This window comes from Streptomyces sp. LMG1-1-1.1 (genome assembly GCF_040815545.1).
GTDB lineage: Bacteria > Actinomycetota > Actinomycetes > Streptomycetales > Streptomycetaceae > Streptomyces.
Genome location: NZ_JBFPNH010000031.1, coordinates 1 through 54,686 on the forward strand (window position 1 = coordinate 1; position 54,686 = coordinate 54,686).

55 protein-coding genes, 1 other RNA gene and 2 pseudogenes (1 of these 58 running past the window's edge) are annotated in these 54,686 nt (G+C 72.9%); 28 read left to right on the forward strand and 30 right to left on the reverse strand.

Going from position 1 to position 54,686, the window contains the following annotated elements; all coding sequences use genetic code 11:
- Positions 1-983 (forward strand): bifunctional RNase H/acid phosphatase (locus MRBLMG1_RS17820; protein ID WP_367825026.1); only part of this gene is annotated, 983 nt, incomplete at its 5' end.
- Positions 984-1,067: 84 nt separating this feature from the next.
- Entirely contained in the window at positions 1,068-1,916 is an 849-nt protein-coding gene (locus MRBLMG1_RS17825; RefSeq protein WP_367825027.1) for a GNAT family N-acetyltransferase, read from the forward strand.
- Here MRBLMG1_RS17825 and eda read toward each other — a convergent pair.
- Positions 1,906-2,565 carry a bifunctional 4-hydroxy-2-oxoglutarate aldolase/2-dehydro-3-deoxy-phosphogluconate aldolase gene (eda, locus tag MRBLMG1_RS17830; RefSeq protein ID WP_367825028.1) on the reverse strand — a complete coding sequence of 220 codons (660 nt, stop codon included), beginning with the start codon at positions 2,563-2,565 and terminating at the stop codon, positions 1,906-1,908. The genes MRBLMG1_RS17825 and eda overlap by 11 nt on opposite strands.
- A 102-nt stretch (positions 2,566-2,667) precedes the next feature.
- Positions 2,668-3,435, reverse strand: coding sequence for a peroxide stress protein YaaA (yaaA, locus tag MRBLMG1_RS17835; protein WP_367825029.1), 768 nt, complete (start codon positions 3,433-3,435; stop codon positions 2,668-2,670).
- A gap of 94 nt (positions 3,436-3,529) precedes the next feature.
- Here yaaA and MRBLMG1_RS17840 point away from each other — a divergent pair, with 94 nt between their 5' ends.
- On the forward strand, positions 3,530-4,972 hold the full coding sequence (locus MRBLMG1_RS17840) for an RNB domain-containing ribonuclease (protein ID WP_367825030.1): 1,443 nt from the start codon (positions 3,530-3,532) through the stop codon (positions 4,970-4,972).
- On the opposite strand, the gene MRBLMG1_RS17845 is transcribed toward MRBLMG1_RS17840, so the two are convergent.
- Both MRBLMG1_RS17845 and MRBLMG1_RS17850 read right to left on the reverse strand, forming a co-directional pair.
- Entirely contained in the window at positions 4,917-5,801 is an 885-nt protein-coding gene (locus MRBLMG1_RS17845; protein ID WP_367825031.1) for a hypothetical protein, read from the reverse strand. The genes MRBLMG1_RS17840 and MRBLMG1_RS17845 overlap by 56 nt on opposite strands.
- Positions 5,798-6,559: a MerR family transcriptional regulator gene (locus tag MRBLMG1_RS17850; RefSeq protein WP_367825032.1), complete on the reverse strand. Its 762-nt coding sequence runs from the start codon at positions 6,557-6,559 to the stop codon at positions 5,798-5,800. Before MRBLMG1_RS17850 ends, MRBLMG1_RS17845 begins: the two co-directional genes overlap by 4 nt.
- Before the next feature lie 77 nt (positions 6,560-6,636).
- Between MRBLMG1_RS17850 and rnpB the strand changes: the two genes are divergently transcribed.
- The 5 genes and pseudogenes from rnpB (at position 6,637) to MRBLMG1_RS37330 (ending at position 10,633) form a co-directional block, all read left to right on the forward strand.
- Positions 6,637-7,035, forward strand: an RNA gene (gene rnpB, locus MRBLMG1_RS17855) — RNase P RNA component class A.
- Between the two features lie 304 nt (positions 7,036-7,339).
- Positions 7,340-7,780 (forward strand): hypothetical protein, encoded by a 441-nt coding sequence (locus tag MRBLMG1_RS17860; RefSeq protein WP_367825033.1) that lies wholly within the window; start codon positions 7,340-7,342, stop codon positions 7,778-7,780.
- A gap of 50 nt (positions 7,781-7,830) precedes the next feature.
- A complete protein-coding gene (locus MRBLMG1_RS17865; protein ID WP_367825034.1) occupies positions 7,831-9,273 on the forward strand; it encodes a hypothetical protein in 1,443 nt (480 codons plus the stop codon).
- Positions 9,270-9,782, forward strand: a complete 513-nt coding sequence (locus MRBLMG1_RS17870) for a hypothetical protein (RefSeq protein ID WP_367825035.1) — start codon at positions 9,270-9,272, stop codon at positions 9,780-9,782. The genes MRBLMG1_RS17865 and MRBLMG1_RS17870 overlap by 4 nt, the downstream gene beginning before the upstream one ends.
- Before the next feature lie 58 nt (positions 9,783-9,840).
- Positions 9,841-10,633, forward strand: a pseudogene (locus MRBLMG1_RS37330) (fumarylacetoacetate hydrolase family protein).
- A gap of 6 nt (positions 10,634-10,639) precedes the next feature.
- On the opposite strand, the gene MRBLMG1_RS17880 reads toward MRBLMG1_RS37330, so the two are convergent.
- Together MRBLMG1_RS17880 and MRBLMG1_RS17885 are read right to left on the reverse strand one after the other, a co-directional pair.
- A complete protein-coding gene (locus MRBLMG1_RS17880; protein ID WP_367825037.1) occupies positions 10,640-10,774 on the reverse strand; it encodes a hypothetical protein in 135 nt (44 codons plus the stop codon).
- A 235-nt stretch (positions 10,775-11,009) separates the two neighbouring features.
- A pseudogene (locus MRBLMG1_RS17885) lies at positions 11,010-11,260 on the reverse strand (C40 family peptidase); the annotation flags it as partial.
- An 82-nt stretch (positions 11,261-11,342) separates the two neighbouring features.
- Between MRBLMG1_RS17885 and MRBLMG1_RS17890 the strand changes: the two are divergent.
- Complete coding sequence (locus MRBLMG1_RS17890; RefSeq protein WP_367825038.1) at positions 11,343-11,726, forward strand: integrase; 384 nt, start codon at positions 11,343-11,345, stop codon at positions 11,724-11,726.
- 71 nt (positions 11,727-11,797) lie between these two features.
- On the opposite strand, the gene MRBLMG1_RS17895 is transcribed toward MRBLMG1_RS17890, so the two are convergent.
- Positions 11,798-12,232, reverse strand: a complete 435-nt coding sequence (locus MRBLMG1_RS17895) for a hypothetical protein (RefSeq protein WP_367825039.1) — start codon at positions 12,230-12,232, stop codon at positions 11,798-11,800.
- 199 nt (positions 12,233-12,431) lie between these two features.
- Here MRBLMG1_RS17895 and MRBLMG1_RS17900 point away from each other — a divergent pair, with 199 nt between their 5' ends.
- Positions 12,432-12,755 (forward strand): nuclear transport factor 2 family protein, encoded by a 324-nt coding sequence (locus tag MRBLMG1_RS17900; protein WP_367825041.1) that lies wholly within the window; start codon positions 12,432-12,434, stop codon positions 12,753-12,755.
- 24 nt (positions 12,756-12,779) lie between these two features.
- Here the strand turns inward: MRBLMG1_RS17900 and MRBLMG1_RS17905 are convergent, their stop codons facing one another.
- Entirely contained in the window at positions 12,780-13,523 is a 744-nt protein-coding gene (locus tag MRBLMG1_RS17905) for an SDR family oxidoreductase (RefSeq protein ID WP_367825043.1), read from the reverse strand.
- 135 nt (positions 13,524-13,658) lie between these two features.
- Between MRBLMG1_RS17905 and MRBLMG1_RS17910 the strand changes: the two genes are divergently transcribed.
- Complete coding sequence (locus MRBLMG1_RS17910; RefSeq protein WP_367825044.1) at positions 13,659-15,293, forward strand: alkaline phosphatase D family protein; 1,635 nt, start codon at positions 13,659-13,661, stop codon at positions 15,291-15,293.
- Here MRBLMG1_RS17910 and MRBLMG1_RS17915 read toward each other — a convergent pair.
- The gene (locus MRBLMG1_RS17915) at positions 15,280-16,281 is read right to left on the reverse strand and encodes a Gfo/Idh/MocA family protein (protein WP_367825045.1); all 1,002 of its coding nucleotides are present in this window, start codon (positions 16,279-16,281) and stop codon (positions 15,280-15,282) included. The two genes, MRBLMG1_RS17910 and MRBLMG1_RS17915, sit on opposite strands and share 14 nt — an antisense overlap.
- Before the next feature lie 84 nt (positions 16,282-16,365).
- Here MRBLMG1_RS17915 and MRBLMG1_RS17920 point away from each other — a divergent pair, with 84 nt between their 5' ends.
- Positions 16,366-17,640 (forward strand): multidrug effflux MFS transporter, encoded by a 1,275-nt coding sequence (locus tag MRBLMG1_RS17920; protein WP_414721602.1) that lies wholly within the window; start codon positions 16,366-16,368, stop codon positions 17,638-17,640.
- Positions 17,641-17,744: 104 nt separating this feature from the next.
- Positions 17,745-18,749 (forward strand): small ribosomal subunit Rsm22 family protein, encoded by a 1,005-nt coding sequence (locus MRBLMG1_RS17925; protein ID WP_367825047.1) that lies wholly within the window; start codon positions 17,745-17,747, stop codon positions 18,747-18,749.
- Here the strand turns inward: MRBLMG1_RS17925 and ddaH are convergent.
- Positions 18,739-19,569: a dimethylargininase gene (ddaH, locus tag MRBLMG1_RS17930; RefSeq protein ID WP_367825048.1), complete on the reverse strand. Its 831-nt coding sequence runs from the start codon at positions 19,567-19,569 to the stop codon at positions 18,739-18,741. The genes MRBLMG1_RS17925 and ddaH overlap by 11 nt on opposite strands.
- 154 nt (positions 19,570-19,723) lie before the next feature.
- Here ddaH and MRBLMG1_RS17935 point away from each other — a divergent pair, with 154 nt between their 5' ends.
- Entirely contained in the window at positions 19,724-20,356 is a 633-nt protein-coding gene (locus tag MRBLMG1_RS17935; RefSeq protein WP_367825050.1) for a TetR/AcrR family transcriptional regulator, read from the forward strand.
- 113 nt (positions 20,357-20,469) lie between these two features.
- The gene (locus MRBLMG1_RS17940; protein WP_367825051.1) at positions 20,470-21,249 is read left to right on the forward strand and encodes a bifunctional DNA primase/polymerase; all 780 of its coding nucleotides are present in this window, start codon (positions 20,470-20,472) and stop codon (positions 21,247-21,249) included.
- A gap of 62 nt (positions 21,250-21,311) precedes the next feature.
- On the opposite strand, the gene MRBLMG1_RS17945 is transcribed toward MRBLMG1_RS17940, so the two are convergent.
- From MRBLMG1_RS17945 to efeO, 4 genes are read right to left on the reverse strand one after another with little or no spacing between them, the layout of a single operon-like run.
- Complete coding sequence (locus MRBLMG1_RS17945) at positions 21,312-22,295, reverse strand: hypothetical protein (protein WP_367825052.1); 984 nt, start codon at positions 22,293-22,295, stop codon at positions 21,312-21,314.
- A 58-nt stretch (positions 22,296-22,353) separates the two neighbouring features.
- Positions 22,354-23,235, reverse strand: a complete 882-nt coding sequence (gene efeU, locus MRBLMG1_RS17950; RefSeq protein ID WP_367825053.1) for an iron uptake transporter permease EfeU — start codon at positions 23,233-23,235, stop codon at positions 22,354-22,356.
- 27 nt (positions 23,236-23,262) lie between these two features.
- Complete coding sequence (gene efeB / locus MRBLMG1_RS17955) at positions 23,263-24,534, reverse strand: iron uptake transporter deferrochelatase/peroxidase subunit (protein ID WP_367825054.1); 1,272 nt, start codon at positions 24,532-24,534, stop codon at positions 23,263-23,265.
- A 30-nt stretch (positions 24,535-24,564) separates the two neighbouring features.
- Positions 24,565-25,722 (reverse strand): iron uptake system protein EfeO, encoded by a 1,158-nt coding sequence (gene efeO, locus MRBLMG1_RS17960; RefSeq protein ID WP_367825055.1) that lies wholly within the window; start codon positions 25,720-25,722, stop codon positions 24,565-24,567.
- Positions 25,723-26,023: 301 nt separating this feature from the next.
- On the opposite strand from efeO, the gene MRBLMG1_RS17965 reads away from it, so the two are divergent.
- Entirely contained in the window at positions 26,024-26,692 is a 669-nt protein-coding gene (locus MRBLMG1_RS17965) for a PhzF family phenazine biosynthesis protein (RefSeq protein WP_367825056.1), read from the forward strand.
- A 27-nt stretch (positions 26,693-26,719) separates the two neighbouring features.
- Here MRBLMG1_RS17965 and MRBLMG1_RS17970 read toward each other — a convergent pair whose 3' ends face one another.
- Complete coding sequence (locus MRBLMG1_RS17970) at positions 26,720-27,370, reverse strand: heme oxygenase (biliverdin-producing) (RefSeq protein WP_367825057.1); 651 nt, start codon at positions 27,368-27,370, stop codon at positions 26,720-26,722.
- A gap of 115 nt (positions 27,371-27,485) precedes the next feature.
- Positions 27,486-28,343 carry a type I methionyl aminopeptidase gene (gene map / locus MRBLMG1_RS17975; RefSeq protein ID WP_367825058.1) on the reverse strand — a complete coding sequence of 286 codons (858 nt, stop codon included), beginning with the start codon at positions 28,341-28,343 and terminating at the stop codon, positions 27,486-27,488.
- Positions 28,344-28,404: 61 nt separating this feature from the next.
- On the opposite strand from map, the gene MRBLMG1_RS17980 reads away from it, so the two are divergent.
- Entirely contained in the window at positions 28,405-28,638 is a 234-nt protein-coding gene (locus MRBLMG1_RS17980) for a hypothetical protein (RefSeq protein ID WP_367825059.1), read from the forward strand.
- A 24-nt stretch (positions 28,639-28,662) separates the two neighbouring features.
- Here the strand turns inward: MRBLMG1_RS17980 and MRBLMG1_RS17985 are convergent, their stop codons facing one another.
- Together MRBLMG1_RS17985 and MRBLMG1_RS17990 are read right to left on the reverse strand one after the other, a co-directional pair.
- Complete coding sequence (locus MRBLMG1_RS17985) at positions 28,663-29,985, reverse strand: MFS transporter (protein ID WP_367825060.1); 1,323 nt, start codon at positions 29,983-29,985, stop codon at positions 28,663-28,665.
- A gap of 68 nt (positions 29,986-30,053) precedes the next feature.
- Positions 30,054-30,656 (reverse strand): hypothetical protein, encoded by a 603-nt coding sequence (locus MRBLMG1_RS17990; RefSeq protein WP_367825061.1) that lies wholly within the window; start codon positions 30,654-30,656, stop codon positions 30,054-30,056.
- Between the two features lie 102 nt (positions 30,657-30,758).
- Between MRBLMG1_RS17990 and npdG the strand changes: the two genes are divergently transcribed.
- Both npdG and MRBLMG1_RS18000 read left to right on the forward strand, forming a co-directional pair.
- Positions 30,759-31,457 carry an NADPH-dependent F420 reductase gene (gene npdG / locus MRBLMG1_RS17995; protein ID WP_367825063.1) on the forward strand — a complete coding sequence of 233 codons (699 nt, stop codon included), beginning with the start codon at positions 30,759-30,761 and terminating at the stop codon, positions 31,455-31,457.
- Between the two features lie 51 nt (positions 31,458-31,508).
- Positions 31,509-31,754 carry a hypothetical protein gene (locus tag MRBLMG1_RS18000; protein ID WP_367825064.1) on the forward strand — a complete coding sequence of 82 codons (246 nt, stop codon included), beginning with the start codon at positions 31,509-31,511 and terminating at the stop codon, positions 31,752-31,754.
- On the opposite strand, the gene MRBLMG1_RS18005 is transcribed toward MRBLMG1_RS18000, so the two are convergent.
- Positions 31,751-32,545 (reverse strand): site-2 protease family protein, encoded by a 795-nt coding sequence (locus tag MRBLMG1_RS18005; protein ID WP_367825066.1) that lies wholly within the window; start codon positions 32,543-32,545, stop codon positions 31,751-31,753. The two genes, MRBLMG1_RS18000 and MRBLMG1_RS18005, sit on opposite strands and share 4 nt — an antisense overlap.
- A gap of 98 nt (positions 32,546-32,643) precedes the next feature.
- Here MRBLMG1_RS18005 and MRBLMG1_RS18010 point away from each other — a divergent pair, with 98 nt between their 5' ends.
- Positions 32,644-36,066 (forward strand): BTAD domain-containing putative transcriptional regulator, encoded by a 3,423-nt coding sequence (locus MRBLMG1_RS18010; protein ID WP_367825067.1) that lies wholly within the window; start codon positions 32,644-32,646, stop codon positions 36,064-36,066.
- 15 nt (positions 36,067-36,081) lie between these two features.
- On the opposite strand, the gene MRBLMG1_RS18015 is transcribed toward MRBLMG1_RS18010, so the two are convergent.
- From MRBLMG1_RS18015 to panB, 3 genes are all read right to left on the reverse strand, one after another.
- Positions 36,082-36,954 carry an ABC transporter permease gene (locus MRBLMG1_RS18015; protein ID WP_367825068.1) on the reverse strand — a complete coding sequence of 291 codons (873 nt, stop codon included), beginning with the start codon at positions 36,952-36,954 and terminating at the stop codon, positions 36,082-36,084.
- Positions 36,951-37,943, reverse strand: coding sequence for an ATP-binding cassette domain-containing protein (locus MRBLMG1_RS18020; protein WP_367825069.1), 993 nt, complete (start codon positions 37,941-37,943; stop codon positions 36,951-36,953). The genes MRBLMG1_RS18015 and MRBLMG1_RS18020 overlap by 4 nt, the downstream gene beginning before the upstream one ends.
- 176 nt (positions 37,944-38,119) lie before the next feature.
- Positions 38,120-38,983 carry a 3-methyl-2-oxobutanoate hydroxymethyltransferase gene (panB, locus tag MRBLMG1_RS18025; RefSeq protein WP_367825070.1) on the reverse strand — a complete coding sequence of 288 codons (864 nt, stop codon included), beginning with the start codon at positions 38,981-38,983 and terminating at the stop codon, positions 38,120-38,122.
- 193 nt (positions 38,984-39,176) lie between these two features.
- Here panB and MRBLMG1_RS18030 point away from each other — a divergent pair, with 193 nt between their 5' ends.
- From MRBLMG1_RS18030 to MRBLMG1_RS18040, 3 genes are all read left to right on the forward strand, one after another.
- Entirely contained in the window at positions 39,177-40,814 is a 1,638-nt protein-coding gene (locus tag MRBLMG1_RS18030) for an MFS transporter (protein ID WP_367825071.1), read from the forward strand.
- A 44-nt stretch (positions 40,815-40,858) separates the two neighbouring features.
- Entirely contained in the window at positions 40,859-41,650 is a 792-nt protein-coding gene (locus MRBLMG1_RS18035; RefSeq protein ID WP_414721603.1) for a TetR/AcrR family transcriptional regulator, read from the forward strand.
- A 280-nt stretch (positions 41,651-41,930) separates the two neighbouring features.
- Entirely contained in the window at positions 41,931-42,953 is a 1,023-nt protein-coding gene (locus MRBLMG1_RS18040; protein WP_367825073.1) for an endonuclease/exonuclease/phosphatase family protein, read from the forward strand.
- 21 nt (positions 42,954-42,974) lie between these two features.
- On the opposite strand, the gene MRBLMG1_RS18045 is transcribed toward MRBLMG1_RS18040, so the two are convergent.
- On the reverse strand, positions 42,975-44,738 hold the full coding sequence (locus MRBLMG1_RS18045; RefSeq protein ID WP_367825074.1) for an NAD+ synthase: 1,764 nt from the start codon (positions 44,736-44,738) through the stop codon (positions 42,975-42,977).
- A 57-nt stretch (positions 44,739-44,795) separates the two neighbouring features.
- The gene (locus tag MRBLMG1_RS18050; RefSeq protein WP_367825124.1) at positions 44,796-45,617 is read right to left on the reverse strand and encodes a DUF4190 domain-containing protein; all 822 of its coding nucleotides are present in this window, start codon (positions 45,615-45,617) and stop codon (positions 44,796-44,798) included.
- A 69-nt stretch (positions 45,618-45,686) separates the two neighbouring features.
- Between MRBLMG1_RS18050 and MRBLMG1_RS18055 the strand changes: the two genes are divergently transcribed.
- Entirely contained in the window at positions 45,687-45,977 is a 291-nt protein-coding gene (locus MRBLMG1_RS18055; RefSeq protein WP_367825125.1) for a pentapeptide repeat-containing protein, read from the forward strand.
- A 137-nt stretch (positions 45,978-46,114) separates the two neighbouring features.
- Positions 46,115-47,593, forward strand: coding sequence for an APC family permease (locus MRBLMG1_RS18060; RefSeq protein WP_367825075.1), 1,479 nt, complete (start codon positions 46,115-46,117; stop codon positions 47,591-47,593).
- Between the two features lie 67 nt (positions 47,594-47,660).
- Here the strand turns inward: MRBLMG1_RS18060 and MRBLMG1_RS18065 are convergent, their stop codons facing one another.
- From MRBLMG1_RS18065 to MRBLMG1_RS18080, 4 genes are all read right to left on the reverse strand, one after another.
- Positions 47,661-48,080 (reverse strand): CBS domain-containing protein, encoded by a 420-nt coding sequence (locus MRBLMG1_RS18065; protein WP_367825076.1) that lies wholly within the window; start codon positions 48,078-48,080, stop codon positions 47,661-47,663.
- Between the two features lie 217 nt (positions 48,081-48,297).
- A complete protein-coding gene (locus MRBLMG1_RS18070; RefSeq protein WP_367825077.1) occupies positions 48,298-48,927 on the reverse strand; it encodes a DUF305 domain-containing protein in 630 nt (209 codons plus the stop codon).
- On the reverse strand, positions 48,924-49,601 hold the full coding sequence (locus MRBLMG1_RS18075) for a DUF3105 domain-containing protein (protein ID WP_367825078.1): 678 nt from the start codon (positions 49,599-49,601) through the stop codon (positions 48,924-48,926). The genes MRBLMG1_RS18070 and MRBLMG1_RS18075 overlap by 4 nt, the downstream gene beginning before the upstream one ends.
- 74 nt (positions 49,602-49,675) lie before the next feature.
- Positions 49,676-50,011 (reverse strand): hypothetical protein, encoded by a 336-nt coding sequence (locus MRBLMG1_RS18080; protein ID WP_367825079.1) that lies wholly within the window; start codon positions 50,009-50,011, stop codon positions 49,676-49,678.
- A 293-nt stretch (positions 50,012-50,304) separates the two neighbouring features.
- On the opposite strand from MRBLMG1_RS18080, the gene MRBLMG1_RS18085 reads away from it, so the two are divergent.
- The 3 genes from MRBLMG1_RS18085 (at position 50,305) to MRBLMG1_RS18095 (ending at position 52,662) form a co-directional block, all read left to right on the forward strand.
- On the forward strand, positions 50,305-51,666 hold the full coding sequence (locus tag MRBLMG1_RS18085) for a glutamine synthetase family protein (RefSeq protein WP_190102476.1): 1,362 nt from the start codon (positions 50,305-50,307) through the stop codon (positions 51,664-51,666).
- 5 nt (positions 51,667-51,671) lie between these two features.
- Complete coding sequence (locus tag MRBLMG1_RS18090) at positions 51,672-52,109, forward strand: hypothetical protein (RefSeq protein WP_367825080.1); 438 nt, start codon at positions 51,672-51,674, stop codon at positions 52,107-52,109.
- Positions 52,110-52,173: 64 nt separating this feature from the next.
- Positions 52,174-52,662, forward strand: a complete 489-nt coding sequence (locus MRBLMG1_RS18095) for a GNAT family N-acetyltransferase (protein ID WP_367825081.1) — start codon at positions 52,174-52,176, stop codon at positions 52,660-52,662.
- Positions 52,663-52,681: 19 nt separating this feature from the next.
- Here MRBLMG1_RS18095 and MRBLMG1_RS18100 read toward each other — a convergent pair whose 3' ends face one another.
- Positions 52,682-53,110, reverse strand: a complete 429-nt coding sequence (locus tag MRBLMG1_RS18100) for a VOC family protein (RefSeq protein ID WP_367825082.1) — start codon at positions 53,108-53,110, stop codon at positions 52,682-52,684.
- Between the two features lie 46 nt (positions 53,111-53,156).
- Positions 53,157-54,686, reverse strand: partial view of a PIG-L family deacetylase gene (locus MRBLMG1_RS18105; protein ID WP_367825083.1) — the 3' portion only. It continues 579 nt past the right edge of the window; only the last 1,530 of its 2,109 coding nucleotides appear in the window; the start codon falls outside the window, past its right edge; its stop codon occupies positions 53,157-53,159.

Genomic DNA, 54,686 nt, shown 5'->3' on the forward strand with positions numbered 1-54,686 from the left:
GCGCCGCCCTGGCCACCGCCGCGGGGACCACCGGCGCCACCGGCGGCCCCGGCTCCGGCGGTACGGCCACGGGCTCCGGCACCTGGCCGGGCGCCGCGTCGCGCCCGTCGGCCCCCGCCGCCGGCCATGACGCCGGTCAGGACGACGGCCTGTTCGCCGCCGAGGCCCGAGCGGCCTCGGGAGACTTCGAGGCCGAGGCGGGCGTATCGGCCCCGACGGGTTACGCCGCGCGCGCCCACGCCCCGGCCGCCCCGCTGCCGTCCGCGCGGAACGACGGCGCCGTGCCCGACACCGCCGCCGCTCCCGTAAGGCCGCAGGCCGCCGCCCCGTCCCAGGGATGGACCGGGCCCGACATGGGGGCGCCGGCGACGTTCGTGCTGCTGCGGCACGGGGAGACGGCGCTCACGCCCGAGAAGCGGTTCTCGGGGAGCGGGGGGAGCGATCCCGAGCTGTCGGCGGCCGGGCTGCGGCAGGCGGAGGCCGTCGCGGATGCGCTGGCCGCCCGGGGCACCATCCAGGAGATCGTCAGCTCGCCGCTGACCCGGTGCCGTCAGACGGCGGCGGCCGTCGCCGCCCGGCTCGGACTCGACGTGCGCATCGAGCAGGGACTGCGCGAGACCGACTTCGGCGCCTGGGAGGGGCTGACGTTCGGCGAGGTCCGGCAGAAGTACCCGGCGGACCTCGACGACTGGCTCGCCTCGGCCAAGGCCGCGCCGACCGGCGGGGGCGAGAGCTTCGCGACCGTCGCCCGCCGCGTCGCCGCGACCCGCGACCGGCTCGCCGCCGCGTACGCGGGCAGGACCGTCCTCCTCGTCACCCACGTCACGCCGATCAAGACCCTCGTCAGGCTGGCGCTCGGCGCCCCGCCGGAGTCCCTGTTCCGCATGGAGCTCTCGGCGGCCTCGCTCTCTGCCGTCGCCTACTACGCCGACGGCAACGCGTCCGTACGGCTCCTCAACGACACCTCGCACCTGCGGGGCTGACCCCGTCCTGTCGACCAGGCAGGACACCCCCGGCCCCCGGCAAACGGGTGGCGCGCCGCCCGCTCCCCGTACCACCATCCCGTCATGACCTGGCACTTCACCGAGGACGCCGAGACGTTCCGCAGCGCCGCCGCGCGGCACCTGGCCGCCGAGCCCGCCCGCAACACCGCCGTGCTGACCCTGATGGGCCGGGCGGAACGGCTCGGCTGGTGGGCGGAGCCGGACGGGCGCGTCACCGGTGTGCTCGCCTACTCGCCGGCCGCGGGCCTCGACCTGGGGGCTACGACGGAGGAGGCGGCGCGCGCCCTCGCCGCCCGGGCCGACGCGCTCGTCTCCCCGGCCGGCGTCGCCGCGGCACCGGCCGACGGGGGCCCGGTCGCCCTGCGCGGCGAGACGGCCGCCGTCGAGGCGTACGCGGAGGCGTGCGGACGCCCGTCGCGGGTGACCGGGCGGATGAGGCTCTTCCGGCTCGGCGAGCCGATCCCGCCGGACCCGGCGCCGGAGGGCCGGGGCAGGCTCGCGGCCGAGGCGGACGTGCCGCTGGTCGCCGCGTGGACGAGGGAGTTCGCGGTGTCCATCGGGGAGGAGCCCGCCGAGGACTACACCCACTTCGTCACCGAACGGATCACCGAGGGCCGGCTGCACCTCTGGGAGGCCCCCGACGGCCGCCCGGTCTCGATGGCCGCCGTCTCCCGCACGATCGAGGGCCAGGCCCGGGTCCACCTCGTCTACACCCCGCCCGCCGAGCGGCGCCGGGGCTACGCGGCCGGCGCCACCACCGCGGTCGGCCGCGCCGCCGTCGCCGCCGGCACCCCGCGGGTCCTGCTCTTCACCGATCTCGCCAACCCGACCAGCAACGCCCTCTACCAGCGTCTCGGGTACCGCCCGGTGACCGACCACCTCGGCGTGGAGTTCACCGGCCTCACCCGCTGACGGTCACCCCGGTGCCCCGCCGCAGGGCCGCCGCGCCGCGCGCGAGGGCCTCGACCCGGGCCCAGTCGCGGGCCGCGAGGGCGTCGGGCGGCAGCATCCACGTACCGCCGACGCAGCCGACGTTGGGCAGGGACAGGTAGGCGGGGGCGGAGGCGGGGGAGATGCCGCCCGTGGGGCAGAAGCGGGCCTGGGGGAGGGGGCCCGCGAGGGACGCGAGGTACGGGACGCCGCCCGCCGCCTCGGCGGGGAAGAACTTCATGTCCCGCACCCCGTGTTCGAGGAGGGCGACGACCTCCGACGTGGTGGAGACGCCCGGCAGGAAGGGGACGCCGGACGCCCGCATCGCGTCGAGCAGCCGCTCGGTCCACCCGGGGCTCACCAGGAACCGGGCCCCGGCGCCGACGGCGTCCGCGACCCCGGCGGCCGAGACGACCGTGCCCGCGCCGACGACCGCCTCCGGCACCTCGGCCGCGACGGCCCGTACGGCGTCGAGCGCGGCCGGGGTGCGCAGGGTGACCTCGATCAGCGGCAGTCCGCCGGCGACCAGGGCGCGGGCCAGGGGTACGGCGTCGGCGGCGTCCTCGATCACGACGACGGGGACGACGGGGACGTCAGGGGCTGCTGCGGCAAGGCCGAACACGCTCGTCATGGGCCTCATCCTGCCCAGGGCGAGCAGGACCCGCAACGAGCGTTGCGCAGGGTGCAATGATCGGGGTGTGACGATCGGGGTGCAACGATAGGAGTGCGGCGATCAGTGGATCTCGTCCACCAGGGCGTCCAGCGCCCCCGCCTTCCCGCCGTCCTCCACCACGTACCCCAGATCCCGCAGGGCCTCCGCAAGCTCCGCCGGCGACGCGGGCTCCGCGCCCGCCTCCAGGAGGCTCCGGACGATCCGGCCCTTCGTCGCCTTGTTGAAGTGGCTGACGACCTTGCGGGTCGGCGCGTGCAGCACGCGCACGGTCGCGGTCCGCGCCGCGACCTCGCCCTTCGGCTTCCACGCCGACGCGTACGCCGACGAGCGCAGGTCCAGGACGAGACCGTCCCCGGCCGCTGCCGGCAGCACGGACGCCATCGCGCCCCGCCAGTGCGCGCCCAGCGAGCCCAGGCCCGGCAGCTTGACGCCCATCGAGCAGCGGTACGACGGAATCCGGTCCGTCACCTTCACCGCGCCCCACAGCCCCGAGAACACCAGCAGGGACCTGCCCGCCCGCTTCGCGGCCGCCGCGTCCAGGGTCGCCAGACCCAGCGCGTCGTAGAGGACGCCCGTGTACACCTCGCCCGCCGGGCGCGCGCCCGCCGTCCGCAGCTCCACGTTCTTCGCGACCTCGCCGCGCAGCCCCTCGCTCAGGCCGAGCACCTCGCGCGCCTTCTCCTCGTCGGCGGCACACAGCTCGACCAGCTCGTCGAGGACCGCCGCCCGCGCCTCCGCGAGCCCCGGCAGGGACAGCGACTCCGGCTTCAGCGGCGCCCCGCGCCCCGAGGAGGCCTTGCCTTCGGAGGGCGGCAACAGCACGAGCACGGTGGTTCTCCTTCGTCCGTACGGGGTGGGGGTGCGGCCCCGGCCGTCCAGCGTACAAAGTGCCGGGGCCCCCTCCGCGCCATACGCTCGGTCCATGCCCCGCCGCCACATCCACGTGACCGGCGCAGCCGAGGCTCCGCTGCGGGCCGCCCTGCGCGCACTCCGTACCGAGCTCGCGATTCCCGAGGCCTTCCCGCCGGCCGTCCTCGCCGAGGCGGAGGAGGCCGCCAAGCACCCCCGCCTCCCCGCGTACGACGCCACCGACCTCCCGTTCTTCACGGTCGACCCGCCCACCTCCACCGACCTCGACCAGGCCATGCACCTGGCCCGCAGGGCCGACGGCGGCTACCGGGTCCACTACGCCATCGCCGACGTCGCCGCCTTCGTCGCCCCCGGCTCCGCGCTCGACGCCGAGGCCCACCGCCGGGTCCTCACCCTCTACTTCCCCGACGGCAAGGTCCCGCTCCATCCCGCCGTCCTCGCCGAGGGCGCCGCCAGCCTCCTTCCCGGCGAACCCCGCCCCGCCCTCCTGTGGCGGATCGACCTCGACGCCCAGGGCCGCCGGGTCGCCACCGACGTCCGCCGCGCCCTGGTCCGCAGCCGCGCCAAGCTCGACTACGCGACCGTCCAGCGGCGGATCGACGACGGCACGGCCGAGGATTCGCTGGCCCTCCTCCGGGACATCGGGCGGCTCCGCGAGGCCCTGGAGGCGGAACGCGGCGGGATCTCCCTCAACGTCCCCGAACAGGAGATCGTCGAGACCGGCCGCACCTACTCCCTCGCCTACCGGGCCCCGCTCCCCGCCGACGCCTGGAACGCGCAGATCTCCCTGCTCGCCGGCATGGCCGCCGCCGACCTCATGACCGCCGCCGGCACCGGCATCCTGCGCACCCTCCCCACCGCCCCCGACGGCGCCGTCGCCCGCCTCCGCCGCTCCGCGCAGGCCCTCGGCGTCGACTGGCCCCATCACGTCTCGTACGCGGACGTCGTCCGCTCCGCCGACCCCGCCGATCCGCGGCAGGCCGCCTTCCTCCAGGAGTGCACGACCCTGCTGCGCGGCGCCGGGTACACCGTCTTCACCGACGGCCACATCCCCACCCCGGCCGTGCACGCCGCCGTCGCCGACGAGTACACCCACTGCACCGCGCCGCTGCGCCGGCTCGTCGACCGGTACGCGGGCGAGCTCTGCGTGTCCGCGGTGGCGGGCGACGAGCCCCCCGAGTGGGTACGGGCCGCCCTGCCGGCCCTCCCCGACGAGATGGCGACCGGCTCGCGCCGCGCCAACACCGTCGAACGGGAGAGCGTCGACATCGTCGAGGCGGCGCTCCTGCGGGACCGGATCGGCGAGGTCTTCGACGCGTACGTGATCGACGTCAAGGAGCGCGAACCCGCCGTCGGCACCGTCCACCTGGAGGACCCGGCGGTCGTCGCCCGCATCGCCGGCGGGGACGCCGACCTGCCGCTCGGGGAGTGGCTGCGGGTCAGGCTCGCGGAGGCGGACCCGGGCTCGGCGAAGGTGCTGTTCGCACCTGCGTGAGCGCCCGGGTGAGCGCCCTGACCAGGGCGCGCGGGTCGTCGGCGTGCAGCCGGACCAGGCGGACGGGCCGGGGCGCGCCGAGCAGCCGGGGCGCGTCGACCGGCTCGGTCAGCTCGACCGTGACGGAGGTCTGCGAGCCGACGGCGAGGTTCAGCTCGCCCTCGGCCCTCTCGTGGGTGAAGAGCGACTCGTGGCGGACAGCCGCGATCCGGTCGACCGGGACCCGCACGTCGACGTGCGCGGCCTGCCGCACGCGCAGGACGCCCCCGGCGAGCGTGTGCGGACGGGTCGCGGACGCGGCGTGCAGCCCGAGGACGAACAGCACGGTGTACACGTCCAGGACGAGGACGACCGCGTGCGCGAGCGGCCAGGCGGCCAGCAGGTACGACATCCCGGCCGTCTCGACCAGGCACACGAACGCGAACCCGTACATCAGCGCCGCCTGGTCCCGCGCGTGTGGGAAGACCCCGTCCGCGCCGTCCACCCCGTGCGGGCGCCGCGCCACCCACCGCGCCAGGCTCGCCATCAGGCGCAGCTCGTGCCCGATCAGCCGCAGCACCGGCTCGGGCACCAGCTCCGCGACGGCCGCCCGGCGGGAGAGTCCCCGCCGCCGCAGCCCCCGGTAGGCCAGGCCCTCCGCGAGCAGGAGCGCGACGGCGGCGGACTCGGCGACGGCCCACACCGCCCCGGGTATCCGCACCCCGCCGATCAGCAGGACGGCGAGGACCACTTCGGCGGGGAGCGCGACGTACGCGACGAGGCGGAGCAGCCGGACGGGCCGGGGGCGGCCGGCGGTCCCGCGTGCCGCCGCCGCGCGGGGGCCCGTCACCGGTTCCGCTCCCCGCGCTCGCGGACCAGGCGGACCGCCGGGCGGACGGCCGCCGACTGGGCCGGGGCGAGGTCCGCGAAGAAGGTGTCGGCGAGGGACGAGGAGCCGTCCCCGGCCCCGGCGGGCGGGATGTCCACCCCCAGCTCGTCCGGCAGGCAGGCGGCGAGCAGCCGGGCCGCCTCCGCGACCCGCGGGTCGTCCGGTCCGGCCCCGGCGAGGGCGTCGAGCGCCGGGTACACCTCGTGCGCGTGCTCCGCGGTTCCCCCGATCAGGCCGAGCAGCCGGGCCCGCTCCTCCTCGGGCACGACCACGTCGAGCAGCGCCAGGATCTCCCGGTCCTTCGCGGCCATCGGCGACTCGGGCAGCTCACCCAGGCCCGCGAGCAGCGCCGCGAGCTCCGCCGACACGGGGCCCTCGGCGGGCAGCAGCCCGGCCCGTGCCTCCGCGAGCAGCGGGGCGAGCCGCTCCCGCCGTTCCCGGATCACCGCCTCCTGCCGTGCCAGGTCGTCCGCCAGCTCTTCGAGCACCTCCACGAGCCCCCTCCCCTCGTCGTCCGCCAGCACGCCCCGTACCTCGTCGAGACCGGGCCCCAGCTCGGTCAGCCGCCGGATCCGGGCGAGGAGCACGGCGTCCCGGACGCCGTACTCCCGGTATCCGTTCGCCCGCCGTGCGGGTTCGGGCAGCAGTCCCGACTGGTGGTAGTGCCGCACGGCCCTGGGGGTGACCCCCACGAGTGCGGCGATCTCGCCGATGCGCATGCCGCCAGTAGAAACCCTGACGCCGCGACAAGGTCAAGCTCCCGGCCCCCGGCGGGTAGCATGGTCGGCACGGCAGACGAGCCGGGCGGGCGGCCGCGTGGAGATCCTCGGATCTCCCCGAGGAACGTCCGGGCTCCACAGAGCAGGGTGGTGGCTAACGGCCACCCGGGGTGACCCGCGGGACAGTGCCACAGAAAACAGACCGCCGGGGACCTCGGTCCTCGGTAAGGGTGAAACGGTGGTGTAAGAGACCACCAGCGCCTGAGGTGACTCAGGCGGCTAGGTAAACCCCACTCGGAGCAAGGTCAAGAGGGGACACCCCGGTGTCCCTGCGCGGATGTTCGAGGGCTGCTCGCCCGAGTCCGCGGGTAGACCGCAGGAGGCCGGCGGCAACGCCGGTCCTAGATGGATGGCCGTCGCCCCGACGACCGCGAGGTCCCGGGGCACAGAACCCGGCGTACAGCCCGACTCGTCTGCCCCCCACCTGGGGCTTTGCCTTGGAAAGGGCCTCCGACCTGCGTCGGAGGCCCTTTCCGTTCTTTCGGGAGCTTGCCGCGTCAGGCGGCGGAAAGTCCCTCGGTTGCCCCTCGGACAGCACCGAAAGCTCCTGATCTCGACGAACAAGAGCCACTCGGTCCTGACCCCGCGACCCGCCACAGTTTCAGGAGCGTGCGCCAGTCGCGGCGTGATTCAGCCACTCCAACGCCCTCTGGCCCGATCTAACTATCTGTGCGCGGTCCCCGTTTCGTAAGTTACTTGAGGGACTAACGGGGGAGATGCATGGCCTGGGGTGAATGGGAGCAGATCAAGGCGGACGTGGCAGCCGGGCCGTCCGCGTCGATGCGGCTGAACCAGCTCGTTCCGGCGGCGGGAGCCGGCGGCGTCGGTAGGCCGGACCTGGCTTCCAGTCCGGCGGCCAAGAAGGCGGCGGCGAAGGCGATCGACGACGACCTGGAGCCGGGGGTCGCGAGCGACGGCAAGCACGCGGCCGAGACCACGGATGCCGCGGTCAGGGCGTTCGGGGCGAAGGACGGCCACGGCTGGGATACCTCCGGAGCGCTGCAGAGGGCCCACGAGACGTGGGAGAAGCAGGTCACGATGCTGCTCGGGCGCCTGTCCTCGGAGAAGCAGGCCCTCGGCGCGACCGGCATCAGCGTGCAGAACAACGAACTCGACATCGCCGCCCGGCTGGCCCGCCAGTCGCGGATCCAGGGCATCTGACGGGCCGGTAGACCGGCCTCAGGGGAGTCATGCCGACCTATCACGAAGCCATGAGCACCGACCTGTCCACGTTGACCGCCGCCGCGGGCAGGTGGGAGGAGATGGCCGCCAAGTTCAAGACGCTCGAAGAGCGGTACGAGAAGGACGTCCACGGCGTCTCGCTCGGCGAGTCATGGATCGGGCTGAGCGCGAACGCCGCCAACGCCAGGTTCACCGTCACGCTCAAGGAACTCCAAGGAGCCCAGAAGGAGGCGAAGGCGGTCGCACGCATCTTGCGTGACGCGCACACCCAGCTCACCGACCTGCGCAACCGGCTCAAGGCGATCCGTGACGACGCCGTCAAGGCCGGCATGCGCGTCTCCGACCAGGGCACGGTCGCCTTCGACACGGAGCGGCTCGCCCAGGACGAGCGCACGGCCTACGTGCACGACCCCGACTTCCAGCAGACCGCCCGCAGCCAGGCGAACGAGTGGGCCGAAAGGCTCGTCCAAGCGGTCAATGCGGTCACCGACGCCGACGACGGCATCCGCGTGGCCCTCGACGCCGCTGTCCTCGACTCCGACCCCATGGATGGCACCTTCAACGGCTTCAACCGGAACCCCAAGGCCAGCCCCTACCCGTCCCTGGAGGAGGCCGGCAAGGCCGCGAACATGCCCAAGGACCGCAAGGACGTCCCCGCCTGGTGGCAGAGCCTCGACCCGGTCACGCGCGCCATCCTGCTCCAGGAGAAGGGCGGCGAACTGCGAGCGGCGGGAATCATGGACCCGCAGTATCAGTGGCACTCCCCCGACCCGGGCTCCGGCCCCTTCAACGTGGAAGACCCCACGCCGCGGGACGTGAAGTTCCACGCCTGGGCCCTCGGTATCGCCACGGCCGGCGACATCACCGGCGAAACCGGGGCGTCCCGCAATATGCTGCACTACCTGCGCGGCACCGGCGAAACCCTCGACCTCGACGTGAACCGCATGCTGCACGACGACCCAGCGCTCCGATCCGACGTCGAAGACATCCACCTCACCCAGAACCAGGAGAAGTGGCGCAGGGAAGCCCTCGCCGAATTCGAGAGGGCCGGGGGCGACAAGCCGGTCTCCATTCCTGTGGAGAGCAGGCAGTACGGCGGCACGTTCACGCCGGACACCGACTGGTACCACGCCGTGGGATCGCACCAGCAGAACATCTCGGGCATGGTGACGGTCAGGCCCGGTGAGGGGGGCAAGCCCGAGGTGTCGCTCGAGTATCAGGTCAACGTGTGGGACCGCTACAACTGGGACGAGGGAAAGAAGACGGGCTTCCCCCTGGGAATCACGATCGAGGACAAGGACATGGGGCACCTGCACAAGGTCGGCATCGCCCAGGAGTTCGACATGCGCGGCAGCAGTTCCACATACACGCATGACTTGAACAGCGACACGAACCCCGCGGTGACACCCGCCGACCCCGGCCGCGAAAGCGGCCGCGGAGACGTCTCACGGGGAGACGAGGAGAACCGGTGAACAGGCGACACAAGACGTACGCGACGCTTTTCGCCGCGCTGACCTCGGCGATTCTGCTCGCCTCCTGCTCCACCGCGAACCCGGTCCGCGCCACGCGCGAGGACCCCTACCCGTACTGGGAGAAGGGCGCCGGAGCTCCCGAAGCCGCGGCGTTCATGAAGGTCCAGATCCCCAAGGGCGCCACCGAGGTGAAGGGCGCCGTTCAGGTCAACCCCCAAGAGGACAACTACATCCTCACCTTCCGCACGGACAGAACGACCGCGTCACAGGTCGCGGCAGACCTCCGCTCTGAGGAACCGCTGGAGCAGTGGAAGGTCAGCCGCACACCCTCATTCGAGTACTTCCGCCACTTCGGCCTCCCCGAGCCGGAAACACTGAAGGACGCCGTCCACACAGGTGTCTGCCCGCCCTGTGTGAAGGACTACCGCCGCCGCAGCGTCGCCTGGATCGAGATCTACATCGAGAACCTCGCCTCCAACCAGGCCCGGGTGTACCTGCGTGCGTTCTGACCGAGCCGACAGGCATCCGGTCCGAGCCGCCACGCCGACTCGAAGGTACGGTTCAGGCATGAGGCTGACGGGTGAATCGCAGCGGCTGGCCAGGTTCGAGTGGAAAGGCGACGTCCTTCACGGGCGCCTCATCGCTGAGGGCGAGGACGATGTCCTGGAGGTGCTGAGCGCCGATCCGGCGAGCGGAGCGGCGGAGGCCACCGGCCGCCGCCGCTCCACAACGTACGGCTGCTTGCCCCGGTCAGCCCTGGAAAGATCGTGGCGGTAGGTCGTAACTACGCCGATCACATCGCCGAGTTGAGTTTGGACACGCCGGCCGCCCTCCCCGGCTCTTCTTCAAGCCGCCGTCGGCCGTGATCGGCCCTGGGGAGCCGATCCGGTACCCGGCCCAGTCGCACGAGGTGCACTACGAGGCCGAGCTCGCCGTGGTCATCGGCCGTACGGCCCGCGACGTCCCCGCCGAGCATGCGCTGGAGTACGTCTTCGGCTACACCTTCGCCAACGACGTGACTGCGCGGGACATCCAACGGGACGACGGGCAGCCGTCCTAGGCGAAGGCGTTCGACACGTTCTGCCCGCTCGGCCCGTGGATCACCACCAACCTCGACCCGACGAAGCTCGTCGTGCGTTGCGACGTGAACGGCGAAGAACGCCAATCGGCCGGTACAGACACCATGCTGCACCCGGTCGCGTCCCTACTCGCATACATCACGGCAGCGGTCACGCTGGAGCCGGGCGACGTGCTCCTGACCGGCACGCCGGCCGGGGTGGGCCCGGTCGTCCCCGGCGACGAGGTCACGGTGCACGTCTCCGGGATCGGCTCCCTGGTCAATCCCGTCGTCGGCCGGTAGCTCGGCTCAAGCTCGCAGCAGCTCGGCGAACTCCTTGCCGGCGGGGAGCTGGGCATGGCCAGCCGCGCTGCTGAAGTCCGTCGCGTACTTCATGACCATGCCGGTGCGATGTTCGTCCGGCAGCACCGTCAGGGCCTGCACGGCAGTGCGGTACCCCTCCTCCGGCTCACCTCCGCGGCCGAGACAAGCAGCGCGGTCCAGGCGGAGACAGGCCCGGCAGACCGCCCTCGTTCGGCTTGATCCCGGGGTCGTAGGCGAGCTGCATGACCTGGTCGGCGAGATACATGGAGAACTCCAGTGCGATTATGCGCGCGGCAAAGCCCCGCTGGGGCGAAGCGGCGATGCGAGGAAAGGGGGAGAGGGGAAGAAGCGCGGGTCAGACGACTCGGCGGGCCGCGAGAATCCGCGGTTTCCAGGAGGCGAGGGTCGTGATGCGGACCACGTCGCCGGTGCGCGGGGCGTGCACGATCAGGCCCTGCCCGATGGCCGTCCCGACGTGCTCGGGTACGGCGGCCGTCCCCTCGGTGAAGAGCAGGTCACCCGGCCGAAGGGCAGCGGCGACACTGCCTCGCCCTCCTTGACCCGCGTGTACGTCGTGCGCGTCAGGGCGACCCCGGTGGCCTTGTACTTCGTGCACGTCGAGCGCCAGATCCTCATGTACGAGTCGCGGCTGTACTTCGGCCCGCCCAAGGGCGGCAAGGAGCGTGACGTGCCTCTGTCGAAGGTGCTCGCGAAACGGCTCCTCACCTACCAGGAACGCTTCGAACCGATCGACGTCACCCTGCCGTGGTTGGACGCCGAGGAGCCCGACCTCGCACGCGAGGACCGGCGCAAGGTGACCGTCCCGTTGCTCGTGTACACCGGGCGGCGCGGTGCCATCAACCGCACCACCTGGAACACCAAGGCGTGGAAGCCGGCGCTCGCCGACGTGGGAGTCATCCCGCCGCTGCCCGAGCGGCAACCGGGCGAGAAGCCGTCGCGCGTACGGGAGCCGAGCCGCGAGCACGGCTTCCACGTCCTGTGCCACACGTACGCCTCGGTGATACTCGAGGCCGGTGAGCCGATCTGTCGGCCATCGCGAGAAGGGCCCTGACCGGGCGGAGAGCCGGTCGGGGCCCTTCGTGGTTTGGGCGGTCGGGCCCTCGGGCTTCGTCGGGTCGTGGGTCAGTCGAGGAGCTCGATCGTCCAGTGCGGGTCTCGGTCGTCGGTGCGGACGAGGACGGGCTTGGGGAGGGCGGAGCGGTCCTCGAACAGGTCGCGGCCGAGGGGGAGGCCGCGCTGGTCGATGACGTAGTCGCCGGTGCGGAGGTCGGTGAGGGAGGTGACGGTGGTGGCGCCGTCGGCGGCGAGGTGCTGGATGCGCCAGACGGAGGCGGGGGAGGCGTCGGGCCGGACGACGGCCGGGGCGCGGTCGGTGCCCTGCGAGGCGATGGTCTCCTCGGTGCCCTTCGCGGTGAACCGGAAGCCCCCGGCCTCGCGGGTCACCAGCCACTCGCCCGCCCGCCCCTGGTCGGTGAGGAAGCCGACGAGGACCCCGTCCTCGACTCCGACCGGGGCCCCCTTGGCGTACAGCCTGACGACCTTGCCGGTGTCCGACATCGCTCCTCCTGGGTGTTTCACGGATTTCATGGCGATAGTGCCGGTTCCGCGGCGTGCGGGGCGAGGGAACACGCAGGCCCTACGCCGTGTGGCGCTGAGAAGTCGTCAGGACCCGGCGGTGCGGGCCGGGACGGCTGTCGGGGGGACCTCACGGCCGGGGCGTACCGGCGGCGGGGTCTCCCGGGTGTACGGGTGGGGCATGACGATTTCCGTGAACCAGCTCAGTGACCCCGCCGTGCGCGCTTTCGTCACGGCCCTCAACGCCAACGACCACGAGGCCTTCCGGGCGGCGCTCGCGCCGGGCGCGACGATGTCCGACGACGGGTCGGAGCGGGACCTGGAGGCGTGGATGGAGAAGGAGGTGTTCTCCTCGCGGGGGCACATGGAGGTCGAGTCCGAGAAGGGCGACGGGCTCGTGCTCGTCGCCCGCTACCGCAACGACACCTGGGGCGAGATGCGCACCAAGTGGCACTTCACCGTCGACGGCGGGAAGGTCTCCCGCTTCGAGACCGGGCAGGCGTAGCCGCCCGGGGCCGTCGGCCGGGGGTCATCCCCGGCCGATGTAGGGCATGGCGGTGGCCATGACCGTCGCGAACTGGATGTTCGCCTCCAGCGGGAGGCCCGCCATGTGGACCACGGTGGCGGCGACGTCCGCCGCGTCCATCACCGGTTCGACCGCCGTCCGCCCGTCGGCCTGGAGGATGCCGGTCTGCATGCGGGCCGTCATCTCGGTCGCCGCGTTGCCGATGTCGAGCTGGCCGCAGGCGATGCGGTACGGGCGCCCGTCCAGGGACAGGGACTTGGTCAGGCCCGTCATGGCGTGCTTCGTCGCCGTGTACGCGATGGAGTGCGGGCGCGGCACATGGGCGGAGAGGGAGCCGTTGTTGATGATGCGGCCGCCCTGGGGGCTCTGGTCCTTCATGGCCCGGAAGGCGGCCTGGGCGCAGAGGAACGCGCCGGTCAGGTTGACGTCGACGACCGCCCGCCAGGTGTCCGGGTCCAGGTCCTCGACGGGGACGCCGCCGCCCGCGAACGTCCCGGCGTTGTTGAAGAGCAGGTCGACGCGGCCGTAGCGGTCCCGCACCGCCGCGAACAGGGCCGCGACCTCGTCCGCCGAGGTCACGTCGGTGGGGACGGGGAGGAAGTCGCCGGACGGGAGGGCCGCCGCCGTCTCGGCGAGGGCGTCCGCCCGGCGGCCCGCGAGGGCGACCGACCAGCCGGCCTCCGCGAGGGCCAGTGCCACGCTCCGGCCGATGCCCGATCCCGCTCCCGTCACCACTGCGATGCTCATGGGCGCGCAGCGTACGCGAGACGTGTGCCCCGTGAACTCATCCGTCCGACACGTGGATGTTCTGTACTCGACAAGGGGATGTCGCCCCGCCCCCCTCGAATGACGGACGGACAGTATCCGTCTGGGGAGGGGCACATGGACCACATATCCGAGCACTCCGAGGAACTCCGCGCCGCCGCACGCCACTTCGGCCGCCGGAGGTTCCTCACCGTCACCGGCGCGGCCGTCGCGCTCGCCTTCGCCACCCAGCTGCCCGTCGCCGGCGCCGCCGCCGCGGACGAGCTCGACGGCCGGCGCGTCACCGAGGACCCGTTCACCCTGGGGGTGGCCTCGGGCGACCCGCTGCCCGGCTCCGTACTCCTCTGGACCCGCCTCGCGCCCCGGCCCTTCGAGCCCGACGGCGGACTGCCCCCGAACCGGGTCCCCGTCCACTGGGAGCTCGCCCACGACGAGCGCTTCACCCGGACCGTGCGGCGCGGCCTCGCCACGGCGCACCCCGAGTTCCGGCACACCGTCCACGTCGGGGTCGACCACCTCGACCCCGGCCGGGTCTTCTACTACCGCTTCCGCGTCGGCGACTGGACCAGCCCCGTCGGCCGCACCCGCACCGCCCCCGCCGCCCTCGCGCACAACACGGCGCTCAAGCTCGCCGCCGTGTCTTGCCAGGCGTACCACGACGGGTACTTCACGGCGTACCGGCACCTGGCGGACGAGGACGTGGACGTCGTCTTCCACCTCGGCGACTACCTGTACGAGTACGCCGTCAACGCCACCGGCGGCGCCCGCGCCTACACCGACCGCACCCTCCCGGCCGTCTTCGCCCGCGAGACGCTCACCCTGGACGACTACCGGCTCCGCTACGCCCTCTACAAGTCGGACCCCGACCTGCGCGCCGCGCACGCCGCCCACCCGTTCGTCGTCACCTGGGACGACCACGAGACCGAGAACAACTACGCGGGCGGCATCCCGGAGAACGACGTCCCGCCGGAGGAGTTCCTGCTCCGCCGCGCCGCCGCCTACCGCGCCTACTGGGAGCACCAGCCCCTGCGCGCGCCCCAGCGGCCCGAAGGCCCCGACATGCGACTGTACCGGCGGCTGCGCTTCGGGCGCCTCGCCCAGTTCGACATCCTCGACACCCGCCAGTACCGCTCCGACCAGGCGTACGGCGACGGCTGGCAGGTCCCGGGCCCCGCGTCCGAGGACCCGGCGCGCACCCTGACCGGCGCGGCCCAGGAACGCTGGCTGCTCGACGGCTGGCAGGCCTCCCGCGCCGCCCGCTGGAACGTCCTGCCGCAGCAGGTCGTCTTCGCCGAGCGCCGCGACCGCGCCACCGCCGACTTCAAGCTCTCGATGGACTCCTGGGACGGCTACCCGGCCTCCCGGCAGCGGATCCTCGCGGGGGCGGAGGCCGCCGGGGTGGAGAACCTGATGGTGCTCACCGGGGACGTCCACGTGGGTTACGGCCTCGACCTGAAGGCCGACTTCCGCGACCCGGCCTCCCGGACCGTCGGCACCGAGATCGTCGCCACCTCGATCTCCAGCGGCAAGGACGGCGCCGACCGGCCGTCGAACCACGACAAGCTGATGGGGGCCAACCCCCACCTGCGGTTCTACAACGGGCGGCGCGGCTACGTCACGGTCGAGCTGGGGACGGAGAGCGCCCGCGCCGACTTCCGCACGGTCCCGTACGTGACGAGGCCGGGCGCTTCCGTCACCACCGCGGCCTCCTACGTCACCGAGGCGGGCAACCCGGGCCTCACACCCGCGTAGCCACCACCTCGGACGGGTAGCGGACCCCGACGCGCTCCCGTACGGCGTCGAGGGTCCGCATCACGGCGAGCGAGCCGTCGAGGGGGACGAGGGGCGACTCGGTCTCGCCCGCGCGCAGGCAGCGCATGACCTCGGCGGCCTCGTGGCGGAGCGAGTGCGGGTCGTCCTCGTTCGTGAACTCCTCCGGCTCGGCGCCGTGGCGGTGCAGGGTGAACCGTTCGGGGAAGAAGAACCCGCGCGGGACGTCGATGCGGCCGAGCGTGCCCGTCACGGACGCGGTGAGCGGGGTGTCCGCGACGAGGGAGCAGGAGAGGAGCGCGGAGGCGCCCGAGTCCCAGCCGAGGAGGATGCCGGTGTTGAGGTCGACGCCCTCCGGGGAGATCAGCGCGTGCGCCTGGACGGAGGACGGCTCGCCGAGCAGCAGCTGGGCGAACGACACCGGGTACACGCCGAGGTCGAGGAGCGCGCCGCCGCCGACCGCGGGGTCCCGCAGCCGGTGGCCGGCGTCGAAGGGGCCCGCGAGGCCGAAGTCGGCCTGCACGGTGCGGACCTCGCCGATCGCCCCGTCGCGGACCAGTTCCACGAGCCGGCGGATCAGCGGGTTGCAGTACATCCACATGGCCTCCATGAGGAAGAGGCCGCGCTCCCGGGCGAGGGCGACGAGTTCCGCCGCCTCCCGGGCGTTGAGGGTGAGGGCCTTCTCGCAGAGCACCGCCTTGCCGGCCTCCAGGGCGAGGCCCGCCGCCGCCCGGTGCGCATGGTGCGGGGTCGCCACGTACACCACGTCGACGTCCTCGTCGGCGAAGAGCCCGGCCCATTCGCCGTACGCGCGCGGAATCCCGAACCGGTCCGCGAAGGCCCGCGCGGACGCCTCCGTGCGGGACGCCACCGCGACGACCTCGGCGCCGCCGAGCGTCCGCAGGTCCGTGGTGAACCTTTCGGCTATGCCACCCGTCGCCAGGATTCCCCAGCGCACCGCTTCTCCCATGCCGTCCATCCGTTCCACCGAAGTGCCGACCATGCCGATCGAGCTGAGAGCATAGGCAAGGTTTCAAACGAAATGGAGCAGTCGATGCCCGAGAGCGGCCAGAAAACAACACCGGGGCACATAACCGAAACGGCCCCCGCGGTGACCGCCATCCGGCGGACGGGGCTGCTCGTCACCCTCGTCCTGGGTGGACTCACCGCCCTGCCCCCGCTCTCCATGGACATGTACCTGCCCGCGCTGCCGCAGGTCACCGGCGCGCTGCACGCGCCCGCCGCGACCGTCCAGCTCACCCTCACCGCCTGCCTCGCCGGCATGGCCCTGGGCCAGCTCGTCGTCGGCCCCATGAGCGACAAGTGGGGCCGCCGCCGCCCGCTGCTCGTCGGCATGGTCGTGTACGTCCTCGCCACCGCCGTCTGCGCCCTCGCGCCCACCGCCGAACTCCTCATCGGCTTCCGGCTGCTCCAGGGCCTCGCCGGAGCCGCCGGCATCGTCATCGCCCGGGCCGTCGTCCGCGACCTGTACGACGGCGTCGAGATGGCCCGCTTCTTCTCCACCCTCATGCTGATCTCCGGAGCCGCGCCGATCGTCGCCCCGCTCATCGGCGGCCAGATCCTGCGGATCACCGACTGGCGGGGCGTCTTCCACGTCCTCACCGTGATCGGCGTCCTGCTCACCGTCGTCGTCTGGCGCTTCCTCGACGAGACGCTGCCGGCCGGGCGACGCCAGCAGGGCGGTGTCGGCGCGGCCCTGCGCACCATGCGCGGCCTCGTCGCCGACCGCGTCTTCGCCGGGTACGTGCTGGCCGGCGGCTTCGGCTTCGCGACGCTCTTCGCCTACATCTCGGCCTCGCCGTTCGTCGTCCAGGAGATCTACGGCGCCTCGCCGCAGACCTTCAGCCTGCTCTTCGGCGTCAACTCCGTCGGCCTCGTCGTCCTCGGTCAGATCAACGGCAAGATCCTCGTCGGCCGCGTCAGCCTCGACAAGGTCCTGGCCTGGGGCCTCGGGACGATCTTCCTCGCCTCGCTCGCGCTGCTCCTCCTGACGAGCGGCGTCTTCGGCGAGGCCGGCCTCTTCCCGATCGCCGCCTGCCTCTTCGTCCTGATGTCCGCGATGGGCGTCGCCCTGCCGAACACCAACGCGCTGGCCCTGATGCGCACCCCGCACGCCGCCGGATCGGCCTCCGCGCTCCTCGGCACCACCTCGTTCCTCGTCGGCGCCGTCGCCTCCCCCCTCGTCGGCATCGCCGGCGAACACACCGCCGTCCCCATGGCGGTCGTCCAGATCGTCTGCGCCGTCCTCGCCCTCGCCTGCTTCCTCGGCCTCTGCCGCCCCTGGCGCACCACCCGCACCCAGGTCTGACCCGCCGAGCGGTGGGACCGCTCCCTCGACGCCCGGAAGGCGGTCCGCGGCCGCTGAGCCCCGGCTCGGAAGGGGCACCGGGCGCTGCCGCCTAGACTGTCTCGGTGAACGTCTCGCCTCCCTCCGCCGAGTCCCTGCGCGCCGCCCTCGCCGGGCTCCTCGACGGGTTGCCGCCCCGTCAGGCGGCCAAGGCCGTCGAGCGGCTGATCGCCAACTACCGGGGGACCACCCCGACGGACGCCCCCGTGCTGCGCGACCGCTCCGACGTCGCCGCGTACGCCGCGTACCGGATGCCGGCGACGTTCGAAGCGGTACGGGGAGCCCTGGACGCGCTGCGGGAGGCCGCGCCCGACTGGCAGCCGCGTACCCACACCGACGTGGGCGGCGGGACCGGCGCGGCGAGCTGGGCCGTGGCCGAGGCGTGGGAGGACGAGCCGCCGCGCACCACCGTGCTCGACTGGGCGGAGCCCGCCCTCGCGCTCGGCCGGGAGCTGGCGGCCGGGGCGCTGGACGCCGAGTGGCGGCGCGAGCGGATCGGCTCCGCCCTGAACCTCGCCGAAACCGACCTCGTCACCGTCTCGTACGTCCTCAAGGAGCTGACCGAGGCCGACCGGACGGCGCTCGTGGACGAGGCGGCGCGGGTGGCACGGGCGGTCGTCATCGTCGAGCCAGGCACCCCCGACGGCTACGAGCGGATCATCGCGGCCCGCACCCGGCTCGTCGACGCCGGCTTCACCGTCGCCGCGCCCTGTCCGCACAGCGGTGCCTGCCCGATCGTCCCGGGCACGGACTGGTGCCACTTCTCGGCCCGGGTCAGCCGCTCCTCGCTGCACCGGCAGGTGAAGGGCGGCTCGCTGCCGTACGAGGACGAGAAGTACAGCTACGTCGCCGCGACCCGGTTCCCGGTGACCCCCGCCGTCTCGCGCGTCACCCGCAGGCCCCAGATCCGCAAGGGCCTGGTGCTGCTCGACCTGTGCGGCCCCGACGGACTGGCCAGGGAGACCGTCACCAAGCGCCACGGGCCCCTGTACAAGCAGGCCCGCGACACCGAGTGGGGCGACTCCTGGCCCCCCGAGCTCGACGGACAGGACACGGGACCTACGGCCTGAGCTCCTGGGTGCAGCACTTCACGCTGCCGCCGCCCTTGAGGAGTTCGCCGAGGTCCATGCCGACCGGCTCGAAGCCGCGGCGGCGCAGCGGCTCGAAGAGGCCGACCGCCGCCTGCGGCAGCAGGACGTGCAGGCCGTCGCTGACCGCGTTGAGGCCGAGGGCCGCCGCGTCCTCCTCCGTCGCGATCAGGGCGTCGGGGAAGAGCCGGGCGAGCACCGCGCGGCTGCCGGGGGAGAAGGCGTCCGGGTAGTACATGACCTCGTCGCGCGTGTCGTCCAGGACGCACAGCGCGGTGTCCAGGTGGTAGTAGCGCGGGTCCACCAGCTCCAGGCCGATCACGGGGCGGCCGAAGAACTCCTGGGCCTCGTCGTGGGAGAGCGGGCTGGAGCGGAAGCCGCGGCCGGCGAGGATCCAGGAGGCGGTGACCGCGAAGTCGCCCTCGCCCTCGTTCACGTGCTCGGGCACCCGGACGGCGTCGTCCGCCCAACCGTTTCCGCGGAACCAGGCCAGGTGGGCGTCGGCCTCGCGCGCCCGCTCGGGATGGGCGAACTTGGCGCCGAGGACCCGGCCCTCGACGACGGTGGCGCCGTTCGCCGCGAAGACCATGTCCGGCAGCGCCGGGTCGGGCCGCAGGAGCTCGACGGTGTGGCCGAGCGAGCGGTAGCGGTCGCGCAGGTCCTCCCACTGGGCGAGGGCGAGCGGCAGGTCGACCGGTTTGGTGGGGTCCATCCAGGGGTTGATGGAGTACGTCACCGTGAAGTGCGCGGGTGGGCACATCAGATAACGGCGGGGCGAGGACGTGCGCGGAGTGGGGCGCAATGAGGGCTCCTCACGGACGGGTGGACGGAAGAACCGAAGATCGGTGGACCCCATGGTCCGCTCTCGGCGGCCTTCGCGCAGTGGACCGTTCGGGTGGTTCGGGAGCGGAGACCTTGACGAGACGTGGCGTCTCGCTCGCTGCTAGATTGGGGCCATGTCCGAGCCCAGGCCCGCCAAGGCCGCCCCCGACGCCTCCCGCCGCAGCGAACGCTCCCGCCGCGCCATCTTCGACGCCGCCCTCGCCCTCGTCTCCGAGACCGGCTACGCGAAGACCACCATCGAGGGCATCGCCGCCCGCGCCGGAGTCGGCAAGCAGACCATCTACCGCTGGTGGCCCTCCAAGGCGGCCGTCCTCCTCGACGCCTTCCTCGACCTCGCCGCCCGCGCCAACGAGGCCCTGGGCGGAGCCGCCGACAGTGAGATCCCCGACACCGGCGACCTCGCCGCCGACCTCAGGTACGTCCTGCGCGCCACCGTCGACGAGATGAACGACCCCACCTTCGACGGCCCCACCCGCGCCCTCGCCGCCGAGGGGATCGTCGACCCCGAACTCGGCGCCCGCTTCACCGAGGCCCTGCTCGAACCCCAGCTCCGGTACTACGTCCGCCGCATCGAGGCCGCCCAGGCGGCGGGCCACGTCGATCCGGACGCCGATCCCCGCCTCGCCGTCGAACTCCTCGTCGGGCCGCTCCACCACCGCTGGCTCCACCGCACCCTGCCGCTCACCCACGCCTACGCCGACGCCCTCGTCGACCTCGCCGTGCGCGGTCTCGCGCCGCGGGCCTGACGGTTCCGGTACATCTCGCGGGCACCCCGGTTCCGCACTCCGGTCACCCGAGGCGCAGGATGGTGGGACCATGGGCAGAGCCGAACGGGCGAGCATGAGCTGTGAGGGGATAGATGGGCGACGGCATCGGCCGCTACCGCGGCACGGAGAGCAAACTCGCACAGTGGCTGCGCAGGCGCCCCAAACGCACGGCGGCCGACGACGAGAACGACCGCGAGAAGCTGCTCCTGGCCACCGCCGCCGCCGGGCTGCCCCTGGCCCCCGCCGCGTACCCCGTCGGCTACAGCTGCTCCTGTGAGCGGATCGGCTGTCCGACGCCGGCCCGGCACCCCGTCTCCTTCGCCTGGCAGACGCAGTCGACCACCGACCGCGCCCAGATCGAGCGCTGGGCCAGGAACGAGCCCGCCGCGAACTTCGTGACCGCCACCGGCATGGTCCACGACGTCCTCGACGTGCCGCTGGCCGCCGGCCGCGCCGCCCTGGAGCGCCTCCTCGCGGAGGGCGTCGAGGTCGGGCCGGTCGCCGAGTCCGCCGAGGTCGACACCGTCGGCGGGCGCATGCTCTTCTTCACCGCCACCCGCGGCACCCCCGAGGACGAGGACGAGTGGTGGCCGTGTGAGCTCGACTGCCATCCCGAGACGATGGACGAGCACCCGGGACTGCGCTGGCACTGCCGCGGCAGCTACGTGCTCGTACCGCCCGCCCGGCTCCCCGGGGACGAGGACGCCCATCCGGTCGTCGCCTGGGTCCGCGGCCCCGAGCACCCGCTGCCCGACCCGCTGAACCTCCTGGAGACCCTCCAGGACGCCTGCGCCCGCCACGCGGCCGAGCGCGAGGCGCACGGGAACGGCGAGCACACCGCCCACGAGATCGCCTGGCCGCTGACCCGCTGACCCGCTGACCCGCTCGGTTCCGGCCGGGGGGTGGGGCGGCGCGCCCCACTGCGGCGGCGGGGCTACGAGCCCACCGCTCCCACCACGCCCTGGAGCCGGCTCGTGACCGTGACGGCGTCCCGGTCGGTGCCCGCCGGCTTCACCAGCACCGTCTGGCTGGAGACCCACTCCCGGGTGACCGTGTTCTTGATCTCGCCGGTCAGCAGTGCCTTGACGTCGGGGCCGACCTTGGGCCGGTAGCCCTTCGCCGTCGTCTGCCGCTCGAAGAACCGGGTCGCGAAGAAGACGAGCGCGCCGCCGTCCCGCGTCCGCAGCCCGAGCGGCGCGAAGTCGCCCCGGTCGGTGGTCTGGTCGAGGTACTGGGTGGCGACGCCCGGCCGCTGGGCGGCCTTCTGCCGCTGCGCCCGCCACTGCGTGGTGTGCACGCCCGGCGCGAACGGGCCCTGCCCGTCCTTCAGGTACGAGACGAACGCCGTGCCGAGCTTCCCGGGCGCGACCGCCAGCGCGTCGCCGTCGGCGGCGACCGGCACCGCGTACCCCTCCTCCTCCGCGAACTCGGGCACCTCGCGGGCGCCGAGGACCGAGAGGTAGGCGGCCTCCCACAGCTCCTCGGGCCCGTTGCGCACGAAGACCAGGAGCCAGCGCTGGTCGCCGGCGCCCTCGTCGACGTCCCGGTTGGAGTCGGTGTCCGCGACGAACCAGCGCGGCCAGCCGGCCTTCCGGGGCAGCGTGAAGCGCGCGTCCGTCAGTTCGAGGGGCTGGTGGTCCTTGTTGCCGCCCGGGGTGTTGACCGACCGCGCGCGCAGCCCCGCCTGGTTGATCTCCCCGAGCGGACCGGTGACCCGCTTCGCGTCCAGGGCCGGGTCGTACGCCTTGTCGGCGCGGTTGTAGGCGGCGGTGAAGTCCGCGAGGGCCTGCGTCGCCTCGGCCTTCGTCGCCGCCGGCAGCAGCGCCGTCTCACCGTGCACCGTCACGCAGCCGCTCGCGGTCAGCGCCAGCACGGTCGCCGCCGCCGTCGCCGCGAACAGCCGCGCCGGCCGGCGCACCCGCCCGCGTGCGAGCGGTCGCGCCGACCGGCGTTCCGGCGAACCCGCCGTCAGTACCTCAACCGGCCGTCTCGGCGCTCGCCGCGGCTTCAGCCTTCTCATCGGTCGCCTTCTGCTTCTTCACCCGCACGGACGGACCCGACCCTATCGGGGCCAGGAACAGCGCGAGCGTCGGGACCAGATACAGCGCCCACACCGTGACCTGAAGGACCGTCGGATCCGGCTGGAAGTTGAAGACGCCCTTGAGGAGGGTGCCGTACCAGCTGTCCGGCGGGATGGTCGCCGAGATGTCGAACGCCTTGTCCGCGAGGCCGCCGAGGAAGCGCGCCTCCTGCAGGTCGTGCACGCCGTACGCGAGGACGCCCGCCGCCACCACGACCAGCATGCCGCCGGTCCAGGTGAAGAACTTCGCCAGGTTGATCCTCAGCGCGCCCCGGTAGAACAGCCAGCCGAGGAGCACCGCCGTCAGCAGGCCGAGGAGCACGCCGGTGAGCGGCGCGTACGTGCCGTCCGAGGAGGCCCGTACCGACGCCCACACGAACAGCGCCGTCTCCAGGCCCTCGCGGCCCACCGCCAGGAAGGCGGTGGCGACCAGCGCGCCCGTGCCCATCTGCAGGGCCGCGTCCAGCTTGCCGTGCAGCTCGGCCTTGAGGTGCCGGGCGGTCCGCCGCATCCAGAAGACCATCCAGGTCACCAGGACCACGGCGACGATGGACAGCGAGCCGCCGAGCAGCTCCTGCGCCTCGAACGTCAGCTCCTGAGAGCCGAATTCGAGGCCGGCGCCGAAGGCCAGGGCCACGCCGACGGCCACGCCGATGCCGATCCAGATCGGCTTCAGCGCGTCCCTGCGCCCCGTCTTCACGAGGTACGCGATGAGGATGCAGACGACCAGGCTGGCTTCCAGGCCCTCGCGCAGGCCGATCAGATAGTTACCGAACACGTCGGTGCTCCTTCTCCGTCAGCTCCGTCACGAGAACAGCGCCCGGCCCCACCAGTCGTCCTTGTCGCGGACGCCCGGCGGGACGGCGAAGAGCGCCGAACCCACGTGCTGCGTGTACTCGTTGAGCGCGTCGGCCTTGGCCAGCGAGGTCTGCACCGGGATGAAGCCGGTGCGGACGTCCTTCTGGTACGCGAGGAAGAACAGGCCCGCCTCCAGACGGCCGAGACCGTCCGTGCCGTCGGTGAACGAGTAGCCGCGGCGCAGGATCGTCGCCCCGTTGTTGCTGTCCGGGTGGGCGAGCCGGACGTGCGCCTCCGGCTTCATCGCCTTCAGGAACGGCTCGTCGTGCTCCTTGGCCTTGCCGACCGGGGCGCCCTCGCGCTTGTCGCGGCCGAAGATGTCCTCCTGCTCGGCGAGCGGAGTGCGGTCCCAGGTCTCGACGTTCATGCGGATGCGGCGGGCGACGAGGTACGAGCCGCCGTCCATCCAGGCGGCGCCGCCCTCGGCGTCCTTGCCGGCCACCCACACGTGCTTCGCGAGCCGCTCGGTGTCGGTGCCCGCGATGTTGCGGGTGCCGTCCTTGAAGCCGAAGAGGTTGCGCGGGGTCTGGGCGTCCGGGGTCGTCGACGACGTCTTGCCGAAGCCGAGCTGCGACCAGCGCACCGCGACCTTGCCGAAGCCGATCCGGGCGAGGTTACGGATGGCGTGCACGGCGACCTGAGGGTCGTCCGCGCAGGCCTGCACGCAGATGTCGCCGCCGCTGCGCGCCGGATCCAGGTTGTCGCCCGGGAACCTGGGCAGGTCCACCAGGGCCCCGGGCCGCTTGTCCTTCAGCCCGAAGCGCCCGTCGAAGAGCGAGGGGCCGAAGCCGATGGTGAGGGTGAGACGGGAGGGCTTGAGGCCGAGGGCCTCGCCCGTGTCGTCCGGCGGAGCCTCCGGCAGGCCGCCGTAGGCGCCCTCGCCGACCTCGGCGCCGGCCGTCATCCGCTCGGCGGCCCGCGTCCAGTCCTTGAGGAGCTGGACCAGCTCGGCGCGGTCCGTCGTCTTCACGTCGAAGGACGCGAAGTGCAGGCGGTCCTGCACGGCGGTGGCGATGCCGGCCTGGTGCGGGCCGTGGAACGGCACGGCCGCGCCGCTGTCGGCGACGGGCACGGCGGTGTCGCCGTCCCGGGTCAGCGCGACGGCGCCGCCGGCCGCGGCGGCACCGAGCGCGAGCCCGGCACCGCCCCAGCCGATGACCTTGCGGCGGGAGGGCGCGGCGGCCTCGGCCGCCGACTGCTCCTGGGTCTCCTCGGACATGTCCCTGCTCCCGTCCCTACTCTTCGACGACTACTTGACGACCGCGGCGGCGAGCTTGGAGAGCGGCTCCGCCAGCGCGTTGACGCCGTCGGACAGCTCCTTGCGCTCGGGCTTGCCGACCTTGTCGTAGGAGGTGAAGACGTAGCTGTTCTTGTCGGTGCGGTACTTGTCGAGCAGCGTGTTCAGCGCGGCGAACTGCTTGTCGAGTTCGGCGACGAGCTTCGCGTCGTTCTTGGTGGCGACCGGCTTCAGCAGGTCGAAGGACTTCTGGGCGCCCTCGACGTTCGCCTTGAAGTCGACGAGGTCGGTGCGGGAGTAGCGCTCCTCCTCGCCGGTGACCTTGCCGGTGGCGACCTCGTCCAGGAGCTCCTTGGCGCCGTTGGCCATGGAGGTCGGGGTGATCTCGGCCTGGCCGACGCGCTTCACCCAGTCGGCGAGGTCCTTGTCGAGGAGGTCGGCGAGCTGCTTCTCGCGGTCGCCGATCTTCTTGTCCTGCCAGAGCGCCTTCTCCAGGCGGTGCCAGCCGGTCCAGTCCTTCGCCGGGTCCTGGCCGTCCTCCAGGCCGTCCTCGCGGACGTCGACCTTGGGGTCGATGTCGCCGAAGGACTCGGCGACGGGCTCGGTGCGCTCCCAGCCGATGCGGGAGTCGGCGTAGGCCTTCTTCGCGGCCTCGATGTCACCGGCGCGGACGGCGTCGGTGAAGACCTTCACCTTGGGGAGGGTCTCGTCGGCCTGCGCCTGGACGTACTGGCGGTAGGCGGCGACGGCGGCGTCCATCTCGGGGGAGCGCTTGGCGGTCGCGGCGTCCTTGCCGGTCGCCTTGACCTGCTGGCGGATGCCGTCGCCCTTCATGCCGGGCTTGCAGGCGATGGCGTAGTCGCCGGCCTTGATCTCGGCGGTGATGGTGGCCTTGGTGCCGGGGCCGATGTTCTCGCGCTCGGTGACGATCCGGTCGTCCGGGAAGAGGACGTAGACCTCGGTGACCTTGGAGCCGCGGTTCTCGACGGCCAGCTTCACGTGCCCGGCGGGGAAGTCCTTCTTCGAGACCTCGCAGGAGTCGTCCTTGGCGACGACGGTGATGGTGCCGTCGTCGGCCTTGGAGTCGCTTTTCTCGGCGCAGCCCGTGACGGCGGTCAGGGCGGCCGCCGTTGCGGCGGCGGTGACGACGGACAGGCGAACGGCTCGCATGAGGGCTCCAGGAACGCGGGGACGTGGGTGAGGCGGACCTAACTTAACCGAGGCTTACCTGACTGCTACCCACCCGTCCAGTGATTCAGCTCTCAAGCCGGGCGACCCGGACACAGCGGGGTCACGGGGACTTCATGGGGCCCTCATGGGTTGGTCAAGGGCAGGTCAAGCAAGGGGGATTGTCCTGATTTGGTTGACGCGCCGGTAGGGCGAGCGGGATGACGTCCGCGGAGGGGTGAACACCTCCTCCGTTCCTCGGGTGCGGCCCCGTCGTCGTGCTGACGGGTGGTTGAATTCCGCCATGAACACGACCGCCACTGACATCGACGTCCTCCGGGTCTTCTGTACGGGCGACGGACGGCACGGCAACGCCCTCGGAGTCGTACGGGAGGGGCGCGACTACCCCGACGAGGCCGCACGGCAGGCACTCGCCAAGGAGCTCGGCTTCAGCGAGACGGTGTTCGTCGACGACCCGGAGCGCGGGATCGTCGACATCTACACGCCCAGCGTGCGGCTGCCGTTCGCCGGCTACCCGCTCATCGGCGCCGCCTGGCTGCTCGACCTGGAGGTCGTCTGCCCGCCGGCCGGCGAGGTGTGGGTGCGCGGGGACGGGGAGTTCACCTGGATCGAGGCGCGGGCCGACTGGGCGCCGCCCCGGACGCTGCGCCAGTACGGCTCCGCCGCCGAGGTGGAGGCCCTCGACGTGCCCGAGCCGGGCGAGTGGATCTACGCCTGGGCCTGGGAGGAGGAGGCCGCGGGCCGGGTCAGGGCGCGGGGGTTCCCCGGGCGCGGCGACGGCATCGACGAGGACGAGGCGACCGGCGCGGCCGCGCTGCTCCTGACGGCGGAGTTGGGCCGGGCCCTGAACATCACGCAGGGCCGCGGCTCGCAGCTGCTCACCGCACCCGGCCTCGACGGCGTCGTGGAGCTGGGCGGACGGGTCCGCCTGGAGGGAACGCTGACGCGCTGAACGCCCGGGCGGTGGGCACCCGAGCGCTCAGGCGCTGAGCGGGAACTCGCCGCCCAACTGGTGGAAGACCGCGCTGTTGAAGGCGAAGGCGCGCCTGCACTCGTCGACGATCCGCTGCTTCTCCAGGTCGTCGGCGTTCACCTCGTCCAGCAGCTCCCGGTACGTCCGCTTGAACGCGGCCGGGTTGTCGATCTCCTCGAAGACGTAGAACCGCACGCCGTCGCCCTTGCGCGCGAAGCCCCAGGTCCGCTCCGCCTTGTCGCGGATGATCTGACCGCCCGACAGGTCGCCCAGGTAGCGGGTGTAGTGGTGGGCGACGTAACCGGCCGGCCAGTCGCGGGCGCACTCGGCGACCCGCTCGGCGTACGCCACCGTGGCGGGCAGCGGGGAGACGCCGGCGCGCCAGCCGGGGCCCCGCAGATGGGCGAGGTCCTGTTCCAGGGCGGCCGTGCGGAACAGCTCGGGCTGTATGAAGGGCCCGGCGACCGGGTCCTCGCGGAGCGCCTCCGCACCCTCTTCGAGCGCCTGGTACACGAACCAGAGCTGCTCCGTGTACCGCGCGTACGCGTCGACGGCGAGGCGTCCGCCGAGGAGGTCCCCCATGAAGGACGACGTCTCCGCCTCCGTGTGCTGCTCGTGCGAGGCCGTACGGATGAGGGTGGAGAAGGGCGTGTCCAAGGCGTGCCTCCGAGACCGATGGGACGGGAACCAGTGACGATCCTGCCGAGTTAGGGTTACCTAAGTCAATTGGTTCCCGACGTCCTGTCGGTAAAAACGCTACCCGCTCGGGAGATCAGGGCAACGTAAGGATTTCGGCCCCGCTCTCGGTCACCACGAGCGTGTGCTCGAACTGCGCGGTCCGCTTCCGGTCCTTGGTCACCACGGTCCAGCCGTCTTCCCACATGTCGTAGTCGTGGGTGCCGAGCGTCAGCATCGGCTCGATCGTGAACGTCATGCCGGTCTTGATCTCGGTGGTGTGGTGGGGGGAGTCGTAGTGCGGGACGATCAGGCCGGAGTGGAACGACGAGTTGATGCCGTGCCCGGTGAAGTCGCGCACGACGCCGTAGCCGAAGCGCTTGGCGTACGACTCGATCACCCGCCCGATGATGTTGATCTGGCGGCCCGGCCGCACGGCCTTGATCGCCCGGTTCAGGGACTCCCGGGTCCGCTCCACGAGCAGCCGCGACTCCTCGTCGACGTCGCCGCAGAGGTAGGTGGCGTTGTTGTCGCCGTGGACGCCGTTGATGAACGCCGTGACGTCCAGGTTCACGATGTCGCCGTCCCGCAGCACCGTGGAGTCCGGGATGCCGTGGCAGATGACTTCGTTGATCGAGGCGCACAGCGACTTCGGGAAGCCGCGGTAGCCGAGGGTCGAGGGATAGGCGCCGTGGTCGCACATGTACTCATGGGCGACCCGGTCTAGCTCGTCGGTGGTGACACCCGGAGCGATGTGCTTGGCGGCCTCCTCCATCGCCCGGGCGGCGATGCGGCCGGCGATCCGCATCCGTTCGATGGTGTCGGAATCCTGCACCTCGGGCCCGGTGTACGGGGCCGGTGCGGGCTTCCCGACGTACTCGGGACGGCGGATGGAGCCCGGAACGGAGCGGTGGGGGGAGAGCTCCCCCGGTACGAGAAGCGACTGGCCAGACATGCCAGCGAGTCTAACGACCGGGTCTGGGGCAGCATGGTCTCGGAGGAAGGAGCCGACGACGATGGCCCTGTTCAAGAAGCGCACCGCGGGCAAACCGGGCGAGTGGTACTACTGCCTGGAGCACAAGAAGGTCGAGGAGGGCCCCGAGTGCCCCGCCAAGAACCGGTTCGGCCCGTACACCAGCCGTGAGGAGGCCTCCCACGCCCTGGAGACCGCCCGCGAGCGGAACCTGGAGTGGGAGACCGACCCACGCTGGCACGACGAGGCCGGGAAGGACCGGACGCCGGACGAGTGACCGCGGGGGAGCCGCCGGGACCGCTCAGGCGGACCCGGCGGTCTCCTGCCGGACACCGCCCTGCCGCTCCCGCTCCTGCTGGGCCTTGCGGCGCAGCGAGTCCTCGTCCGTGTCGGAGTCGTACGCCAGGAGCTTCGGCAGCGCCAGACACAGCAGCCCCACCGAGGCGACGCAGGCGACACCGCCCGACCAGACCGCCGCGCGGGTGCCGGTCCAGCCGGCCATCACGCCCGCACGGACCTGCCCCAGCTGCGGGCCGACGCTGTAGGACAGCACCTCGATGCCGGCGAGCCGGCCGCGCAGCTCCTCCGGGACCGTCTGGTTCCAGATCGTGGCCCGGCCGAGCCCGCTCAGCATGTCGCCCGCGCCGGCGAAGGCCAGGCAGAGCAGCACCAGCCACACGTTCCCGAACCAGCCGGCCCCCGCGATGGCCAGACCCCAGCCGGCCGCGCCGCCGGCCACCAGGAGGCCGTGCCGCCGCACCTTCGACGTCCAGCCGCTGGTCAGCCCGAGCACCAGCGAGCCCACCGAACCCGCCGCGTACATCAGACCGAGCGACCAGTCGGCGTCCAGCTCGTCCGCGAGGAACGGGAAGATCGTGTTCGGGAAGGCGAAGAACATCGCCGCCAGGTCGATCGCGTACGTGCCGAGCAGCACCGGTCGCGACCAGGCGTAGCGCGCCCCCTCCGCGATGCCCCGCAGCGAGGGCTTCTCCGCGTCGTGCGCGGCGGGCGCGGGGGAGAGGCGGCGGCACATCAGCACCGAGACCGCGAAGCCGGCGATCGTCACCCCGTACGCGGGCGCGTGCCCCGCGTACGCCACGACGAGACCCGCGAGGGCCGGACCCGCGATCGAGCCCATCTGCCAGCGTAGCGAGTTCAGCGCGGCCGCCGCCGTCTGCTGCTCGTGCGGCACGATCCGGGCCAGCAGCGAGTCGAGCGCCGGCCGCTGGAGCCCCGCGAGCGCCGAGACCCCGGCGGCCACCACGTACAGCGGCCACAGCATCGGCTCCGGCAGCAGCGCGTTGACCAGCAGCAGGCCGGCGAGCAGCCCGAGCCCCGCCTCCGTGCCCACGATCACCTTCCGGCGGTCCACCGCGTCCGCGAGCGCCCCACCGTACAGGCCGAACACCACCAGCGGCACCAGCTCGACCGCGCCCATCGCGCCGACCGCGAGCGGCGAGCCCGTCAGCTCCTTGATCTGCAGCGGCAGGGCGACCATCGCCAGCGCGCTGCTGAAGTACGTGATCAGCCCCTGCACCCACAGCAGCCGGAAATCGCGGGACGACCGCCACGGCGCCGTGTCGGGCAGCAGGCCGGAGAGCTTGGAAAGAAGGGGGGAGGACACGAGGGGCCATGCTCCGGCCGGGGGAAGCCGGCGGCAACCCAATTACGCACGGCTCCGTCCGGCAGTGCCTACCAGCGGGCCGGCGGCGGGGCCGTCAGACGGTCCGCGAGGCCGGAGAGGCGGTCGCGGAAACGGCGGCCGCCGCGCGGCGACGGCAGGCTGTTCTCGCCGGCCGCCGCGCTCACCAGGTGCTGGACCGTGTCCAGGTCCACCCCCGCGTCCTCCGCCACCGTGAGCGTCTCGTGGGCCAGGCCCCGCACCTCCGCGTCGCCGCCGTCGAGCGACAGCACCGTCGCCCCCGCCCGCCGGGCGTCGTGCACCCGCTGGAGCAGACCCGCGTCCGGCCGCTCCGGCGCCACCATCAGCAGCGTCGCCCCGCGCCCCGCCGCCTCCAGCCGCCCGAGCCCGACCGCCAGGTGCACCGGATCGCCCGGCCGCACCCGGTGCCGCACCAGCGTCGGCGCCAGCTCCGGCAGCCCCGACCAGGCGGCCTCGTCGACCAGGTGCGCCGCCAGGTGCCAGGGCTCGTACTCCGCCGTGCCCACCAGGAGCAGGCCGCCCCGGTGCGGGACCACCGACGACCGGAGCGCCCCCGCGAACCGGCGGGCCTCGCCCGGCCACTCCGTCCCGGCGAGGACTTCCCGCAGCAACGCGACCCGTACGGCATCCATGGGCCCGCATCCTGCCGCAGCGGGGCCCGCCGCGCGGCCGGTTGCCGACGTTCCACCCGTACGGGAGGCCCGCGGACCCGACCGGTCGGTAATGTCGGGGCCATGACTACGACTGACAGCAAGCCCGCCCCCAAGGACCCGTGGGACCTCCCCGACGTCTCCGGTCTCGTCGTCGGCGTGCTCGGCGGCACCGGCGACCAGGGCCGCGGCCTCGCCTACCGGCTCGCCAAGGCCGGCCAGCAGGTGCTCATCGGCTCCCGGGCCGCCGACCGGGCGCGCGACGTGGCCGCGGAGATCGGCCACGGCGTCGAGGGCGCCGACAACGCGGAGGTCGCCCGCCGCAGCGACATCGTGATCGTCGCCGTGCCGTGGGACGGCCACGCCAAGACCCTGGAGTCCCTGCGCGCGGAACTCGCGGGCAAGCTCGTCGTGGACTGCGTCAACCCGCTCGGCTTCGACAAGAAGGGCGCCTACGCCCTGAAGCCCGAGGAGGGCTCCGCCGCCGAGCAGGCCGCCGCGCTGCTCCCGGAGTCCCGGGTCGCCGCCGCCTTCCACCACCTCTCGGCCGTCCTCCTCCAGGACGCCTCCATCGAGGAGATCGACACGGACGTGATGGTCCTCGGCGAGGAGCGCGCCGACGTCGAGATCGTCCAGGCCCTCGCCGGCCGCATCCCCGGCATGCGGGGCGTCTTCGCCGGCCGGCTGCGCAACGCCCACCAGGTCGAGTCGCTCGTCGCCAACCTCATCTCGGTCAACCGCCGCTACAAGGCCCACGCGGGCCTGCGGGTCACCGACGTCTGAGCCGGCTGCTCCGGCGCGGAGGGCGGAGCCGGAGACCGGACGCTTCCGGGCATGGGGGACACTGGACGGGCACCATCAGTCGTACCCGGACAGGAGCCGTCCCCCATGCCCCGCCTCGCCCTCTACGCCCTCGTGGTCTGCGCCCTGGCCGTCGCCGCGGCCGTCGTCTCCTTCGTCCAGGGCAACTTCCTGGGCGTGATCTGGGTCCTCCTCGCGGGCCTGTCCTCCAACATGGCCTGGTACTACGTCCGCCGCGCCAAGGCCGACAAGGCCGCCGCCGCGCAGGACGCCGCCTAGACCCCGCAGAACTCCGGCGTCTCCTCCCAGAACCGGAAGAGCTGCGAACCGCAGTACCGGGTGTCCTCCGGCACCCCGAGCGACCGCATCAGCGCGTCGACCGCGTCGAAGAAGGCGTGGTTGATCGCCGGTACGAACATCAGCGCGATCACGATGAAGAAGCCGTACGGCGCGTACGGCTCGATCTGCCGCTTCACCTTGTACGAGAGCCAGGGCTCCACCACCCCGTAACCGTCGAGCCCCGGCACCGGCAGCAGGTTCAGGATCGCCGCCGTCACCTGGAGGAACGCCAGGAACGCCAGCGCGAACCGGAAGGCGACCGGCACGCCGTCGAGGGCGTCCAGCCAGAACGGGGCCGTGCAGACCAGCGCGAACAGGACGTTCGCCAGCGGGCCCGCCGCCGAGATCAGGCTGTGCTTCCAGCGGCCCTTGATCCGGCCCTGCTCGATGAAGACCGCGCCGCCCGGCAGACCGATGCCGCCCATGATCACGAACAGCACCGGCAGGACGACGCTCAGCACCGCGTGCGTGTAGGCGAGCGGGTTGAGGGTCAGATACCCCTTCGCGCCGACCGTGATGTCCCCGCCGTGCAGCGCCGCACGGGCGTGCGCGTACTCGTGGAGACAGAGCGACACCACCCACGCCGAGGTCACGAAGAGGAAGACCGCCAGGCCCGGCGAGGCGGCGAAGTCCGTCCACACCGCCCAGCCGGTGACGGCCATGACGGCGAGGATCGCCAGGAAGACGGGGCTGATCCGCCGTTCGTGGCGCCGGGTGGTGGCCGTGGTCATCGCGGGAACTCCCAGGGACGGAGGGCTGGTGTGCGGGAAACGTACCGGGTGCGGGGGCGAGTTCCTCGGCCGGGGACCGTCTCACGGACAATGGGCCCGTGCGCTACTCGCTGCTCGGCCCGACCCTCGCCCACGCGCCCGACGGCACCGACGTGACCGTCGGCGGCCCGCGGGTCCGCGCGCTGCTGACCGTGCTCGCCCTGCGCGCAGGCCGGACCGTGCCCGTGCCGGACCTCGTCGACGAGGTGTGGCACGGCGACGAGCCGCCCGCCGACGCCGTCGCCGCGCTCCAGGCCCTCGTCGGGCGGCTGCGCAAGGCCGTCGGCCGGGACCGGGTGGTCTCCGCGGAGGGCGGCTACCGGCTGGACGCCCGGCCCGAGGACGTCGACACCCGGCGCTTCGAACGCCTCGCCGCCGAAGGCGTGGCCGCGCTCGGCGCCGGCCAGCCGGAACGGGCCGCCGCCGTCCTCGACGAGGCCCTCGGGCTCTGGCGCGGGCCCGCCCTCGCCGACCTGCCGGACCGGGACGCCGAGGCCGCCCGCTGGGAGGCCCGAAAGCTCGACGCCCGCCGCGCCCGCCTCGACGCGGCCCTCGCCCTCGGCGGGGCGTCCGCCGCCCTTCCCGAGCTGACCGCCCTCTGCGCCGCGCACCCGCTGGACGAGCTCCTCCAGGCCCTGCGGATCCGCGCCCTCAGGGACACCGGCCGGGCCGCCGAGGCGCTCGCCGCGTACGAGTCGGTCCGCCGCGCCCTCGCCAACCGCCTCGGCACGGACCCGTCGCCGGCCCTGCGCTCCCTCCACGCGGAACTCCTCGCCCCGGTACCGGCCCAGGCACCGGCACCGGCGCCCGCACCCGCCGGGGCGCCCGCGCCGCCGCGGACCCCCGCCGCCCCCGGGAACCTGCGGGCCCGGCTCACCAGCTTCGTCGGGCGGGACGAGGAGATCCGCGCGCTCCGGGAGGACCTGCGCGGCGCGCGGCTCGTCACGCTGCTCGGTCCCGGCGGAGCCGGGAAGACACGGCTGTCGCAGGAGGCGGCCGAGCGGGGCGCCGGGGCGTGGCCCGACGGGGTCTGGGTGGCCGAGCTCGCGCCTGTAAGCGATCCGGAGGCCGTGCCCGAGGCCGTCCTCGCGGCCGTCGGCGCCCGCGAGACCGTGCTGCGCGGCGCCGGAGCCGAGGAGCTGCGCGCCGGGGACGACCCGCTCGCCCGGCTCGTCGAGCACTGCGCGGGTCGCCGGATGCTGCTGCTCCTCGACAACTGCGAGCACGTGGTGGCCGCCGCCGCCGACCTGGCCGAGACCCTGCTGGCCCGCTGCCCCGGCCTCCGGGTCCTCGCGACGAGCCGGGAACCCCTCGGAGTGCCGGGGGAGGTGCTGCGCCCGCTCGGGCCGCTCCCGGCGGAGACCGCGCTACGGCTGTTCGGGGAGCGGGGCGCGGCGGTCCGCCCGGGCTTCCGGACCGAGGAGGACCCGGAGGCGGCGGCCGAGATCGTCCGCCGCCTCGACGGGCTCCCGCTGGCGATCGAGCTCGCCGCGGCCCGGCTGCGGATGCTGACCCTGCGTCAGATCGCGGACCGGCTCGACGACCGGTTCCGGCTGCTGACCTCGGGCGCCCGGACCGTACTGCCCCGCCAGCAGACCCTGCGCGCGGTCGTCGACTGGTCCTGGGACCTCCTCGACGCCCCCGAACGGGCCGTCCTGCGGCGCCTGTCGGTGTTCACCGGCGGCTGCGACCTGGAGGCGGCGGAGGCGGTGTGCGGAGGAGCCGAGGCCGGCATCCCCGCCGACGCCCCCGCCCCCCTCGCCGACGCCCCTGCGGGCAAGGCCGCCGACAAGACCGCGGGCAAGGCCGCCGGCGTCCCCGCCCCCGCCGACGTCCTCGACGTGCTCGGCTCCCTCGTCGACAAGTCGCTCGTCGTCGCCGCGCCCGCCGAGACCGGGATGCGCTACCGGCTCCTGGAGACCGTCGCCGAGTACGCGGCGGAGCGGCTGGACGAGGCGGGGGAGCGGGCGGCGGCCGAGCGCCGCCACCTGACGTACTACCGGGAACTGGCCCGCCGGACCGACCCGGAGCTGAGGGGGGCGGGGCAGGTCGAGGCCATCGCCCGTTTCGGCGCCGAGTACGGCAACCTCCGCACGGCGCTGCGCAGGGCCGTCGCCGGCCGCGACGAGGACGAGGCGCTCGTCCTCGTCCACGCGCTGCTCTGGTACTGGCAGATGCGCGACCTGCGTGTCGACGCGCTGCACTGGGCGCGGGCGGCCGCCGCCCTGGGGCCCGACCCGTTCGCGCGGCCCGCGGCCCCCGTCGTGGCCCTGCACGAGCCGTGCACGGCCCTGCCGCCGCCGCTCTCCGAGGAGCAGCGCTGGGAGGCCCGGCGCGGGGTGCGCCTGGTGGAGCTCCTGAACATGGACCACGAGACCGGGCGCTGGACGACCCCCGAGGGGGTGCGGCGGCTGCGCGAGATGACCGCGGTCTACGAGCCGGGCCTGCCGCAGACCTGCCGGCTGCCCGGTTCCTTCGCCGTCTTCGCGGTCCTCCTCATCGGCGAGGCGGGCAGGCTGCGCGCGCTCCTCGACGCGACCGTCGAGGCCTGCCGCCGCCACGGCTACGCATGGGAACTGGCCAACGCCCTCCAGCTGCGCGCCAACATGTTCGCCAACCGGTCCGACTGGGCCGACCGGGCGGGTGCCGACGCCGACGAGAGCCTGGAGATCTTCGTCCGCCTCGGCGACGCCTGGGGCGCGGCCGAGGCGCTCTCCTCCCGCGCCGAGTCCCGCGAGCGCCGGCTCGAGTTCGTGGGCGCGGCGGAGGACTTCGCCGCCGCGATCGGCTACGCGGAGCGGATCGGCGCCCAGTCGCAGATGGCCCTGCTGCGGGCCAGGTACGCGGACATGCTGGTGGAGACGGGACGGCCCGACGAGGGCGAGGCGATCCTGCGGGAGATCGTGGACGGCGGGTACGGGCGGGGGCACGAACCCGTGCTCGGTGCCCGGGTGTTCCTCGCCCTGGCGCTCGGACGCAGCGGCCGGATCGCCGAGGCCCGGGAGCACCTCCTCCTGCTGCGGGGCGAGTTCGACTCCACGACCCTGTCCCTCTTCGAGGGCTTCACGCTCGGCATCCTGGGCTGGCTGGAGAACCTGGACGGGCGGTACGCGACGGCGCTCGACCTCGCCGTGGAGGCGTACGAGCGGTCCCTCGGACCGCTGTCGATGATGGTCGCCCCGCAGATGCCGGCGGTCCATCTGGTCACCGCCGCCTGGGCGCTGGCCGGGTCGGGCGCGCCGGAGGCGGCGCGGGCCGGGGCGGTGCTGCTGGGTGCCAGGGAGGGCCTGCTGCCCGCGGAGCACCTGCCGCCGCCGCTGGAGCGGGAGAACCTGGACCGGGCGACCGAGCTGGTCAGGTCCGTGATCGGCGAGGACGAGTTCGCCGTGGCGCACGCCGAAGGCGGCGGCCTCTCGCTGGAAGAGGCCGCCGCCGTGCTCGGTCGCGCCGCCGACGCGATCAGAGAGCGCGCCGAGTCCTGAGCCCCCGCTCCGGTGTCAGGTCTTCTTGCGGAACTTGGCGACCGCCAGCGGCGCCGTGACGACGGTGATCGCCAGGGCCCAGCCGAGGGTCATCCACACCGAGTGGGCGATCGGGCCGCCGTTGATCAGGCCGCGCGCGGCGTCGGCCAGGTTCGACAGCGGGTTGTAGTCGGTGAAGGTCTCCAGCCAGCCGGGCATCGAGGTCGGCGGGGCGAAGATCGAGGAGCCGAACTGGAGCGGCATCAGGACGAGCATGGCCATGCCCTGGACGGCCTGGGCCGTCTTCAGGGTCAGACCGAGCAGGATGAAGATCCACATCAGCGAGGCGCCGAACACCACGGACAGGCCGATCGCGGCGAAGAGGTCGAGGACCGAGGTCTTGATCTCCAGGCCGAGCAGGAAGCCCATGCCGAGCAGGATCGCGGTGGCGATCATCATGCGGCCGACCTCGACGACGATCTTGGCGATGAGGACGGAGGAGCGGGCGATCGGCATCGTCCGGAACCGGTCCATCACCCCCTTCTTGAAGTCGTCGTTGATGCCGACTCCGACGGCCATGGCGATGTTCATGCCCATCATCGCCATCAGGCCGGGGGTCACGTAGTTCACGTACGCGTCGTTGTTGCCCTTGCCGGCGATGGCGCCGCCGAAGACGTACACGAACAGCAGGATGAAGATGATCGGCATCAGGACGGCGTCGAACATCGACTCCGGGTCCTGCTTGATCTGGAGGGCGTTGCGCCGGGCCAGCGCGCCGATGTGGCGGAGGTTGGCCCGCAGGCCGATCCGGCCCTCGCCGGAGACCTTGCGCGCCGGAGCCGCCGGGCCGGGCCCGGGGGCGTCGACGGGGGACTCGGACAGCGGGGTGGTGGTCGTGGTGGCGCTCATGCGGCGACCTCCTCGGGAAGCGCGTCGGACACGGTCGACTTCTGGCCGGTGATCGCGAGGAACACCTCGTCCAGGCTGGGCAGATGGGTGCCGATGTGGGCGATGCCGAAGCCGCGCGCGCCGAGCAGGCCCACGACGGCGGTCAGCTGCTGGTCGGTGAGGATCGGCACGTACAGCGCGTCCTCGTCGGGCACGACGGTCGAACCGGCGACGCCGTCGAGCCCGGTCTCGCGCAGCGCGGACGCCATGGCCGACAGATCGGCCGGGTCCACGGCGCGGATCTTCAGGGTGCGGCCGCCGACCCTGGCCTTCAGCTCGTCGACCTTGCCGTTGGCGATGACCCGGCCGCGGTCGATGACGGTCAGCTCGTTGGCGAGCTGCTCCGCCTCCTCCATGTACTGGGTGGTGAGGAGGACGGTGACGCCCTCGGAGACCATCCGCTGGACCTCGTCCCAGACCTCGTTGCGGGTCCGGGGGTCGAGGCCGGTCGTCGGCTCGTCCAGGTAGAGGACGGCGGGCTTCCCGATCATGGAGGCGGCGAGGTCGAGCCGGCGGCGCATGCCGCCGGAGTAGGTCATCGCGGCCCGCTTGGCGGCCTCGGTGAGGGAGAAGCGCTCCAGGAGCTCGTCGGCGCGGCTCCGGGCGTCCTTGCGGGAGAGGTCGAGCAGCCGCCCGATCATGTACAGGTTCTCGAAGCCGGACAGCTTCTCGTCGACCGAGGCGTACTGGCCGGTGAGGCCGATGGTGCGGCGGAGCTGGCGGGGCTGCCGCACCACGTCGTAGCCGGCGACGGTGGCGGTGCCGGAGTCCGGGGCGAGGAGGGTGGACAGACAGCGGACGAGGGTGGTCTTCCCGGCGCCGTTGGGGCCGAGGACTCCGAGGACCGTACCCTCCCGTACGTCGAGGTCGACCCCGTCGAGGGCCTTCGTCTCGCCGAAGTGCTTCACGAGGCCCCGGACCTCGACGGCGTTGATGTGTGATCGCGTCATGGTCGCTACTAGACCAGGCGCCACCGACAAGCCTCCTACAGACGGCCTACAGCCCGCCGATGGGGGATGTCGGCGGGCTGTAGGTGGTGCCGCAGTGGCTCGTACCGGTTCGTCCGGTCCTGTGCCGTCGACGGACCGGACGGTCCGGGGGGCGCGGACCGGACGGTCCGAGGGGGCTAGTGGAACGTGTGCTCCTCGGCGGGGAACGCCCCGCCGGAGACGTCCTCGGCGAAGGCGCGGGCGGCGTCGCCGAGCGTCTCGCGGAGGTTCGCGTACTGCTTGGTGAAGCGCGGGACCTTGCCGCCGGTCAGGCCGGCCATGTCGGTCCAGACGAGGACCTGGGCGTCGGTGCCGGAGCCGGCGCCGATCCCGATGGTCGGGATGTGCAGCGAGCGGGTGACCTCGGCGGCCAGCTCGGCCGGTACGAGCTCCAGGACGACCGCGAACGCGCCCGCGTCCTGCGCCGCCTTGGCGTCGCTGAGCAGCCGGTGGGCGGCCTCGTCGCTGCGGCCCTGCACCCGGTAGCCCATGGTGTTCACGGACTGCGGGGTGAGGCCCAGGTGGGACATGACGGGGATGCCGGCCTGGACGAGCAGCTCGGTCTGGGGCAGCGAGCGCTCGCCGCCCTCCAGCTTGACCGCGTGGACGCCCGCGTCCTTGACCAGCCGGGTGGCGCTGCGCAGGGCCTGGACGGGCCCTTCCTGGTACGAGCCGAAGGGGAGGTCGCCGACGACGAGGGCGCGCTTGGTGCCCCTGACGACGGCGGCGGAGAGGATCGTCATCTCGTCCATCGTGACGGGCACGGTGGTGTCGTAGCCGAGGTGACAGTTGCCCATCGAGTCGCCGACGAGGATCACCGGGATGCCGGCCTCGTCGAAGACGGAGGCGGTCATCGCGTCGTAGGCGGTGAGCATCGGCCACTTCTCGCCGCGGACCTTGGCGGCGGCGATGTCGTGGACGGAGATGCGGCGTGTGCCCTTGCCGCCGTACAGCGCCTTGCTGCTGTCGGCGGACGTCTTCGGGGCAGCCTGAAGCGTCATGGTGAACGGCTCCTTGTTGTGTCATCTCGAGGCGCCCTCACGGCGTCCCCGGACCACATCCATGGTGGCACTTCGCCGGGCGGGCGGGGAAGTGGGCGCGAGTGGCGCTGTTCACACCACGGCAACGTAAAGCCTCGGTCAGATTTTCGATACGAGACGGTCTCGTATCGAAATTACCCCTAAGGTGGTGAGCATGTCACCGCAGTCCCCTGCCCCCGCCACGCCCCGCGTCCCCGAGGCCGCCCACCGGCGCCGCTGGGCCGTCCTCGGCGTCCTCATGCTCAGCCTGCTCATCGTCGTCCTCGACAACTCGATCCTGAACGTGGCGGTCAGGACGATCGCCTCCCCCGCGCCCACCGGCATCGGCGCCACCCAGAGCGAGCTGGAGTGGTCGATCAACTCCTACACGCTGGTCTTCGCCGGACTCCTCTTCACCTCCGGCCTCCTCGGCGACCGCCTCGGCCGCAAGAAGGTCCTGCTCTTCGGCATCACCGTCTTCGGCATCGGCTCCGCCCTGGCCGCCTTCTCCGGCTCCCCGGGCGAACTCATCGCCTACCGGGCCGTGATGGGCCTGGGTGCCGCCTTCGTCATGCCGGCCACCCTCGCCGTCCTCATGAACGTCTTCGAGCGCGACGAGCAGCCCAAGGCCATCGGCATCTGGGCCGGCAGCGTCGGCCTCGCCATCGCGATCGGCCCGATCACCGGCGGCATCCTCCTCGAACACTTCTGGTGGGGATCGATCTTCCTCGTCAACGTGCCCGTCGTCGTCCTGGCCCTCGCCCTCATGCTCTGGCTCGTGCCCGACTCCCGGGACCCGAACCCCGGCCGCGTCGACATACCCGGCGTGCTGCTCTCCGTCGTCGGACTCGTCCTGCTGGTGTACGGGATCATCCACGGCGGCGAACTGGCCGACTTCACCGACGTCACCGTCCTCGCCCCGGTCCTCGGCGGCCTCGCGGTCCTCGCCGGCTTCGTGCTCTACGAGAAGCGCAGCGACCACCCGGCCATCGACATGACCTACTTCAGGAAGCCCGCGTTCTCCGCGGCCGTCGCCGCCATCGCGCTCGTCTTCTTCGCCCTCATGGGCGTGACCTTCTTCTCCGCCTTCTACCTGCAGAGCGTCCGCGGCTACAGCGCGCTCCAGTCCGGGCTGCTCATCCTGCCGCTCGCCGTCGCGCAGATGGTGTTCTCGCCCCGGGCCCGACTCGTCGTCGAGCGCTTCGGCGCCAAGGCGGTGTGCACCGGCGGCATGCTGCTGGTCGCCCTCGGCCTCGCCGCCTTCGCCCTCTTCGACGCCACGACCCCGGTCTGGGTCCTCGAAGTCGTGTTCTTCCTCCAGGGCGCGGGCATGGCGCACATCATGCCGCCGGTCACCGTCACGATCATGCAGGCGCTGCCCCGCGAGAAGGCCGGCTCCGGCTCGGCGATCAACAACACCTTCCGGCAGGTCGGCGGCGCCCTCGGCGTGGCCGTCCTCGGCTCGGTGCTCTCCTCCACCTACCGCGGGCAGATCGAGGGACACCTCGGCGGCGTCCCGGCCGCCCTGCGCGACACGGCGGGCGAGTCCGTCGAGGCCACGCTCGCCGTCGCGGAGAAGCTCGGCCCCGCGGGCCGGGCCCTGGTCGCCCCCGCGTACGACGCCTTCCTCGGCGCCATGCACGTCACCGCCGTCGCCTCGGCCGTGATCGCCCTGGCCGGCGCCGCCGTCGTCGCCGCCTTCCTCCCGGGCCGTACGCCGACGGGCCCCGGCACGGCCCCCGGCCCCGGCGACCCCCAGCGGCCCTCGGTGCCCGCCTCCGGCGGCGAGGCGGGAGAATCGGCCCGACGGTAAACCACCCGGCCACCACCCGGACGAGAGGCGGAGCGCACGTGTCACTGCAGGACGGCGGGGCCCCCGACCCCCACGACGACGGCCCCGAGCCGGGCGCCGGGCCCGAGCGGGGGGCAGAGCCCGAGTCCGCGTCCGGGGGCGAGTCCGAGTCCGAGTCCGCGTCCGAGCCCGCGTCCGCGTCCGCGTCCGAGCCCGAGTCCGAGTCCGCGTCCGAGCCCGAGTCCGCGTCCGGGGGCGAGCCCGAGCCCGCCCCCGTCCGGCGGGGGCGGCCGCGGAGCGAGGCGGTGGAGCAGGCGATCTTCGACGCGGCGGCCGGGCTGCTCGACGAGGGGGTTCCGCTCTCCGACCTGTCCATCGAGCGGATCGCCCGCACCGCCGGCGTCGGCAAGGCGACGATCTACCGCCGCTGGGCCGGCAAGGAGGAGCTCTTCGTCGACCTGGTCCGCTCCGTGGAGCCCCCGGACCCGGTGCTGCCCGGCACCTCGGTGCGGGACGACCTCGTCGCGCTCCTGGAGTCGCTGCGGCAGCGCGGCCTGGCCAAGCGCAGCTCCGCCGTGCTGCGCCACGTGTTCTCGCAGATGCAGGGCTACCCCAAGCTCTGGGACGCGTACCACCACACGGTGATCGAACCCCGCCGCCGGATCGGCCTCGACGCCGTGCGGCGCGGCATGGAGCGGGGGGAGATCCGAGCGGACCTCGACGTCGAGTTCGTCAACGACCTCCTCACCGGCCCCCTGCTGCTGCGCACCGTCATCCGCCCCGGCGCGACCCTGGAGCCCGGCCTCGCCGAACGGGTCGTCGACACCGTCCTGGAGGGCCTGCGCCCCCGCGCCTGACCCGAAGCGGTACGAAGCCGCCGGCGCGGAACGAAGCCGCTGAAGCGGTACGAAGCCACTGACCAGGCACGAAGCCGCCGCCGCGGTACGAACGTGCCGAGCCGCGCGAAGCCGCCGAGCCGCACGAATGTGCGCGTTCTGTCACAGGGTCGGCGCCGGTGCCACCTGCAGGAACCCGCCACGCGGCTCCGTCGTCCCTGGGGGAGTACGACGGCCCCGGGATCGCCTAGTGTCGACACCGGGTCACGCAAGACGGCAAGGCAGCAGTGAGGACAGTGCGATGGCGCGGGTGGACATGACGGAGACCGAACACGGCGGCGCCGGGAACGGGCGCTCCGGGTCCCGTCTGGGGGCCGCCCTCGACCGACTCCGCCGCGACCCCGGGATCTGGCGCCGCGGCATCGTGCTCGCCCTCGCCGCGGTGGCGCTCACGCTCCTGATGGTCTTCCACTCCGACATCCCCAACAGGATCGGCAACCTCGGCAGCCTCACCGAGACCTTCCTGCCCTGGCTCGGCCTCTTCCTGCCGGTGCTGCTCGTCCTCGCCCTCGTGCGCCGCTCCGCCACCGCCCTGATCGCCCTGCTGCTCCCCGCGGTGGTGTGGCTGAACCTCTTCGGCGGCCTCGTCGCCGACAAGTCGGCCTCCGGCGGCGACCTGACCGTCGCCACCCACAACGTGAACGCCGACAACCCGGACCCCGAGGGCACCGCCCGCGAGCTCGCCGGCTCGGGCGCCGACGTGCTGGCCCTGGAGGAGCTCAAGGGCGACATGGTCCCGACGTACGAGCGGGGCCTCGCGAAGGCGTACCCGTACCACTCCGTGCAGGGCACCGTCGGGCTCTGGAGCAAGCTGCCGCTGCGCGCCGCGCAGCCCGTCGACATCCGGATGGGCTGGACCCGCGCCATGCGGGCCACCGTCGTGACCCCCAAGGGCGAGGTCGCGGTGTACGTGGCCCACCTGCCGTCCGTGCGGGTCAAGCTGAACGCCGGCTTCACCGCCAACCAGCGCGACGCCAGCGCCAACGCGCTCGGCGAGGCCATCTCCCACGACCGGCACGAGCGGATCGTCCTCCTCGGCGACCTCAACGGCACCATGAACGACCGCTCGCTCAACGCCGTCACCTCGCAGCTGCGCTCCACCCAGGGCGCGGCCGGCGACGGCTTCGGCTTCAGCTGGCCGGCGTCCTTCCCGATGGCCCGGATCGACCAGATCATGGTGAAGGGGGTGGAGCCGATGTCCTCCTGGGCCCTGCCGGAGACGAACAGCGACCACCTTCCGATCGCCGCCCGCGTGAAGCTCTGACCCTCCGGCAGGGCGCGGCGGTCAGCCCGACACCGGAGCCTCCCGCCAGCGGTTCGTGATCGGCAGCCGGCGGTCCTTGCCGAAGCCCTTCGCCGAGATCTTGGTGCCCGGCGGGTACTGGCGCCGCTTGTACTCCGCCGTGTCCACCATCCGCAGCGTCCGCGTCACCAGCTCCTCGTCGAACCCGGCGGCCACGATCGCGTCCCGGCCCAGGTCCTGGTCCACGTACAGGGCGAGGATCGCGTCCAGGACCTCGTAGTCCGGCAGCGAGTCCGTGTCGACCTGGCCGGGGCGCAGCTCGGCGCTGGGCGGCTTGGTGATCGAGGCCTCCGGGATCGGCGGGGTCTGGCCGCGGTCCACCGCCGCCTGGTTGCGCCAGCGCGCCAGCCGGAAGACGTCCGACTTGTACACGTCCTTGATGGGCCCGAACGCGCCGACGGAGTCGCCGTACAGCGTCGAGTAGCCCACCGCCAGCTCGGACTTGTTGCCCGGCGCGAGGACGATGTGGCCCTCCTGGTTGGAGAGCGCCATCAGGGTCGTGCCGCGCAGCCGGGACTGGAGGTTCTCCTCCGCGAGGCCGCTGAGACCGAGCGACCCCATGTAGGCGTCGAACATCGGCTCGATCGGCACCGTGCGGTAGTTGAGCCCGGTCCGGCGCGCCAGCTCGGCCGCGTCGCCGCGCGAGTGGTCGGAGGAGTACTTCGAGGGCATCGACACCCCGTACACGTTCTCCGCGCCCAGCGCGTCGCAGGCGATGGCGGCGACGAGCGCCGAGTCGATGCCGCCCGACAGGCCGATCAGGACCGAACGGAAACCGTTCTTCGCGGCGTACGCGCGGACTCCGATGACCAGGGCCGAGTACACCTCCTCGTCGTCGTCGAGCCGGTGCGCGTAGCCGCCCGTCAGCTCCGGCTGGTACGCGGGCAGCGGCTCGCCGGAGAGGACCACGCGGTCGATCCGCAACCCGTCGTCGACCGGCCCCTCGGGCGCGTCGTCCTCGGCCGCGGGCAGCTCCAGGTCGAGGATCACGCTGCCCTCGACGAACTGCGGGGCCCGCGCGATCACTTCGCCGGACGCGTCCACGACGATCGAGTCGCCGTCGAACACCAGCTCGTCCTGACCGCCCGTCATCGCCAGGTACGCGGTCACGCACCCGGCCTCCCTGGCCCGCTTGCGGACCAGTTCGAGCCGCGTGTCGTCCTTGTCCCGCTCGTACGGCGAGGCGTTCACCGACAGCAGCAGCCCGGCCCGCGCGGAACGCGCCGCCGGCACCCGGCCGCCCTCCTGCCAGAGGTCCTCGCAGATCGCCAGGGCCACGTCGACGCCGTGCACGCGGACGACCGGCAGGGTGTCGCCCGGCACGAAGTAGCGGTACTCGTCGAAGACGCCGTAGTTGGGGAGGTGGTGCTTGGCGAAGCGCAGCGCCACCTCGCCGCGGTGCAGCACGGCGGCGGCGTTCTCCGGCGACCCGGCGGGCCGGCCGAGCCTCGGCACGGCCCGCTCGGACCGGTCGAGGTAGCCGACGACGACCGGCAGCTCGCCGAAGCCCTCGTCGGCGAGGCGCCGGGCGAGCCCGCGCAGGGCCTCCCGGGACGCCTCGACGAAGGAGCCGCGCAGCGCGAGGTCCTCGACGGGGTATCCGGTCAGCGCCATCTCGGGGAACGCGACGAGATGCGCGCCCTGTCCGGCGGCGTGCCGGGTCCAGTGCACGATCGCCTCGGCGTTCCCGGCGATGTCTCCGACGGTCGAGTCGATCTGATTCAGGGCGAGGCGTAGTTGAGGCACCCGCCCAGTGTAATCGTCAGACCGACGCTATGTCCTGTGATCCGGCGCGGTCCGCGCCTACTTCACCGGACCGGTCCAGATCACCGGCTCGTACGCCAGGAGCTTCGGCGCCAGCTCGATCTGCAGCTCGCCGTCCGCGTCCGACGGCAGCGCGAACGCGTACCCGGCCTTGACCTGCTTGCCCGGGAGGACCGTGCCCCGGAACATCTCGGTCGCCCCGCTGCCGTCGAAGATCGTGCTCGCCCGCGCGCCCTGGGCGTCGCGCGCGTCCGGCAGCGCGGTGGTCACGTCCAGCGCCTCGTCGCCGCCGTTGACGATCGTGATCGTCACCCGGAGCGCGGTGTCGCCCTTCTCGTACCCGGCGGCGAACCCGTCGGGCCGGTACGGCTTCGGCACGGAGACGGTCACCTCCACCCCGTCCTCGTAGGTGTGGGTCCGGCCGAACGCGAGCGTCGACGGAGCCGTCTCCGTCGGCTCGGGCGAGGGCTCGGGCCGCGCCGTGCCACCGGACCCGCCGTCCGGCGCGAACGGCTCGGCGGACGCGCCCTCCTTCTCGCGGACCCGCTCGTCGATCCGCTCCACCGCCTGCGCCGCCACGACCAGCACCACCAGCCAGGCCGCCGACACGACGATCGTCACCGCGCCGAGCACGATGCCCGCGACCGCCTGCCCCCGGTCGGTCGCCTCGCCCCGGTTCGCCCGGCCGAAACCCACGATGCCCAGGACCAGCGCCAGGACGCCCATGACCCCGCCGAGCCAGAACAGGAACGGCACGATCCCGAACAGCAGCCCCGCGACGCCGATGACGAGCGACCCCACCCCGAGTCCGGTCCGCGCGACCGGCACCGCCGGCACGCCGTACGGGCCCGACCCGGGCATGTCGGGCCCCTGCGGAATCCCCGGCCCGTAGGGCGGACCAGGGAACAGGGCCGGCGCCTGGGCCGGCGCCTGGGCCGGCGCCTCGACGGGGTCCGCCTCGACGGGGTCCGCCTCGACCGGGTTCGCCTCGACGGGGTCCGCCTCGACGGGGTCCGCCTCGACGGGGTCCGCCTCGACGGGGTCCGCCTCGACGGGGTCCGCCTCGACCGGGTTCGCCTCGACCGGGTCCGCCCCCGTGCGGGTCGCCTCCGCATCGGCGGGCGGGCGCGGCCGCGGCGGGGCCCAGGGCTGCGAGTCGGGCGTGTCTGCGGGCGTGGTCATGCGGGGGGCCTCCGAGGTGATCCGAAGCGTCGACGTTAGACCGGCGAACGGGCTCTGGCCAGCGACTTCCCGGTCGGCGGGGGATGCGGCGCCCGTCCGTCACCGCCCGCCGCGCGCACCGGCGGCCCGCCCCGCGCCGACATGCGGGGTCGTCCCGCCCCGCTGATCATGGGCCCATGACGACCACTGACGACCCGGCGGAGTCGGCACCGCCCACCCTGAAGGACGGGAGCGTCGTCCAGGACGACGGCACGAAGCGCCAGTTCATCTCCTGGCTGACCCTCGCCTTCATGACCACCGCGTCCGTCGCGAGCCTGCGGCCCTCGCCGTCCATGGCCATCTACGGACTCGCCGCGATCTTCCTCTACCTGCTCCCCGCCCTCGTCTTCCTGCTCCCCACCGCCCTCGTCGGCGCCGAGCTCGCCTCGGGCTGGAGCGGCGGCATCTACCGGTGGGTCAGCGAGGCGCTCGGCAAGCCGCTCGGCTTCCTGGCGGTCTGGTGCCAGTTCGCCATGACCATCGCGTACTACCCGAGCCTGCTCGCGTACGTCGCCTCGACCTTCGCGTACGTCATCGACCCCTCGCTCGCCGAGAACGGGCTGTACGTCGCGATCGTCATCGTCGTCGTCTACTGGACCGGCGTCTGGGTCTCCTCGCGCGGCACGCGGACCATCGCCGGCCTCTCGTCCTTCGGGCTGGTCATCGGCACCCTCATCCCCGGCGTGCTCCTGGTCGTCCTCGGCCTCGTCTTCCTCGGCCAGGGCAACCCCTCCGCGCAGCCCATGAGCGCGGACCACTGGCTGCCGCCGTGGACCGGCCTCGCCAGCCTGGTCCTCATCGTCAACAACTTCCTGTCCTACGCGGGCATGGAGATGAACGGCGTGCACGTCTCCTCGCTGCGCGAACCCAAGCGCGAGTACCCGAAGTCGATGTTCCTGGCGACCGGCCTCGTCCTGTTGATCTTCATCCTTCCGGCCCTGGCCATCGCCTGGGTCATGCCGGCGGAGCAACTCAGCCTCACCGCCGGTCTGATGCAGGCCTTCCAGGCCTTCTTCGACCACTTCTCCATCGGCTGGATGACCAAGGTCGTCGGCCTCATGCTGGTCTGCGCCGCGCTCGGCGGCATGCTCACCTGGCTCGCCGGACCCGCCAAGGGCCTCGTCCTGCTCTCCCGGCAGGAGGGCTATCTGCCGCCCGTGTTCCAGAAGTTCAACAAGGGCGGCGCGCCCATGAACATCATGGTCGCGCAGGGCGTCGTCACCACCCTGATCGGCGTCCTCTACGCCTTCAGCGACAACGTCTCCAGCGCGTACTGGATGTTCTCCGTCATCACCGTGCAGATCTACCTCATCGCCTACCTGCTGATGTTCGCGGCCGTCGTCAGGCTCCGCAGGACCCGTCCCGAGGTCGAACGCGGCTTCCGCGTCCCCGCCGTCGGGTGGGTCGCCGGCATCGGCTTCGTCGCCTCGGTCGCCGCGCTCGTCATCGGCTTCGTCCCGCCCGACCAGTTCGGCGACCAGCCGCTCTGGCGCTACCTGCTGATCGTCGGCGGCGGCCTGCTGGTCCTCGGCCTCCTCATCCCCGGGGCGCTCCTCAAGTACCGCAAACCCGGCTGGATCCACCCCGACCACCGGGAACCTTCGACCACCCCCTAGGGCCCTTGGGGCATCCGGTCATGCGGGACCGCCCGGACGTAGTGGTCCGGGCGGTCCTGGGAACGGGTCAGGAAGCGGCGTAGACGCTCGCGCAGAACGCCTTCAGCTCCTCGTCCGACAGATGCTGGGCCAGGTCGGCCTCGCTGATCATGCCGACGAGCCGCTTGTCCTCGATGACGGGCAGGCGCCGGATCTGGTGGCTCTGCATCTCCTCCAGGACGGCACCCACGTCCGCGCCGGACTCGATCCAGCGGGGCGTGCCCTGGGTGATCTCGCCGCAGGTGATCTTCGACGGGTCGTGGCCCATGGCCACGCAGCGGATCACGATGTCGCGGTCCGTGACGATGCCGCAGAGCCGTTCGTTCGCGTCGGCGACGGGCAGCGCGCCCACGTTCAGGTCCCGCATCAGCTGCGCCGCCCGGTCGAGCGTCTCGTGTTCCGGGATCCACCGGGCCCCGGTGTGCATGATGTCCTTCGCCGTGGTCATGGGGTGCGTACCTTTCGTCGAACGTCGTCGTACGAACTCCCCGAGCCCACTCATTGTCGGCGCGCGGCCCGCCCCGCGCGACTCGTCGGCGCCGCGCCCGGCCCCGCGGCCCCCGGGGCGCCATGGCGACGGCCCCCGCGACCACGAGGGGTCACGGGGGCCTTGAGGGCAGCTGTGAAGGGCCGTGGAACCGTCCGGGGGCAGGCCCCGGACCGGGTCAGGCCCCGCGCTTCCCGAGCATGTCCGCCATCAGCGCCATCTCGGACTTCTGGGCGTCGACCATGCCCTGCGCGAGCCCGCGCTCGATGTCCACGGTGCACTTCTGCACGCAGCCCTCGGCCATGTGGACCCCGCCCCTGTGGTGCTCGGTCATGAGCTTCAGGTACAGGACCTCGGCCTCCCGGCCGCTCGCCTTGCGCAGCTCGTCCAGCTGGGCGTTGGTCGCCATGCCGGGCATCAGCGCCCCGTCCAGCGGGCCGGTGTCGCCGGACCCGCCCATGCCCATCCAGGTCATCGGCTCGACACCGGACCGGACCTTGGGCAGGCCCCACATGTCCAGCCAGCCGAGCATCATGCCCCGCTGGTTCGCCTGGGTGTTGGCGATGTCGTACGCCAGCCTGCGGACTTCCTCGTCCTTCGTCCGGTCCCGGACGATGAACGACATCTCGACGGCCTGCTGGTGGTGGACGGACATGTCCCGCGCGAAACCGGCGTCCGCCGAGGCGGAGTCGGGGGTGCGCGGGGCCTCCTCCCGGTCGGCGGAGGCGACCGTCACCGCCCCGCCGGCGAAGAGCAGCGCGAGGACGACGGCGGAGACCGCGGCGCCCTGCGTGCGGTTGAGCCTCACTGGCCCATCCCTCCGGCACCCTGGCCGTCGGCGCCGATGCCGCCGGTGCAGGCCGCGCCCGGCTCCGGGGTCTGCGGGCCCTGCACGTACTTCGTGAAGAACGCGTCGACCCGCGGGTCGTCGGCGCCGTCCACGGTCACCTGCTTGCCCCAGGCGGACAGCATGATCGCCCCGGCCTGGTCGTCCACGGGGCTCATCAGCGTGTACTTCGTCTTGCCGACCTTGTCGGCCAGCTGCTTCACGTCGGCCTGGGAGGCCGACTTGTTGTACGTCACCCAGACGGCGCCGTGCTCCAGCGAGTGCACGGCGTTCACCTCGGCGATCTTCTGCTTGTAGACCACGCCGTCGCAGTTCATCCAGACCGGGCTGTGGTCGCCGCCGACCGGCGGCTTCATGTCGTACTTCACGGCCGTCTCGACGTGGTTGCGGCCGAGCTTCTTCACGTCCCAGGACTTCTCGGCCGAGATGGGCGCCTTGGCGGCGGCGTCCTTAGCGTCCTGCTCGTCGGACTTCTTCATCAGCACGAAGGCGCCGAAGCCGACGAGGCCCAGGACGACGACGCCCGAGACGCCGATGGTGATCAGGCGGTTGCGGCGCTCACGGGCCTGCTCGGCGCGGCGCATCTCCTCTATTCGGGCGCGGCGGTCGGCGTTGGCGGAGCGGGTGGCGGCCATGGTGATGTCGTCCTTCTTCGGGGGTGGGGGTGGAGTTCGGGGGTGGACGCGGCGGGGGCGGGAGCCCGCCGCCGCTATGTCCGGAGAACTTGAAGGACGTGCAGGTCCGGAGCGCGCGGCTGGGCGCCCGAGCGGCGCGCGGGGCCGTCACCCGACGGCGGCGCGGGCCGCGGGGACCCGCCCTCCGCGTGCAGCGGCGGGTCGAGCGGGGGCGCGCTGAGCACCGCGGGGGAGAGGGAGGGGAAGAGCGAGCAGCCCCCGCGGTCGTACGGGCAGACGTACTCGCCCACGACGGTCACCGCCCGCAGGGCCGTGTCCCCCTCGTGGTGGGCGTCCTGCCGGTCCGGGCCCGTCCCCAGACAGAGGAAGAGCGCGGCGAGGAGCGTCGCCACGGCACTCGCCAGTGCCATGGGACGCGCGTCTCCGGACAGGCGTACGAGCCGTGGGGCCCCCATGGGCGCAGATCGTAGTGGGCGCGAGCCCCCTGTGGGCCGAACGGGGTACCACCCGCTGATCGGAGGGCAGGCGCCGGACGGGCGAACAAGCACCCGGAATCGGCCCCTCCCCGTTACCTGTGTCACACCCGAGCAGGCACTATGGGTGTGCAACGTGCGCGAAACCATGTGGTGGGATGCTCAGGTGCCCCCCGATGTACCCGAGGCGGTGGGAGCAGGCGGCCTGACCAGCGAGGATGGGTGTGGAAATGGACAAGCAGCAGGAATTCGTGCTCCGTACGCTCGAGGAGCGCGACATCCGCTTCGTACGTCTGTGGTTCACCGACGTGCTCGGCTTCCTCAAGTCGGTGGCGGTGGCCCCCGCAGAGCTTGAGCAGGCCTTCGACGAGGGCATCGGCTTCGACGGCTCCGCGATCGAGGGCTTCGCCCGCGTCTACGAATCGGACATGATCGCCAAGCCGGACCCGGGCACCTTCCAGATCCTGCCGTGGCGCGCCGAGGCCCCCGGCACGGCCCGCATGTTCTGCGACATCCTCATGCCGGACGGCTCGCCGTCCTTCGCGGACCCGCGCTACGTCCTGAAGCGGGCCCTGGCCAAGACCTCCGACCTCGGCTTCACCTTCTACACCCACCCCGAGATCGAGTTCTTCCTCCTGAAGGACAAGCCGCTCGACGGCACCCGGCCCACCCCGGCCGACAACTCGGGCTACTTCGACCACACCCCGCAGAACGTCGGCATGGACTTCCGCCGCCAGGCGATCACCATGCTGGAGTCGATGGGCATCTCGGTGGAGTTCTCCCACCACGAGGGCGCGCCCGGCCAGCAGGAGATCGACCTCCGCTACGCCGACGCACTCTCCACCGCCGACAACATCATGACCTTCCGCCTGGTCATGAAGCAGGTGGCGCTCGAACAGGGCGTGCAGGCCACGTTCATGCCGAAGCCGTTCTCCGACTACCCGGGCTCCGGCATGCACACCCACCTCTCCCTCTTCGAGGGCGACCGGAACGCCTTCTACGAGTCGGGCGCCGAGTACCAGCTCTCCAAGGTCGGCCGCTCCTTCATCGCCGGCCTGCTGCGCCACGCGGGCGAGATCTCCGCCGTCACCAACCAGTGGGTCAACTCCTACAAGCGCATCTGGGGCGGCTCCTCCCGCACGGCCGGTTCCGGCGGCGAAGCCCCCTCGTACATCTGCTGGGGCCACAACAACCGCTCCGCCCTCATCCGCGTCCCCATGTACAAGCCCGGCAAGACCGGCTCCTCCCGCGTCGAGGTCCGCTCCATCGACTCCGGCGCCAACCCCTACCTCACCTACGCCGTCCTCCTGGCCGCCGGCCTCAAGGGCATCGAGGAGGGCTACGAGCTCCCCGCCGGCGCCGACGACGACGTCTGGGCCCTCTCCGACTCCGAGCGCCGCGCGATGGGCATCGAGCCCCTCCCGCAGAACCTCGGCGAGGCCATCGCCCTCATGGAGAAGAGCGAGCTGGTCGCCGAGACCCTCGGCGAGCACGTCTTCGACTTCTTCCTCCGCAACAAGAAGCAGGAGTGGGAGGAGTACCGCTCCGAGGTCACCGCCTTCGAGCTCCGCAAGAACCTGCCGGTGCTGTAGGGGACGTGGCCGGTTCCCGACGTCCTCCCGGCACGGAGCTCGTGCCCGCGCCGGTCAACCGGGCGGCCAACGCGGTGCCCGGTCTCGCGGCCGGGCTCGGCGCCCTCTGGTACGGCGCGGAGGCCGGGAGCGGGTGGCAGCGGGTGGCGGCGCTGGTCGTCCTCGCGGGGTGCGGGGTCCTCGCCGTGCGCGGGTACCGCGCGGGGGTCCGCTGCGAGGCGCGGCGGATCGCGGTCCGCGGGTACGTGTGGACGCGGGTGATACCGCGGGAGGCCGTCACCGGGGTGACGGACCTCCCGGCCGTCCGGTGGACCTCGCCCGGCGGACGGCGCAGATGGACGCCGGTCACGGCGCTCGCGGCGGTCTCCGGGGAACTCGGCTCGGTGCGCTCCCGCAAGCGCGGCCACACCGCGCGACTGCGGCGCTGGGCGGCACGCGGGTAGCGCCGGACGGCGGGCGCGGGGAATTCCGTTGCCCGGGAGACGGGACGCGCCGCACACTGCCGCAGTGAAGATCGAGAACGTCGCCACCGAGCGGCTCGTGCTGCGTCCCATGACCGTCGACCGGGCCGAACGCGTCGTCGGCCGGGAGCCCGGCCCCGAGGACCAGTGGGCGGAGGGCTACCCCGGCGCCGGGGACGTCCGCTCGGCCGACGGCTTCCTGAGGGGGGTCGCCGAGCGCGGCGACCCGGGCGTGTTCCGGACGTACGAGATACGGCTCGACGGCGTCACCGTCGGCGGCATCGGCTTCCACGGACCGCCGGACGAGATCGGGGTCGTGACCGTCGGATACGGGCTGCTGCCGGGAGTCCGCGGGAACGGCTACGCGTCGGAGGCGCTGCGGGCCCTCGTCGAGGTGGCCCGGGTGGCCGGCGCCGCCGGGGTGAAGGGGGACGCCGACCTGACCAACCCGGCCTCGCACCGGGTGATGGAGGCCGCCGGGATGCGGTGCGTGGCGGAGGACGAGAAGCTCCGCCACTTCTACCTGGCGCTCTGACGGCGCCGCGGCGCCGCCGTCAGCGCTCGGACAGCTCCGACGGGGCCTCCTGGACGACCCAGCCGTTGCCGTCCGGGTCCTCGAAGGTCATGAACGAGTTCCAGGTGTCGCCCTTGCCGTCCTCCCAGCCCGTCGCGCCGACGTGCATCACCGGGGAGACGCCGACGCCCCGCTCGACCAGCTCCGCCCGCGCGGCCTCGATGTCCGTCACGCAGAGCTGGAGGCCGTGCAGGGTGCCGGGGGCCATCTCCTTGGTGCCGGGCATCGCCGGCATGCCGCTGAGCATGGCGATCGAACAGCGGGAGCCCGGCGGGGTCGCCTGGATGATCCGTACGCCGGGCGCGACCTCGTCGTCGAGGTCGATCTTGAAGCCGCACTTCTCGTAGAACTCCTTGGCCCGGTCCATGTCGGTGACGGGGACCGGGACCACTTCCAGTGTCCAGTTCATGGGGGACACCCTCCCGCAGAGGAAGGCCGCGCGCACCCGGAACGGGTCAGCGCGGAGCGGGAGTCCAGTGCAGCCGGCCGTCGAGGCCGATCGCCGCGACGCCGTCCGTCCCCGCGTCCGGCGCGCCGGCGAAGAGGAACTTCTCCAGGGTCCACGCCGGCGGCGCCCCGGCCGTCCGGCCGTGCGGCGCCGTCGCCAGGAAGCCCGTCCGGGACCGGACCGCGAGGAGGCCGTCGCCGCCGCTGACCGGGCCGAAGCCCGCGACGCCGGAGCCGGGCAGTTCGGTGACCGGGGAGACCGGGCCCGCGCCCGAGAAGTCGGCGCTCCGCAGGTCGCCGGAGGACGGCTTGCGGAACCAGAGCCGTACTCCGTCGCCGTCCGGCGCGGGGCTCGCGCTCAGCGCCAGCGTGGTCGGCGGCAGACCCGTCCGCACCGGACCGGCCAGGGGGCCGCCGGGACGCTGCTGAGCCCAGGTCAGGACGGTCTTGGGGGTGCTGGCGAAGACGTAGCCGCGGCCGGTGCCGTCGGTCGCCGCCACGGGATCGCCGTACACGTCGGTGCCGCCGAGCGTCCGCCACGGCCCCCAGTCGCCGTCGGCGCGCTGCTCGCGGGCCGTGAGGCGATGGCCGCTGTCCCGCAGGAGCACGGTCGCCAGGCCGTCGTGGTCCACGGTCACGGCGGGCGCGCTGATGTCCGAGGTGCCGCCGGCGTCGTCCCGCTCGGGCGTGCCGAGGGAGCGCCACGGGCCGAACGCGCCGCCGGGCGTGGTCTGCGCCGTGGTCACGACCTCGCGGCCGTACGCGGAGGCGTCGGCGCCGAGCGTCGTACGGGTGCCGAAGACCGCCGTGCGGCCGTCGGGCAGGGCGACGGAGGTGACGCCGCCGTCGAGGCCGCCGCCGGGCAGCAGCGTCGGCCCGTGCCAGGCCTCGGTGCCGGCCGGCTTCCGCCACTCGGCGAGCCGTCCGTCGAGGACGGAGAAGGCGTGCAGCGCGCCGGTACCGTCCCGCTGCACCCAGGAGGTGGAGGTGGAGCGGGCGTACCTGACGGTCTGTGTCCAGCCCCGCCCGCCGGGCCGCGCGGCCACCTTCAGATCGCCGCAGCCGGCGGCGGTGCCGCAGTCGTTGACCCCGTCCGTCCAGGCGTACGTCTTCAGGGTCCGCAGCTTCGCGCCCGCCGTCTCGGGGTCGAGCGTGTGCGGCAGCGAGCTGGTGGGGTAGCCCAGGTAGTTCTGCACGCCCACGTGCGGATGCCCGGGCACGTCCGCGTACCGGGCCAGGGCGGCCTGCACGAACCGCGCCCCGTAGAGGTGGTCCTGATGGTCCCGGAGCCTCACCGGCCCGGACGTCGTCGTCGCCGCTCCGGAGACCGCGGTCGTCGTCCCGTGCCCGGGCCCGGCCGCCGACCAGGTGCCGGGGGTCGGGTCCTGCATGCGGACGAAGGTCGGCCGGAAGCGTTCGAGCAGCCCGGTGAGGGTCGCGACGACCTGGTCCTTCGTGTACGTGAAGTCGGCCGCGACGGGGGTGCCGGTCGCGCGCTGGGAGGCCAGTGCGGGGATCCGGTCGTGCCACAGGCCGTT

Excerpts from the sequence above, each read along its gene's own strand:
- MRBLMG1_RS17825 (WP_367825027.1), top strand. The coding sequence starts at position 1,068 with ATGACCTGGCACTTCACCGAGGACGCCGAGACGTTCCGCAGCGCCGCC.
- eda (WP_367825028.1), bottom strand. The coding sequence starts at position 2,565 with ATGACGAGCGTGTTCGGCCTTGCCGCAGCAGCCCCTGACGTCCCCGTC.
- MRBLMG1_RS17840 (WP_367825030.1), top strand. The coding sequence starts at position 3,530 with ATGCCCCGCCGCCACATCCACGTGACCGGCGCAGCCGAGGCTCCGCTG.
- MRBLMG1_RS17850 (WP_367825032.1), bottom strand. The coding sequence starts at position 6,559 with ATGCGCATCGGCGAGATCGCCGCACTCGTGGGGGTCACCCCCAGGGCC.
- MRBLMG1_RS17860 (WP_367825033.1), top strand. The coding sequence starts at position 7,340 with ATGGCCTGGGGTGAATGGGAGCAGATCAAGGCGGACGTGGCAGCCGGG.
- MRBLMG1_RS17865 (WP_367825034.1), top strand. The coding sequence starts at position 7,831 with ATGAGCACCGACCTGTCCACGTTGACCGCCGCCGCGGGCAGGTGGGAG.
- MRBLMG1_RS17895 (WP_367825039.1), bottom strand. The coding sequence starts at position 12,232 with ATGTCGGACACCGGCAAGGTCGTCAGGCTGTACGCCAAGGGGGCCCCG.
- MRBLMG1_RS17900 (WP_367825041.1), top strand. The coding sequence starts at position 12,432 with ATGACGATTTCCGTGAACCAGCTCAGTGACCCCGCCGTGCGCGCTTTC.
- MRBLMG1_RS17905 (WP_367825043.1), bottom strand. The coding sequence starts at position 13,523 with ATGAGCATCGCAGTGGTGACGGGAGCGGGATCGGGCATCGGCCGGAGC.
- MRBLMG1_RS17910 (WP_367825044.1), top strand. The coding sequence starts at position 13,659 with ATGGACCACATATCCGAGCACTCCGAGGAACTCCGCGCCGCCGCACGC.
- MRBLMG1_RS17915 (WP_367825045.1), bottom strand. The coding sequence starts at position 16,281 with ATGGGAGAAGCGGTGCGCTGGGGAATCCTGGCGACGGGTGGCATAGCC.
- MRBLMG1_RS17920 (WP_414721602.1), top strand. The coding sequence starts at position 16,366 with ATGCCCGAGAGCGGCCAGAAAACAACACCGGGGCACATAACCGAAACG.
- MRBLMG1_RS17935 (WP_367825050.1), top strand. The coding sequence starts at position 19,724 with ATGTCCGAGCCCAGGCCCGCCAAGGCCGCCCCCGACGCCTCCCGCCGC.
- MRBLMG1_RS17940 (WP_367825051.1), top strand. The coding sequence starts at position 20,470 with ATGGGCGACGGCATCGGCCGCTACCGCGGCACGGAGAGCAAACTCGCA.
- efeB (WP_367825054.1), bottom strand. The coding sequence starts at position 24,534 with ATGTCCGAGGAGACCCAGGAGCAGTCGGCGGCCGAGGCCGCCGCGCCC.
- efeO (WP_367825055.1), bottom strand. The coding sequence starts at position 25,722 with ATGCGAGCCGTTCGCCTGTCCGTCGTCACCGCCGCCGCAACGGCGGCC.
- MRBLMG1_RS17965 (WP_367825056.1), top strand. The coding sequence starts at position 26,024 with ATGAACACGACCGCCACTGACATCGACGTCCTCCGGGTCTTCTGTACG.
- map (WP_367825058.1), bottom strand. The coding sequence starts at position 28,343 with ATGTCTGGCCAGTCGCTTCTCGTACCGGGGGAGCTCTCCCCCCACCGC.
- MRBLMG1_RS17980 (WP_367825059.1), top strand. The coding sequence starts at position 28,405 with ATGGCCCTGTTCAAGAAGCGCACCGCGGGCAAACCGGGCGAGTGGTAC.
- MRBLMG1_RS17990 (WP_367825061.1), bottom strand. The coding sequence starts at position 30,656 with ATGGATGCCGTACGGGTCGCGTTGCTGCGGGAAGTCCTCGCCGGGACG.
- npdG (WP_367825063.1), top strand. The coding sequence starts at position 30,759 with ATGACTACGACTGACAGCAAGCCCGCCCCCAAGGACCCGTGGGACCTC.
- MRBLMG1_RS18000 (WP_367825064.1), top strand. The coding sequence starts at position 31,509 with ATGGGGGACACTGGACGGGCACCATCAGTCGTACCCGGACAGGAGCCG.
- MRBLMG1_RS18005 (WP_367825066.1), bottom strand. The coding sequence starts at position 32,545 with ATGACCACGGCCACCACCCGGCGCCACGAACGGCGGATCAGCCCCGTC.
- MRBLMG1_RS18015 (WP_367825068.1), bottom strand. The coding sequence starts at position 36,954 with ATGAGCGCCACCACGACCACCACCCCGCTGTCCGAGTCCCCCGTCGAC.
- MRBLMG1_RS18020 (WP_367825069.1), bottom strand. The coding sequence starts at position 37,943 with ATGACGCGATCACACATCAACGCCGTCGAGGTCCGGGGCCTCGTGAAG.
- panB (WP_367825070.1), bottom strand. The coding sequence starts at position 38,983 with ATGACGCTTCAGGCTGCCCCGAAGACGTCCGCCGACAGCAGCAAGGCG.
- MRBLMG1_RS18030 (WP_367825071.1), top strand. The coding sequence starts at position 39,177 with ATGTCACCGCAGTCCCCTGCCCCCGCCACGCCCCGCGTCCCCGAGGCC.
- MRBLMG1_RS18040 (WP_367825073.1), top strand. The coding sequence starts at position 41,931 with ATGGCGCGGGTGGACATGACGGAGACCGAACACGGCGGCGCCGGGAAC.
- MRBLMG1_RS18050 (WP_367825124.1), bottom strand. The coding sequence starts at position 45,617 with ATGCCCGGGTCGGGCCCGTACGGCGTGCCGGCGGTGCCGGTCGCGCGG.
- MRBLMG1_RS18060 (WP_367825075.1), top strand. The coding sequence starts at position 46,115 with ATGACGACCACTGACGACCCGGCGGAGTCGGCACCGCCCACCCTGAAG.
- MRBLMG1_RS18065 (WP_367825076.1), bottom strand. The coding sequence starts at position 48,080 with ATGACCACGGCGAAGGACATCATGCACACCGGGGCCCGGTGGATCCCG.
- MRBLMG1_RS18075 (WP_367825078.1), bottom strand. The coding sequence starts at position 49,601 with ATGGCCGCCACCCGCTCCGCCAACGCCGACCGCCGCGCCCGAATAGAG.
- MRBLMG1_RS18080 (WP_367825079.1), bottom strand. The coding sequence starts at position 50,011 with ATGGCACTGGCGAGTGCCGTGGCGACGCTCCTCGCCGCGCTCTTCCTC.
- MRBLMG1_RS18085 (WP_190102476.1), top strand. The coding sequence starts at position 50,305 with ATGGACAAGCAGCAGGAATTCGTGCTCCGTACGCTCGAGGAGCGCGAC.
- MRBLMG1_RS18100 (WP_367825082.1), bottom strand. The coding sequence starts at position 53,110 with ATGAACTGGACACTGGAAGTGGTCCCGGTCCCCGTCACCGACATGGAC.